General features: G+C 43.7%; 57 protein-coding genes (2 of these 57 running past the window's edge). 27 read left to right on the top strand and 30 right to left on the bottom strand.

What is annotated here, in order from left to right:
* Nucleotides 1–756, top strand: partial view of a DUF1501 domain-containing protein gene (locus Q4549_RS06130; protein ID WP_303550192.1) — the 3' portion only. 591 nt of this gene lie to the left of the window's left edge; 756 of the gene's 1347 nt are visible here — the last part of the coding sequence; the start codon falls outside the window, past its left edge; its stop codon occupies nt 754–756.
* Nucleotides 757–818: 62 nt separating this feature from the next.
* On the opposite strand, the gene Q4549_RS06125 is transcribed toward Q4549_RS06130, so the two are convergent.
* Entirely contained in the window at nt 819–2039 is a 1221-nt protein-coding gene (locus Q4549_RS06125; RefSeq protein ID WP_137671794.1) for a uracil-xanthine permease family protein, read from the bottom strand.
* A 172-nt stretch (nt 2040–2211) separates the two neighbouring features.
* Here Q4549_RS06125 and Q4549_RS06120 point away from each other — a divergent pair, with 172 nt between their 5' ends.
* On the top strand, nt 2212–2556 hold the full coding sequence (locus Q4549_RS06120) for a DUF2956 domain-containing protein (protein ID WP_303550189.1): 345 nt from the start codon (nt 2212–2214) through the stop codon (nt 2554–2556).
* 6 nt (nt 2557–2562) lie between these two features.
* Nucleotides 2563–3108, top strand: a complete 546-nt coding sequence (locus tag Q4549_RS06115) for a GNAT family N-acetyltransferase (RefSeq protein WP_303510659.1) — start codon at nt 2563–2565, stop codon at nt 3106–3108.
* Between the two features lies 1 nt (nt 3109).
* Here Q4549_RS06115 and Q4549_RS06110 read toward each other — a convergent pair whose 3' ends face one another.
* From Q4549_RS06110 to Q4549_RS06100, 3 genes are all read right to left on the bottom strand, one after another.
* Entirely contained in the window at nt 3110–3613 is a 504-nt protein-coding gene (locus Q4549_RS06110) for a hypothetical protein (RefSeq protein WP_303550186.1), read from the bottom strand.
* A 29-nt stretch (nt 3614–3642) separates the two neighbouring features.
* Nucleotides 3643–4368: a glycerophosphodiester phosphodiesterase family protein gene (locus Q4549_RS06105; RefSeq protein WP_303550184.1), complete on the bottom strand. Its 726-nt coding sequence runs from the start codon at nt 4366–4368 to the stop codon at nt 3643–3645.
* Nucleotides 4369–4450: 82 nt separating this feature from the next.
* Nucleotides 4451–5293, bottom strand: coding sequence for an ion transporter (locus Q4549_RS06100; protein ID WP_303550181.1), 843 nt, complete (start codon nt 5291–5293; stop codon nt 4451–4453).
* 188 nt (nt 5294–5481) lie between these two features.
* On the opposite strand from Q4549_RS06100, the gene Q4549_RS06095 reads away from it, so the two are divergent.
* Nucleotides 5482–6072 (top strand): FMN-dependent NADH-azoreductase, encoded by a 591-nt coding sequence (locus tag Q4549_RS06095; protein WP_303550178.1) that lies wholly within the window; start codon nt 5482–5484, stop codon nt 6070–6072.
* Here the strand turns inward: Q4549_RS06095 and Q4549_RS06090 are convergent.
* The gene (locus tag Q4549_RS06090) at nt 6055–6942 is read right to left on the bottom strand and encodes a LysR family transcriptional regulator (protein ID WP_303550174.1); all 888 of its coding nucleotides are present in this window, start codon (nt 6940–6942) and stop codon (nt 6055–6057) included. The genes Q4549_RS06095 and Q4549_RS06090 overlap by 18 nt on opposite strands.
* A 121-nt stretch (nt 6943–7063) precedes the next feature.
* On the opposite strand from Q4549_RS06090, the gene Q4549_RS06085 reads away from it, so the two are divergent.
* Nucleotides 7064–8293, top strand: coding sequence for an MFS transporter (locus Q4549_RS06085; RefSeq protein ID WP_303550172.1), 1230 nt, complete (start codon nt 7064–7066; stop codon nt 8291–8293).
* A 20-nt stretch (nt 8294–8313) separates the two neighbouring features.
* On the opposite strand, the gene Q4549_RS06080 is transcribed toward Q4549_RS06085, so the two are convergent.
* Nucleotides 8314–8844 carry an SHOCT domain-containing protein gene (locus Q4549_RS06080; protein WP_303550169.1) on the bottom strand — a complete coding sequence of 177 codons (531 nt, stop codon included), beginning with the start codon at nt 8842–8844 and terminating at the stop codon, nt 8314–8316.
* 690 nt (nt 8845–9534) lie between these two features.
* Between Q4549_RS06080 and Q4549_RS06075 the strand changes: the two genes are divergently transcribed.
* Nucleotides 9535–12519, top strand: a complete 2985-nt coding sequence (locus tag Q4549_RS06075) for an ExeM/NucH family extracellular endonuclease (RefSeq protein ID WP_303550166.1) — start codon at nt 9535–9537, stop codon at nt 12517–12519.
* A gap of 69 nt (nt 12520–12588) precedes the next feature.
* Here the strand turns inward: Q4549_RS06075 and Q4549_RS06070 are convergent, their stop codons facing one another.
* Together Q4549_RS06070 and Q4549_RS06065 are read right to left on the bottom strand one after the other, a co-directional pair.
* Nucleotides 12589–13359: a class I SAM-dependent methyltransferase gene (locus tag Q4549_RS06070; RefSeq protein ID WP_303550163.1), complete on the bottom strand. Its 771-nt coding sequence runs from the start codon at nt 13357–13359 to the stop codon at nt 12589–12591.
* A 114-nt stretch (nt 13360–13473) separates the two neighbouring features.
* Nucleotides 13474–15927, bottom strand: coding sequence for an EAL domain-containing protein (locus Q4549_RS06065; protein ID WP_303550160.1), 2454 nt, complete (start codon nt 15925–15927; stop codon nt 13474–13476).
* Between the two features lie 251 nt (nt 15928–16178).
* Here Q4549_RS06065 and Q4549_RS06060 point away from each other — a divergent pair, with 251 nt between their 5' ends.
* The 3 genes from Q4549_RS06060 (at nt 16179) to Q4549_RS06050 (ending at nt 19365) form a co-directional block, all read left to right on the top strand.
* Nucleotides 16179–17198: a linear amide C-N hydrolase gene (locus tag Q4549_RS06060; protein WP_303550157.1), complete on the top strand. Its 1020-nt coding sequence runs from the start codon at nt 16179–16181 to the stop codon at nt 17196–17198.
* A gap of 66 nt (nt 17199–17264) precedes the next feature.
* A complete protein-coding gene (locus Q4549_RS06055; RefSeq protein WP_303510691.1) occupies nt 17265–17924 on the top strand; it encodes an isoprenylcysteine carboxylmethyltransferase family protein in 660 nt (219 codons plus the stop codon).
* Nucleotides 17925–18096: 172 nt separating this feature from the next.
* Nucleotides 18097–19365, top strand: coding sequence for a DEAD/DEAH box helicase (locus Q4549_RS06050; RefSeq protein ID WP_303550154.1), 1269 nt, complete (start codon nt 18097–18099; stop codon nt 19363–19365).
* A gap of 92 nt (nt 19366–19457) precedes the next feature.
* Here Q4549_RS06050 and Q4549_RS06045 read toward each other — a convergent pair whose 3' ends face one another.
* Nucleotides 19458–20315, bottom strand: a complete 858-nt coding sequence (locus Q4549_RS06045; protein ID WP_303550150.1) for an NmrA family NAD(P)-binding protein — start codon at nt 20313–20315, stop codon at nt 19458–19460.
* A gap of 110 nt (nt 20316–20425) precedes the next feature.
* Here Q4549_RS06045 and Q4549_RS06040 point away from each other — a divergent pair, with 110 nt between their 5' ends.
* The 3 genes from Q4549_RS06040 (at nt 20426) to Q4549_RS06030 (ending at nt 22374) form a co-directional block, all read left to right on the top strand.
* Nucleotides 20426–20743, top strand: coding sequence for a helix-turn-helix domain-containing protein (locus Q4549_RS06040; RefSeq protein WP_303550147.1), 318 nt, complete (start codon nt 20426–20428; stop codon nt 20741–20743).
* Nucleotides 20744–21009: 266 nt separating this feature from the next.
* Nucleotides 21010–21387 carry a GFA family protein gene (locus tag Q4549_RS06035; protein WP_303550144.1) on the top strand — a complete coding sequence of 126 codons (378 nt, stop codon included), beginning with the start codon at nt 21010–21012 and terminating at the stop codon, nt 21385–21387.
* Nucleotides 21388–21816: 429 nt separating this feature from the next.
* Nucleotides 21817–22374: a zf-TFIIB domain-containing protein gene (locus Q4549_RS06030; protein ID WP_137671781.1), complete on the top strand. Its 558-nt coding sequence runs from the start codon at nt 21817–21819 to the stop codon at nt 22372–22374.
* 95 nt (nt 22375–22469) lie between these two features.
* Here Q4549_RS06030 and Q4549_RS06025 read toward each other — a convergent pair whose 3' ends face one another.
* The 8 genes from Q4549_RS06025 to Q4549_RS05990 all read right to left on the bottom strand — a co-directional run bounded on the left by Q4549_RS06025 (nt 22470) and on the right by Q4549_RS05990 (nt 27698).
* Nucleotides 22470–22835, bottom strand: a complete 366-nt coding sequence (locus tag Q4549_RS06025) for an MmcQ/YjbR family DNA-binding protein (RefSeq protein ID WP_303550140.1) — start codon at nt 22833–22835, stop codon at nt 22470–22472.
* Nucleotides 22836–22883: 48 nt separating this feature from the next.
* Nucleotides 22884–24104, bottom strand: a complete 1221-nt coding sequence (arsJ, locus tag Q4549_RS06020) for an organoarsenical effux MFS transporter ArsJ (RefSeq protein WP_303550137.1) — start codon at nt 24102–24104, stop codon at nt 22884–22886.
* Nucleotides 24105–24110: 6 nt separating this feature from the next.
* A complete protein-coding gene (locus Q4549_RS06015) occupies nt 24111–25121 on the bottom strand; it encodes an ArsJ-associated glyceraldehyde-3-phosphate dehydrogenase (RefSeq protein WP_303550134.1) in 1011 nt (336 codons plus the stop codon).
* A gap of 11 nt (nt 25122–25132) precedes the next feature.
* Nucleotides 25133–25627: a protein-tyrosine phosphatase family protein gene (locus tag Q4549_RS06010; RefSeq protein WP_303550132.1), complete on the bottom strand. Its 495-nt coding sequence runs from the start codon at nt 25625–25627 to the stop codon at nt 25133–25135.
* Nucleotides 25628–25636: 9 nt separating this feature from the next.
* Entirely contained in the window at nt 25637–26431 is a 795-nt protein-coding gene (locus Q4549_RS06005; protein WP_303550129.1) for a metalloregulator ArsR/SmtB family transcription factor, read from the bottom strand.
* Nucleotides 26432–26743: 312 nt separating this feature from the next.
* The gene (locus Q4549_RS06000) at nt 26744–27082 is read right to left on the bottom strand and encodes a cytosolic protein (protein WP_303550126.1); all 339 of its coding nucleotides are present in this window, start codon (nt 27080–27082) and stop codon (nt 26744–26746) included.
* A 258-nt stretch (nt 27083–27340) separates the two neighbouring features.
* Nucleotides 27341–27466, bottom strand: coding sequence for a hypothetical protein (locus Q4549_RS05995; RefSeq protein WP_303550124.1), 126 nt, complete (start codon nt 27464–27466; stop codon nt 27341–27343).
* A gap of 70 nt (nt 27467–27536) precedes the next feature.
* The gene (locus Q4549_RS05990; protein WP_303557106.1) at nt 27537–27698 is read right to left on the bottom strand and encodes a hypothetical protein; all 162 of its coding nucleotides are present in this window, start codon (nt 27696–27698) and stop codon (nt 27537–27539) included.
* 246 nt (nt 27699–27944) lie between these two features.
* Between Q4549_RS05990 and Q4549_RS05985 the strand changes: the two genes are divergently transcribed.
* The 3 genes from Q4549_RS05985 (at nt 27945) to Q4549_RS05975 (ending at nt 30022) form a co-directional block, all read left to right on the top strand.
* Nucleotides 27945–28736 carry an AraC family transcriptional regulator gene (locus tag Q4549_RS05985; RefSeq protein WP_303550119.1) on the top strand — a complete coding sequence of 264 codons (792 nt, stop codon included), beginning with the start codon at nt 27945–27947 and terminating at the stop codon, nt 28734–28736.
* A gap of 76 nt (nt 28737–28812) precedes the next feature.
* A complete protein-coding gene (locus Q4549_RS05980; protein WP_303550116.1) occupies nt 28813–29268 on the top strand; it encodes a GNAT family N-acetyltransferase in 456 nt (151 codons plus the stop codon).
* 211 nt (nt 29269–29479) lie between these two features.
* The gene (locus tag Q4549_RS05975) at nt 29480–30022 is read left to right on the top strand and encodes a VOC family protein (RefSeq protein WP_303550113.1); all 543 of its coding nucleotides are present in this window, start codon (nt 29480–29482) and stop codon (nt 30020–30022) included.
* Between the two features lie 283 nt (nt 30023–30305).
* On the opposite strand, the gene Q4549_RS05970 is transcribed toward Q4549_RS05975, so the two are convergent.
* Both Q4549_RS05970 and Q4549_RS05965 read right to left on the bottom strand, forming a co-directional pair.
* On the bottom strand, nt 30306–31316 hold the full coding sequence (locus Q4549_RS05970) for a linear amide C-N hydrolase (RefSeq protein ID WP_303550110.1): 1011 nt from the start codon (nt 31314–31316) through the stop codon (nt 30306–30308).
* A 356-nt stretch (nt 31317–31672) separates the two neighbouring features.
* Entirely contained in the window at nt 31673–32689 is a 1017-nt protein-coding gene (locus tag Q4549_RS05965; protein WP_303550107.1) for a linear amide C-N hydrolase, read from the bottom strand.
* A gap of 172 nt (nt 32690–32861) precedes the next feature.
* Between Q4549_RS05965 and Q4549_RS05960 the strand changes: the two genes are divergently transcribed.
* On the top strand, nt 32862–33737 hold the full coding sequence (locus Q4549_RS05960; RefSeq protein WP_303550104.1) for a LysR family transcriptional regulator: 876 nt from the start codon (nt 32862–32864) through the stop codon (nt 33735–33737).
* Nucleotides 33738–33743: 6 nt separating this feature from the next.
* On the opposite strand, the gene Q4549_RS05955 is transcribed toward Q4549_RS05960, so the two are convergent.
* Nucleotides 33744–34622 (bottom strand): LysR family transcriptional regulator, encoded by an 879-nt coding sequence (locus Q4549_RS05955; RefSeq protein WP_303550101.1) that lies wholly within the window; start codon nt 34620–34622, stop codon nt 33744–33746.
* A 145-nt stretch (nt 34623–34767) separates the two neighbouring features.
* On the opposite strand from Q4549_RS05955, the gene Q4549_RS05950 reads away from it, so the two are divergent.
* Together Q4549_RS05950 and Q4549_RS05945 are read left to right on the top strand one after the other, a co-directional pair.
* On the top strand, nt 34768–35778 hold the full coding sequence (locus Q4549_RS05950; RefSeq protein ID WP_303550098.1) for a linear amide C-N hydrolase: 1011 nt from the start codon (nt 34768–34770) through the stop codon (nt 35776–35778).
* A gap of 66 nt (nt 35779–35844) precedes the next feature.
* A complete protein-coding gene (locus Q4549_RS05945) occupies nt 35845–36306 on the top strand; it encodes a nuclear transport factor 2 family protein (RefSeq protein WP_303550095.1) in 462 nt (153 codons plus the stop codon).
* Nucleotides 36307–36414: 108 nt separating this feature from the next.
* On the opposite strand, the gene Q4549_RS05940 is transcribed toward Q4549_RS05945, so the two are convergent.
* On the bottom strand, nt 36415–37293 hold the full coding sequence (locus tag Q4549_RS05940) for a LysR family transcriptional regulator (RefSeq protein ID WP_303550093.1): 879 nt from the start codon (nt 37291–37293) through the stop codon (nt 36415–36417).
* A gap of 146 nt (nt 37294–37439) precedes the next feature.
* On the opposite strand from Q4549_RS05940, the gene Q4549_RS05935 reads away from it, so the two are divergent.
* The 3 genes from Q4549_RS05935 (at nt 37440) to Q4549_RS05925 (ending at nt 40100) form a co-directional block, all read left to right on the top strand.
* Nucleotides 37440–38522 (top strand): linear amide C-N hydrolase, encoded by a 1083-nt coding sequence (locus Q4549_RS05935; protein WP_303550090.1) that lies wholly within the window; start codon nt 37440–37442, stop codon nt 38520–38522.
* Nucleotides 38523–38961: 439 nt separating this feature from the next.
* A complete protein-coding gene (locus tag Q4549_RS05930) occupies nt 38962–39768 on the top strand; it encodes an SDR family NAD(P)-dependent oxidoreductase (protein ID WP_303550089.1) in 807 nt (268 codons plus the stop codon).
* Nucleotides 39769–39860: 92 nt separating this feature from the next.
* Complete coding sequence (locus Q4549_RS05925) at nt 39861–40100, top strand: YdcH family protein (RefSeq protein WP_303550086.1); 240 nt, start codon at nt 39861–39863, stop codon at nt 40098–40100.
* Between the two features lie 107 nt (nt 40101–40207).
* On the opposite strand, the gene Q4549_RS05920 is transcribed toward Q4549_RS05925, so the two are convergent.
* Nucleotides 40208–41560, bottom strand: a complete 1353-nt coding sequence (locus tag Q4549_RS05920) for a diguanylate cyclase (protein WP_303550083.1) — start codon at nt 41558–41560, stop codon at nt 40208–40210.
* A 244-nt stretch (nt 41561–41804) separates the two neighbouring features.
* Between Q4549_RS05920 and Q4549_RS05915 the strand changes: the two genes are divergently transcribed.
* Entirely contained in the window at nt 41805–42575 is a 771-nt protein-coding gene (locus tag Q4549_RS05915; RefSeq protein WP_303550080.1) for a ribonuclease H family protein, read from the top strand.
* Nucleotides 42576–42579: 4 nt separating this feature from the next.
* The gene (locus tag Q4549_RS05910) at nt 42580–42939 is read left to right on the top strand and encodes a hypothetical protein (RefSeq protein ID WP_303550077.1); all 360 of its coding nucleotides are present in this window, start codon (nt 42580–42582) and stop codon (nt 42937–42939) included.
* A gap of 70 nt (nt 42940–43009) precedes the next feature.
* Here Q4549_RS05910 and Q4549_RS05905 read toward each other — a convergent pair whose 3' ends face one another.
* Nucleotides 43010–44425 (bottom strand): PepSY domain-containing protein, encoded by a 1416-nt coding sequence (locus tag Q4549_RS05905; RefSeq protein WP_303550075.1) that lies wholly within the window; start codon nt 44423–44425, stop codon nt 43010–43012.
* Nucleotides 44426–44535: 110 nt separating this feature from the next.
* Nucleotides 44536–44853, bottom strand: coding sequence for a hypothetical protein (locus Q4549_RS05900; RefSeq protein ID WP_303550072.1), 318 nt, complete (start codon nt 44851–44853; stop codon nt 44536–44538).
* 525 nt (nt 44854–45378) lie between these two features.
* Between Q4549_RS05900 and Q4549_RS05895 the strand changes: the two genes are divergently transcribed.
* Nucleotides 45379–48060, top strand: coding sequence for a nitrate reductase (locus Q4549_RS05895; RefSeq protein ID WP_303550070.1), 2682 nt, complete (start codon nt 45379–45381; stop codon nt 48058–48060).
* A 94-nt stretch (nt 48061–48154) separates the two neighbouring features.
* Complete coding sequence (locus tag Q4549_RS05890; RefSeq protein ID WP_303550067.1) at nt 48155–49399, top strand: EAL domain-containing protein; 1245 nt, start codon at nt 48155–48157, stop codon at nt 49397–49399.
* Between the two features lie 41 nt (nt 49400–49440).
* Here Q4549_RS05890 and glgC read toward each other — a convergent pair whose 3' ends face one another.
* The 6 genes from glgC to Q4549_RS05860 all read right to left on the bottom strand — a co-directional run bounded on the left by glgC (nt 49441) and on the right by Q4549_RS05860 (nt 55236).
* The gene (glgC, locus tag Q4549_RS05885; RefSeq protein WP_303510809.1) at nt 49441–50694 is read right to left on the bottom strand and encodes a glucose-1-phosphate adenylyltransferase; all 1254 of its coding nucleotides are present in this window, start codon (nt 50692–50694) and stop codon (nt 49441–49443) included.
* Nucleotides 50695–51030: 336 nt separating this feature from the next.
* On the bottom strand, nt 51031–51753 hold the full coding sequence (locus Q4549_RS05880; RefSeq protein WP_303550065.1) for a transporter substrate-binding domain-containing protein: 723 nt from the start codon (nt 51751–51753) through the stop codon (nt 51031–51033).
* An 81-nt stretch (nt 51754–51834) separates the two neighbouring features.
* The gene (locus Q4549_RS05875) at nt 51835–52377 is read right to left on the bottom strand and encodes an acyl-CoA thioesterase (protein ID WP_303550062.1); all 543 of its coding nucleotides are present in this window, start codon (nt 52375–52377) and stop codon (nt 51835–51837) included.
* A 121-nt stretch (nt 52378–52498) separates the two neighbouring features.
* Nucleotides 52499–53065 (bottom strand): NapC/NirT family cytochrome c, encoded by a 567-nt coding sequence (locus Q4549_RS05870; protein ID WP_137671762.1) that lies wholly within the window; start codon nt 53063–53065, stop codon nt 52499–52501.
* A gap of 49 nt (nt 53066–53114) precedes the next feature.
* Nucleotides 53115–54581, bottom strand: a complete 1467-nt coding sequence (locus Q4549_RS05865) for a multiheme c-type cytochrome (RefSeq protein ID WP_303550058.1) — start codon at nt 54579–54581, stop codon at nt 53115–53117.
* A gap of 103 nt (nt 54582–54684) precedes the next feature.
* Nucleotides 54685–55236, bottom strand: a complete 552-nt coding sequence (locus tag Q4549_RS05860; RefSeq protein ID WP_303550054.1) for an NUDIX domain-containing protein — start codon at nt 55234–55236, stop codon at nt 54685–54687.
* A gap of 292 nt (nt 55237–55528) precedes the next feature.
* Here Q4549_RS05860 and Q4549_RS05855 point away from each other — a divergent pair, with 292 nt between their 5' ends.
* Nucleotides 55529–56644, top strand: coding sequence for a phosphoserine transaminase (locus Q4549_RS05855; protein WP_303550051.1), 1116 nt, complete (start codon nt 55529–55531; stop codon nt 56642–56644).
* An 81-nt stretch (nt 56645–56725) separates the two neighbouring features.
* Nucleotides 56726–57527: the 5' portion of a 3-phosphoglycerate dehydrogenase family protein gene (locus Q4549_RS05850; RefSeq protein ID WP_137671758.1), read on the top strand. Its footprint extends 377 nt past the window's final position; only the first 802 of its 1179 coding nucleotides appear in the window; the start codon lies at nt 56726–56728; the stop codon falls past the right edge of the window.

The following is a 57527-nucleotide window of genomic DNA, read 5'->3' as shown; positions in this document are numbered from 1 at the left end:
CCTAACGCGATTCCTTTTGCTATGAATAAATCAGGTATTACACGCGTTAATGCCTACAACAGTAGCTCTCAGCGTACCCAAGCGCTGCGCCAGCAACTTGAGCAAATGTTTAGCCAAGCAAGCCATCCTTTAGCCAAAAGCTACAGTGACAAATTGGATACCTCAATTGGCAATACCGAGCAGCTCAATACTGCGTTAGAAAGTGCCTCAGAATTTACTGATGTATTCAGCGACAGCAATCTCTCTAAGCAACTATTAGCGGTAGCTAAGACCTTGTCGGTGCAATCGCAGTTTGGCGTAGGCCGACAAGTATTCTTTGTTGGCATGGGCGGCTTTGATACTCACGACGACCAAAATGTGAATCACCCGAACTTATTAATGCAGCTTTCACAAGCCATGGCTGAGTTTGATGGCGCTATGAGTACCTTAGGTTTATCAAACCAAGTGACAACCTTTACCATGTCGGACTTTGGCCGAACCTTGAGTTCAAATGGTGATGGTACTGACCATGGCTGGGCAGGTAACCAATTGGTGATGGGTGGCGCAGTCAACGGCGGCGAAATCTACGGTTCGGTTATCGAGCAGGCTTTAGACAGTGCTTACGATGTAGGTGGTGGCAGAATGATCCCACAAGTGGCCAACGAGCAATATTTTGCCAGTTTGGCTCGCTGGTTTGGTTTGAGTGATAGTGAAGTATTGGACTTGTTCCCAAGCTTAAGTAACTTTAATCAAACTCATCTCTCGATGTTTAGCTAATACCTTACATCAGTAATAAAAAAGGCCAGCAAGTTGCTGGCCTTTTTAGTACTGAATAAAGTCTATTTAGCTTTAGCCGCTTTATCTTCGTGAGGCAATACCAAGTTAAGAATAATGGCTACAATGCCACACAGGCCAACACCTTTAAGAGTGAACTCACCAAGGCCAACAGCCATACCACCAATACCAAATACCAAGGTAACTGACACAATTACAAGGTTACGTGGAATAGACAAATCGACTTGCTTGTTAATCAGGGTATTTAAGCCAATTGCTGCAATCGCACCAAATAGCAGACACATAATGCCGCCCATTACTGGCACCGGAATAGACAATAACAAGGCACCTGTTTTGCCGATAAATGCTAAACCAATGGCAAATACTGCTGCCCAAGTCATGATGATAGGGTTGTAGGTTTTAAGCAGGCTTACCGCGCCGGTTACTTCGCCGTAACTTACTACCGGTGGCGCACCAAAGCTGGCGGCTGTCATGGTGGCTAAACCGTCGCCTAACAATGAGCGGTGAATCCCTGGGTTTTCCACAAAGTTTTTGCCTGTCACATTAGAAATAGCCAGAATGTCGCCAAAGTGTTCTATGGTGACAATTAAGCCGATAGGCGCGATAAACAAAATGGCCTGCCAGTTGAATTCAGGCGTAACAAATTCTGGTATCGCAAACCATGCGGCACTAGCTACGGCACTAAAATCAACTAAACCAAAGAACAAACTCAATACATAACCCACAGCTACACCACTGATAATAGGCATTAATTTGAGCATGCCTTTAGCAAAGATAGACACCACAATGGTGGTAAACAACGATGCTAAAGAAATCAGTAAGGCGATGTCTTGCTCTACTAAAACTGCCGAGCCATCGCCAGTTTTACCTAAGGCCATATTTACAGCAACCGGGGCTAAGCCTAAACCAATGACCATAATCACTGGGCCAACCACTACCGGCGGTAAAAAGCGCTCAATAACCTTAACACCGCGTACTTTTACAATGGCACTAATAATAATGAACATAAGGCCTGCAGCCATTAGGCCGCTTAAAGTTGCGGGTAAACCAAACTGCTGAATACCTAAAATAATTGGTCCGATAAAGGCGAATGAGCTGCCCAGAAAAATAGGAATTTGGCGACGCGTACAAAACTGAAAGATTAGCGTACCGATACCTGCACCCAATAAGGCGAGGTTAGGGCTAATGCCTGTTAGTAGTGGTACCAAGGTAGTAGCACCAAATGCAACCAGTAGCATTTGCGCACCAAGTAGTGGGGTGTTCATCCGTTTTGTCTCCCTGAACAAAAAAATTCATCTAGTGTAAGCCGAAGGGCGTGATAAAAAAATGATCAAGGTGCTTAGTCTAGAAAAAAGTCTTTGTTTTATTATAGTTGCGCGATCTTTTAGACTTATGTAGCGGTTTGGTTCAAAGTAATCGAAAACCTTAGGAGGTAATGTGGCTAAAGCAAACAAGAATAAAGTCTCTGATGAAGTGGTAGCAACGGCAGACGCCTTAACCAAGGCGAACCAACGCCCTGGCCAAACTAAAGAGCAAAACAAATTAATCTCGGCGGGTATTCAAAAAGGCATTGAGCAGTATAAAAAGCAACACAAAGCCAAAATGCGCGAAGCCGACAAACAGCGTAAAAAGCAATCTAGTAAAAATGCGGAGCAAGGCGCTGGTGCTGATCAGTTAGCCGTAGCTAAAGATAATACTAAGCCATCTTTGTTGCCTTGGGTGTTACTGGGCTTGTCATGGTTAGGTTTTGCTGCCTATGTTTATAGTTATTTGCCAAGCTAGGAGAGCATGATGCGTGGCCAGCAAATACTGATTAGACCTTACCTACCAGAAGATGCCATTGCTCATGCCGAGGCCGTGCGTGAAACCGCTGCTGGCGGGTACCGCTGGTTAGATTGGATGGAAGAGGATTACCCTGAAGAAGAGAGTCGATCTTGGCTAGCACTAAGCCAAGCGGCGATAGCTAAAAACATTGCTTTTGATATGGGGATTTTTGCCAATCAAGGTGGACAGTTTTTAGGTGCTATTGCTATTAACCGTATTGAGTGGAATTACCGCGCAGCTAATTTGGGCTATTGGGTAAGAGACAGTGCCAGTGGCAAAGGTATTGCTACCGAAGCGGTGCGTTTAATGGCCGATTACGCCTTTAATGGCTTGCAGCTTAATCGCTTAGAGTTAGTGATTGCCGAGCAAAACTTTGCTAGCCGCCGGGTGGCTGAAAAAGCCGGGGCACATTACGAAAGCTTAGCCCGGTCACGAGTTATTGATTTTGGCCAACCCTGTCACGCAGCGATTTATTCATTGATCGCCGATGACTTGGCCGCACCGCAATAAGCTAAGTGTCGATACTTTTTAAGGTGCTGCTACTGCGGCTGCGTTGGTTAATAAACTTCAGCATCGATTTGCCCAATAGCCACGGTAAATCTTGGTTCACCGCTTGGTAACCTAAGTGGCTAGCAACATGGTTGGTAAATTGGCTCCAACCTACATTGGCTAAGCGCCAGGCAACGCTTTTTTGCTGCGAAGCATCAATAAACAAATGCACAATGGCGCGAAACCGAGGGGACTCTAAACTGTCGAGCCAAGTCAGCCGCAAACTCTCGCGTGAGCTTAAATCCAAATGCTGGATAAAGTTTTGAGTTAAACGGCTATTTACCGCAGAGGTAATAGATTGCAGGGTAGGGAAGCACTCATTGAGTTCTGCTTGGCTAATGTCACACTGCCTAGCAATATTGCCCATTTCTATTTGTTGCCAATCGCCTTGGAGCAAAAATGCCAATACCTGATCAAGGATCCGTTCCTTAAGTTGTTGCTGTGGCGACAAGCTGACTGGGGACATGATTCGCTTCCTGCGAAAGAGCCCAAGTGTTAGCTTGTGCTCATGGGCTTGTTAAATCGCTCAGGAAAGTCACTGATAACCATATCTAGCCATGGTAACAATGCGGTGATTTCGGTGGGCTCATTTACAGTGTATGTAGACAAACGATAACCCGCCAGTTTGATTTGTTTGGCCTGGGCAACGCTCAAGGTTTTATAGTCGCAATGGCAGGCTAGCGCATTAATGTCTTGAAGTTGTTGCTGCCAATTCTCGGGGATTTCTTCATAGAGCTGGGCTAAGTCAAATTGGCTAGCGTGGCGGTGCATAAACAGTAACAATTGGTGATCGAAGCTAGAAATAAGCAAACGGTCGAGTGGGAAATCACAATGGGCTATTTCGGCGACTACAGCCTCAACCAATTGTTGGCGCGGTTGGTTGTGATACTTCATCTCTAAGTTGAGCTTTAAGCCCAGCTTTTTGGCATGGATGAGGTACTGGCGTAAGCTTGGTAGGGCTTGGCCGGTAAACGATGGAGAAAACCAAGCGCCAGCGTCTAGCGAATGTAATTGCGCTAAGGTGTATTCGGTGGCTTTGCCGCTGCCATTGGTGCAACGTTCTAAATGCTCGTCGTGAAATACGATGGGCTGGTGGTCTTTGGTTAAAAAGGTATCAAACTCGACCCATTCTAGGCCTAACTCTACGGCGCGGTCTAAGCCCGCTAGGGTGTTTTCCGGGGAGCTGCCTGCTACGCCACGGTGTCCTGCAATAACTGCCATGCTAATTCCTCTTTGGTTCTCAGGCGCATGCCATCAATCATTTTAGTGTAGCTGGGTAATGTAAGCAGGCAGTTATACATTTTTATGACACATTTAACAAATCGGCTCCACAATGTTTACAGTAATCAGCGTCGTGGTCGTGACCAGCGCGTTCACAGTGCACACAACGGTGTTCACTTTGCTCACGGCGCATCTCATTAACCAGCTCTGCACCTACAATGCCGGTAGGCACGGTAATAATCGAAAAACCGGTAATCATGACCAAGGCTGCCAGTGCTTGGCCTAGAGGTGTGGCAGGAGAAATATCGCCATAACCTACCGTGGTTATGGTGACAATGGCCCAATAAATACTGCGAGGAATGCTAGTGAAGCCATTTTCTGGTCCTTCAATGGCATACATCAAGGCACCATAAATAGTGGTGGTTAAACAAATACAAAATAAGAATACTAAAATCTTACGACGAGCCAGCATCAGTGCTCGCAATAGCACGTTGGCTTCACTCATATATCGCACTAGTTTTAATACGCGAAGTATCCGTAGGATCCGCAATAAGCGGAATAGCAGCATTACCTGCGCAGCTGGGTAGAGCAGGGCTAAATAAGTGGGCAAAATTGCCAGTAAATCGACCACACCATAAAAACTCTTGGCATACTCTTTAGGTTGCGGCGAGCAGTATAAACGGGCGATATACTCGAGGGTGAAAAATACCGTAAATACCACTTCAATGGCGATAAACCAGGTGTGGTAGAGCTGTTCAAACTCACTCACTGAATCGAGAATTACCACGATGACACTGCTGATAATGGCGCTTACTAACAGTAAATCAAAGCGCTTTCCGGCTGGGGTATTGTAGCCAAAAATTATATCGTAAAGCCGTTTTTGCATAGGGCTTTGGGTAGTGGGTTCACTAGACACAGAGTTCATCCTTGAAGGTTTTAATAGGCTAAGTATATCGATAATTGTTTGAATTTGAAGTGAGTCGCTAAACACCCGCTAAATATCAATCCTGTCTATTTAGTCGAATGCTTGTGGCTAATATTTGTGTTTTTTGTTCCATTTTTATATTGATACAGTAGCTCATCTAAAATTATGGCATCGAGTGAGACATAACTATGACATCAGTATTAACGCTTAAATCAAGTATTTTGGGAGAGCACTCAAGCTCATCGGCACTGATTGACCAACTGAGTAATCGTTACATTGCGCAACATGCAAGGGTAGTGAGTCGAGATTTAGCCGTAGAGCCTCTGCCGGTGTTGAGTGCTGAAGTCATCTCGGCACTGCAAGGCGGGGATGAACTAAGCGAACAACAGCGGAAAGTATTCGCTTTATCAAACCGTTTAGTGGATGAGCTTAAAGCCGCCGACGTGGTGGTGATTGCTGCGCCAATGTATAACTTTTCGATTCCTACACAGTTAAAAAATTGGCTAGATTTAGTGGTGCGTGCTGGGCTTACTTTTCAATATACCGAACAAGGCCCGGTTGGTTTGATAAAGGATACGAAATCGATCGTGGTCACGACACGAGGCGGGATTCATAAACACGCAGCTACCGACACTCAAATTCCTCATTTAATGGTGGTTCTTGGGTTTTTAGGCATCACTGATGTTGAAGTGGTTTATGCCGAAGCCTTGAGCATGGGTGATGAAACCGCCAAGCAGCAAATGGATGCCGCACAAGAGCAACTAGCTGCCCTCGTTTAGAGTGCAATTCTCCAACACAAAATCCTTAAACCTCTGATTGGCACGCGACATATACGCATCGCGTCGCCAAGCCAGCCCTAGCTCTAAGTGAAACGGTGGATCAAAGCTTAGCGAATGCAGAGAGTCACCCGGTTGAACTACCATGCTAAGTAGGGTAGTTATGCCAAAATCTCTGGCAACAATCGACTTAATGAGCGGGATCAGGTTGGTTTGAAAAGAGACTTGTGGCACCTGTTGCTGTTCACGACTGATCTGTTCAATCACCTTGTGGTGAAAGTACCCCTCGCGAAACAGCACCAATTCATGGTTTAGAAATTCGCGATGGCTAATGCTGCTTTGTGCGCTAAGCGGATTATCTTGGCTGCAACAAGCCAGTAGTTCACCTTTGTAAATAGGTTCACAGTGCAGTTCTGGCGGCACATCTTGAGTGACAACAATGCCTAAATCGAGTTCACCACTAAGCAATTTTTGCCTAACCAGCTCGGTACCTGCATCAATCACAGAAAGGTTGAGTTGTGGGTAGAGACTTTTAAAACCCATGAGCAAGGGCGGAAAGAAATAAGAACCCATCATGCTAGGGATCCCAATGGTTACGGTGCCGCTGTCCAGCCCCTTTAGAGACTGCATCGCTTGCTCGGCGTCTTCAGCTTGTTTAAGCAGTTGAATGGAGTGTTGGTATAGCACTGTTCCTTCGGTACTTAAGCTGACATTTCGCTCGTTACGTTGAAGTAGTTGTATCGATAGTTGTTGCTCGAGTTTTTTGATTGTGGCGCTAATCGCTGGCTGGGCAACGCCCAACTGTTTAGCCGCTGCAGTAAAGCTACCCAGTTGCACCACACTGACAAACTGGCGTAATTGTCTTAATTCCACAATCGTTACTCATAAGTAAAATTTATAGCTTCGATAATACTAATATATTTTATTTATTCAAAGCGGAGGCATAGCATTAGTACATCAGAGCGTGAAGAACGTGCTATTTAAGAGTGTGCTAATGAAGTATCAGCAAAACAGTAAAGGTTTTTGGCAAGTTACCGCAGCGGTGTCTACAGCCTCTTTAGTTACCTTCTTCAATCTTTACCTTGTTCAGCCTCTATTGCCTATTTTTGCTCAGAGCTACGCTATCTCACCTTTAGCCGCTAGCGCCATGTTGTCGGCCGCTATGTTGGGTATGGCCTTGGGGTTGTTATTCTTGGCCTCACTGTCTGATGCAGTAGGCCGACGCAAAATTCTATTAGTATCGATTGCTGTTGTGCCGTGTTTAAGCCTGTTTATTGGCTTGGCTCATCCCCAGTCTTTTTATGCCATTATTGCGCTACGTTTTTTACAGGGCGTATGTTTAGCCGGTGTTCCCGCGGTAGCAATTGCTTACTTAGCCGAACAGTTAGACTCACGCGCGTTGATTAAAGCGGTGGGTATTTTTATTGCGGCTAACTCATTAGGCGGCATTGGCGGGCGCTTATTGGGCGGCTGGAGTGCCGATTTACTCGGTTCATGGCAAATGGCCTTTATCGTGGTGGCGCTACTGAGTTTATTAATGGCAATGTTGGTGTTTGTATTGCTGCCACAAGAGTCAGCCCATACTCGCCAAACTTGGCGCTTATGTAGCAGCCTGGCGAACTATAAACGTCACCTAAAGAATCCCCAGTTAGTATGTGCTTACTTAGTGGGTGGGGTTGCCTTTGGCGTATTCATTAATCAGTTTTCTTACCTGACTTTTATTTTGGCCGACGCGCCGTATTCGCTACCTGCAAGCTTAACCTCTCTATTATTTTTAAGTTATTTAGGCGGTACATTTACCGCATCTTCAGCTGGGCGAATCGCTCAGCGTTACGGCAGCAAGTTATGTATTTTGCTGGGCTTGTTAGTGATGGCCGTTGCTAGTGCATTGAGTTTATTTGAGCCACTTTGGATGATCTTGCTGGCAATGGTGGTGTCTTCTATGGGCTTTTTCTTTAGCCATGCACAGGCCAGCGCTTGGGTGAATCAACACGCCACTAAAGCCAAGGCCAGCGCGTCGGCTTTATATACGATTAGTTATTATGTGGGGGCCGCTGGTGGTGGTGTGTTAATGCAACCATTTTATAGCGCTTGGGGCTGGCAGGGTATTGTGGCGCTAAGCGTAACGAGTTTGTTGGTCGTTGGCGTGATTGTTGGCTTGGTTCTTAAACCAAGTGCTAGCGCGATTCCAAATTCTACATTGAAGTATGTTGAACCGCGCTAACTCAGCTGCTCAATGGCTGCTTAAAGGAGAATCGTTCGTTGTTTTTCTAGGTAAATTTCTTCACTAATTAGACCTTGCTCATAGAGTGTTTTAAGTTCAGTGAGTTGTTCGGTTAAGTTTTCTTTTTTCGGAGTCTGATTAGCCGCTTGGTTTATGGTGTTAGGTATTAAACGTTTAGTATCGTTGACAATGTTTTTTATCCAGCCTTTAGGGTTGAAGTCTTTTTCAACCACTGTTTCCGGATCACTTCGCGTTCTGCCTGGAGTGATATGAGTCCGGGTACCTGTCGTGTTAATGCTTACTTGGTTAGCGCTATAATCAATAACAACTTTAGCTTTAGTATTGCGTTTATGTAGATGAGCGGTAGTTTGTTGATTCTTTTGTTCTTCTACTGTCCACCCTCGTCGAACCAACGAACTATATAAGGCTAATTTAACTGCCTCTGTTGAAGAGTATGCATCAGCTACTTGAAAGGTGGTGGTATATACTTTTGCGCTAGCGATTAAGGGTAAAAAAGTTAAGAAAAGTAGTGTTATCGAACGGCTTAACATTAAGGTTATCTTCCTTGATATACAAATATCTGCTTAGAATATAACTGTTTACAGTTAACGCAATTAATTTCTTATGTTTACATAATGTTTGCGATGGTGATTCTCATCTGGTGTTCAGCATTTTTATATTAACTTGGTGTGGCGTTTTAGTGGGGCTATTCGTAGAACGTCCTTAGTGAGGTAGCAACAAATCAAAGGTTAAGCCCTACCGCTTTTAGTGAGCACTCTAGTGTTGGTTAGAGATTATCGATTATTTCTTTAAGGCTGATTCAGCTAAATTGAAGTACGAATTGCTTTGAGTCAGTTTATCAATCTGTCCGCAACTATCAAATTTTCATCGTGTTGTTTAAGCAATAAAGCGAATCCCTATGTTCGTTATTGGCTTATTTCATCTTAGAAAAACCGACAGACCAGCTTCATCCAGTTAATCCATAAGTCATGTTTATGGTTGGTAATTTGGCTAAAATACGCCGCCTAATCACACTGCTACCTGCTCAACAATAAGGCTATTTAACGCCTCACTAAATGGCTTTTTCTTGCTTATCTCTTTGTATTTATTGTTTTTTGTCAACAAAATGTCACATTTTGTTCGCAGTTATTGTGTTTTTCTGTCATCAATTCTCGTCAGGCTAGACCAGTTAATGGCGCCACTTCGTTGTGGCATGTTTTGTTTTCTCAGGGACGAGTATTATGAACCCCAATAAAATAATGTTAGTAGGGCTATGTGCGCTAAGTGCTAGCTCACAAGCCGATGTATTGATTAGTGAATACATTGAAGGAAGTAGTTTTAACAAAGCGATTGAAATTGCCAACTACGGCGACCAAGCGGTGGACTTAGCCAGTGCTAATTACCAGCTTCGTTTGTTCTCAAATGGTGCCACTAGTGCTACCAATACCCAAGATTTAAGCGGTGTATTAGCACCTGGCGAGACCTTGGTATACGTGAATAGTAATGCAGTTATTGGTAACAATGACAATGCCTTAATTCCTGTAGGCGTAGGCATTGAATCAAGCGTGGTTAACTTTAATGGCGACGATGCGCTTGGTTTGTATGCCAATGATGTATTAGTGGATCGTGTTGGCCAAATTGGTGTGCGTGAAACGTGGGGGGATGGTGGTGCGTCTACTAAAGACCAAACCTTACGCCGTTTAAGTGAGAGCACGCCGGATAACGACAACAACCAAGAGTTCGTGATCTCCTCACGCTGGTTTAACTACGCTAAAGATACCGTAGATGGTTTAGGTTGTATTGGCCAACAAGCTTGTGACGACACCGGCGGCCCAATTGACCCGCCCGTTTCAGACATCGGTCAATGTGGTGATCCTAGTACGGCTATTCACAGCATTCGTTCTGGCAACATATTGGGTCAAGAGATTGTTGTAGAAGCGGTGGTGGTGGGTGATTTCCAAGGGAATGGAACGGATAATCAATTGTCTGGTTTTTTTGTTCAACATGCCGATGCGAACTGGGATGCTGACGCTCAAACCTCAGAAGGTATTTTTGTATACCACTTTAATGATCCTGTTACCGTGGGCCAACGCGTTAGAGTACAAGCTACCGTGGCTGAGTATAGCGGTGGCAATCAGCTTAAAGATGTAGCGGCTTTATTGGTGTGTGGCAATGAGGATTTGCCTAGCGCAACAACACTAACGCTACCCCTAGTAGACCAAGATTTATATCATTTAGAAGGCATGCGTGTCAGCCTGCCGCAAACCTTGCACGTTACTCCAGCTTACACCTTTAACCGTTATGGTGAGTCGGTGTTGTCGTTAGGTAAACGCTTTAAATCAACACAAGTATACCCAGCAAATACGCCTGAAGCGGCAGCCTTGGCTGACGCTAACATGCTTAACCGATTGGTATTAGACGATGGTTTAAGCTCGCAAAACCCAGACGAGATCAGCTACTTTCCTAACTTTTCTGCTTTGAACAGCTTACGTGCAGGCTCGCAGATGACAGGCGTAGAAGGGGTGATTAATTACAGCTTTGGTCAGTTCCGTGTGCAGCCAACAGCGCTTCCAACTGTAATTGATGCTAACCCAAGAACGGCGGCTCCAGAACTTGATGAACTCGGTAACCTTAGTGTTGCCAGCTTTAACGTGCTTAACTTCTTCACCGATTTGGACATTGATAATGCGACGGATTTTCGTGGTGCAGATACCGCAGAAGAGTTCGAGCGTCAGCGAGCTAAAATAGTGTCGGCCATGGTTGCCATGAATGCCAACGTTGTGGGTTTGATGGAAATTCAAAACAATGGCTTTGCAGCAGACAGTGCGATTCAAAATTTGATTGATGCAGTGAATGCTCAACTGCCAGAAGCTCTGCATTATGTTGCGGTAAAGCCCCTAGTTGATCGTATCGGTAACGATATGATTACCGTGGGCATTATTTACCAACCAGAAGCGGTGCAAGCCAATGGCGATGCAGAGCTAATTCACGCTTCCCCGTTTGATGCAGATACTGCTAAACACCGCGTTCCATTGGTGCAACAATTTAGCATGGTAGACGGCGGCGAAAGCTTTTACGTTGCGGTAAACCACTTCAAATCTAAAGGCAGCAATTGTAACGCTTTAGGTGACCCAGACATGGGGGACGGCCAAGGTAACTGTAACGGCCAACGTACCCTAGCTGCACAAACTTTGAGCCAGTTCTTTAGCGAAAAACAAAATGTACTGCTGTTAGGTGACTTTAACGCCTACGCCAAAGAAGACCCAATGTTAGCCTTTGAGGCTGCGGGCTTTAACAACCTAGTGCCAATGTTTGAAGCTAACAGCTATTCATACTATTACGATGAAGAAGCTGGCAGCTTAGACCATGCATTAGCCGATGCCGCCTTAACGGCGCGGGTATTAGATGCCACCGATTGGCACATTAATGCCGACGAACCTACAGGCCTAGATTACAACACTGAATACAAATCTGATGCGCAACTGGCTAATTTTTACGCCCCAAATGCTTACCGCGCATCAGACCATGATCCTGTGGTGATTAGCCTAGATATGCGTAGCGCAGGCGCCATTAGTGTTGCGGCTCAAGCCAACTTGGTTGAAGGAACCACAAGCTCATTAGTATTTGAGCGACTAGGTGGTGACTTTGGTGATGTGGTTGTTAAATACCAAGTAGTTGCAGGCAGTGCCGATGCTAGCGATTTAGCGCTAGAAAGTGGTGAGCTGGTTTGGGGCGCAAACGACATGAGCAGCCAAACACTTAACCTTGCTGCCTTTGCCGATGAGTTGGTAGAAGGCCAAGAAACGGCCTACCTAATGCTAAGTATTGAACAAGGCACTGCTAAATTGGTCGTGCCAAAAGTAGAGCTGTTGATTGATGACGCCACCGCGTTAACGGTGTCTATGGCGCAAGCGCAAATAGAAGTAGACGAAGCCGCTGGCAGCATAAACATTCCAGTGGTGCTTAATGGTGAAGCCACTAGCAAGACTAGTGCTTGGGTATTAGTCCTGCCGTCTTCAGCTAGCTGGCGTGATTACCGCGCACCGTTTATTCAACGCGTTACTTGGAATGAAGGCGAAAGCGGTGTGAAAAACGTAAGTGCTCGTATTATCGATGATCGTCGCAGCGAAGCTGATGAGAGCTTTAAAGTACTGTTATTTGGTGCTTACCCAACGGCGCTAGGCAATATTACTAGTACTTGGGTAACCATTAAAGATAACGATTAAACGCTAGATGTAGCCAATAAAAAGGCGAGCTAATTAGCTCGCCTTTTGTTTGAATTGCTTTAACAAGGCCTAGCGTTTGCTGGCAACAATGCTATAAACCAAGGGTGATTCGTAATGCTCGTGCTCATAAATAAACTCACCGCTTTGGCGTTCTTTTAAACCCTCAAAACAGTTATAAGGGCTGTAATCGTATTCCTTGAGTTGCTCAATCACCAAACCCGCTTTTATCAAAGCATTTACCACATCAGACAAAGGGTGACCCCAGTTAAGCATTTGGCTTGTCTCACCATCATCGTTCTCGGTATAAGTGCCTTCTTCGTCTATGTCTGCCTCTTCACGATGAAAGTAGCCGTAGCCACTCATCAAGTCATGCACTGGGTGAAACTCAGCTAAACATAACTTGCCGCCAGCCTTTAAACTATCAGCAACCACTTGTGCCCAGCGATTAATATCAGGCAACCAACATAAGGCGCCGTAGGAGACAAATACCCAATCATGAATTGGCTGAGTTGCCTCGCCATAATGGTACACATCATCACAGATAAACGCGGCATCTAAGCCGGTCTTTGCCGCCAGCTCTTCGGCGCGTTTAATTGCTTCACTCGACAGATCTACAGCGGTGACTTGTGCGCCTAAACGCGCCCAAGAAAGACTGTCTAAGCCAAAGTGACATTGCAAGTGCAATAGCTTCTTATCGCTTACGTCGCCCATTAAATCTAGCTCAATAGATTTAAGTGAGCTTTTGCCAGCAATAAAACTAGGTACATCGTAAAATTCAGAGTCTACATGCAGCGCGGTACGTTTATCCCAAGCTGCTTTGTTCAAAGCTAAATAATCCATCGCAGTTACTATTTAAAAGGTGACAATGCAGTAAGTGTACCCAAATTTTGAATAGTTTAGTGGATAAAAAGGGCTCGGCTGCAAAGTTTTTTTGATGAACTTTATCCGTAGAATTTAGTGTTCGCGAGTAATGAAACCTTGGTGATTCACTAACAGATCTTCTAGCAAAATCATTCCTAAGCAGACGCCATTTGTTCCTTCTACCACCACGACAGTATCAGGTTTGCTTGTGAACTGAGTGAGTAGCAACTCAAAAGACGTATCCATGTCTACAGGTAAATGATCTTTATGCATAACTTGGTGAACCCGTTTGTTTAGCGTCATCAAATCTCGATTCTGCTCGCCTTTAGTATTTAGGTAGGGACTAATGGCTGCGTTAACATCGCTTTGATGCAATACCCCAATACAACGGCTTTTATCGATGACTAATAAGTGCTTTGAATCATGCTTTTTAAGTTTTTCGAGTGCGGTTTTTAGCTTGTCGTCGGGGCCAACTTTGGGGAGTTCTCTTTGCATTATGGTTTGAGCGTTAACAATGTCATCTTTGTGAACATACTGAGTCAGCTGCGGGTAAATATTATCTTCACTGTCAGCCAGTATATCTTGCAAGCTTCTAGGTTTACTAAAAATGTAACCCTGTAGCATATCTACATTCAATTTAGAGAGTAAAAAGAGTTCCTCTTTCGTCTCTACGCCCTCTGCAATGACTTGCCCACCCATTTTATGTGTGAGCTTACAGAGCATATCTATCATTGAATATTCATTCGACTGCTCGGTTAAACCAGATACAAAGGAGCGGTCAATTTTTACAATATTCACCGGTATTTGTCGTAAATAGGAAAATGAAGAATACCCTGTTCCAAAATCATCGAGAGCAATCGCAATATTATGTGCTTTTAACTTATCTAACCATTCAGAGTGGTAGTAAGAATCATCAAAATAGGCAGACTCGGTAAGCTCAAGAGTGATTAGGCTTAAGTCTGTGCCACTATTCTCAAAAATATCTAAGGTGTCTTCTAAACAACAGTGCGAAACGCGGTCATTGACCACCGAACGATTGATCGACATGCCTAGCCTAGCGCTGTGGTAGTGTTTTTGTAAAATGGGCAAATCGTTTAAAGCTTGTTTTGTTACTGCTGCGTCAACTTGGTCTATCCAGCTGTATTCTTCAGCAATTTCAATCAGCTCTTGCACATTATAAGGGATGTTTGTGTCTAACTTTATTCGAAACAAGGCTTCAAATTTAGCTATTTTTAGCTCGGGTGTAGCAACAATAGGTTGATAATAAACTTCTATTTTATTTTCTGTTAATGCTTGCTTGAGTAAAGCGGCCAAAATTGATTTTCTATCAAAACGCTTGGCTAAGCGTCGGTCAAAATAATACAAGGAAGAGCCATTATCTTTAGGGTTAGCAATGAGTGCCTGAGTGGCATGGCTTAGTAATTGAATCGGTGAAGTTGCGTCAATTTGCAGTACCGATACACCGCCGTTCACCGTGGCAGATAAGCCTATATCTTCATCGCTGTTGTTTCCTTCAAGGGCCTTCATTGCTTGCTTTAAAGTGGTTTCAATGTCTTCCATTTTTTTAGGTACAACCCAATATGCCGCAAACATTTTTGCATTAAGTATTCCAAGGTGACCTTGCGAAACCAAGCTACTGAAGCGCTGAGCAACAAGCCATTGGCGAGTCATTGAGCTAGCGGTTTGGGCGAGAGAGACGTTAAACACTAAGCAAATAATGGTGACTTCGTTTCCGAGTTGTTGATAGTCAGCGTTGAGCTTTTTCGTAAAGGCATTTTTGTCGGGCACATGTACTTTGGCTTTGCCGTTAGGGTCATCTTCATCCCAAAGGTCTGTTGCTGTATCTAAACGATGACTAGAAGATACGTAAACATGGGTATCGCCAGGTAAGTCTATACGCTGTATTCGAACCTCGTGAGCATACACTTCTCCAAGTTTAGTTTTGGCCAGTAACTCACCTGTCCAAATCTTATGCTGGTCTACATGCTGCCAAAGTTTCTGATAAAAGGTTTGGGTATAGCGGCCGCTTTTCATTATGGCTGCGGGTTGGCCTAGCAGTTCATGTTCGGGGTAGCCGGTGTTGCGACACATGGCTTGGTTCACTTTAAGAATGGTATGGTTTACATCCGCAATCATGAACCCTTCATTCGATTTGTTGAATATGCTTTTAAGAAACTCCAGCTCTTGTTGCTTAGTGAGAAAGTATTGTTTTAGCTCTATTGTTCCGGTGACTTCTTTATTATCTACCGTGGAACCGTCAATAACTATTTCGGCAATGTAGCGGTGTTGATAGGCGTTAAGTACCGCCGTTTGAATGATTGACTCGCCGGTTTCTAAAGCCTGTTTGATGTGCTTTTTTAGCTGCGTTAGTTGTGCTTTTTCAAAGGCAGCGAATAGTTGAGATAGAGTCAGAATGGCCTGATTAGGGTAGCCCAATGTTGATATAAGCTGTTGTGGGCAGTTAAATTGGTTGGTATCAAGGTTTATTGACCACGCTTGTGGAGTAAACCCTTTTACTTTTTGAAAGGCTGTATCATCTATTACCATTAACCCGATCCCTACCTACTTTTACTAAAGTCATCATCCCAACATCAAACCTAGCGATAGATTCATTAGAGACTATTAACAATAGCAAATACTTAGAACCTAACTGACTAATTGCTTAAGATAGCTACTTTTCCTTATAACACTCAAATTAACCTAAAACTTAAACTTATAGGTGCGAGTTTCTGCTTTCTTATATCCCTCGTTAATCTACACCCATCAACGAAATGCGGACTCAACAAACCAAGGGTGAAATGATGACCAAAACACTTATTGCACTAACCATTGCGGCTTCAACCTTTGGCGCCATGCAAACTGCCAACGCGTGTACTACTGCTGCTTATCACAATGGCGAAGCGCAGATTACCATGCGCACTATGGATTGGAACGGTTACGACAATGCCACCGTAGTTGGTGAAGGGCGTGGCATGTTAAACCGTTACAGTGAAACTGATGGAGTGAGTACTAAAGCTAAGTACGCTGCCATCAAAATCGAATCATTTGGTGACGCTACTGTTGCCGAAGGCATTAATGAAAAGGGTTTAGAAGCCCGTATTTTGTATTTAGGTACCGATGCAGGTACTGAGTTTCAAGCAGATACAGCCGATGTTCCCAACGTAGATGCTGGGCAAGTGCCTAACTTTGTATTAGATAACTTTGCTACTGTGACTGAAGCGCTAGAAGCCTTAAAAGCAGTAGATGTGATTCCTACTGGCATTACTGGTATTCCGGGCCATGAAGATGAAGCCTTATACCCGCCAGTGCATTACCAACTGGTAGATGCTTCTGGTAACGTAGCAGTGGTGGAGTACATTGGCGGCGAAATGAAAGTGTATACCGAGCATGGTGCTAGTTATATGAGCAACGATCCTGCCTTTGATTACCATTTAAACTTAGACAAAGAGCAAGTTGAGCCTAATGCGACTATTCGCGCCGCCGACCGTCGTTTACGTGCCAAGCGAGTAACCGAAGAGCTTTACCAGCGAGGCGTGACCAACAGCCACCAAGCGCTCATTTCGATGAAGGCTACTCAAGCCACCAGTTTGTCGGGATATAACCAACAAGACCCGTACTTAGATAATGCTACCTTCCCTACTTTATGGACAGTATTTACCGACCGTGCCAACAAAACCTTGCTCTTAGATCGTGCTCATACCTTTACGGTAGAGAGTTACAGCTTTGAGATGTTTGATGGTGGCGAGTCTGCCAGAGTCGTGCTCGGTGAGAACCCAACGCCCAATGCCAATTTTACGCAAGCGCTCTCTACTCACTAAGCAAAGTTTTGCTCATGCACGGTGGCTTAGGCCACTGTTTGCGTACATCTATTTAAGGTTTAGTTTATGAATAATGAAATAGAGACGGTAACTCCAATTGCAACGCCCAATACTCAAGTGAGGCACTTTATTAATGCTCACAAAATAGCCACACCCTTTGTAGTGTTGGCCTTAATGATTGCCTATGATTTTTGGGGGGTGCTGGCTTGGGTATATTTAGCGCTGCATGGTACCTATTGCGGCTTATGGATGATTAAAGAAGCCTGTTTTCGCGATAAGCGTTTCGAGCAAGCTATTCACCCAGTTGCGGGCAGTATATTTGTGTTTGGAGCCTTAGCCGCATACTGGATAGCGCCTTACATTATTATCTCTAAGCAACTTAGCGCACCGGCGTGGCTTATCGCGTTAGCGGTAGTCATTACAATGCTAGGCGTATTCTTTCATTTTGTTAGTGATGCGCATAAACATGCGATATTAAGTGTGAAAAAAGGGCTAATTACCAATGGCTTGTTTAGCCGCACACGTAATCCAAACTATTTGGGCGAAATGCTCATTTATGCCGGTTTTGCCATACTGGCTCAGCATTGGGCTCCAGTATTAGCGTTGGCCTATTGGTGGGCATTCTTTATTCGCAATATGCTGCAAAAAGACAAATCTATGTCTCGCTATCCAGAGTTTGCTAAATGGAAAAAACGCACAGGGCTATTGCTGCCTAGGCTGTATTAACTATCTATAGGGCCGTAACTATCACTATGCAAAGTGGCAAAGGCTACTTTGCTGGTTTGCATTTTCTCTCTCTAATTAGCAGTTAAATCAAGCTGCCAATAAAAGAATAAATCTAAGTGAGCCGATAGCGGGTATCATTGCCGTGTATTTGTAATTATTGGAATGTGTATTTATGTCATTTGGCGCTTTGGGCTTGTGTGATGAACTATTAAAAGCGGTGGCCGAGCTCGGTTATAGCCAACCATCACCGATACAAACAGCAGCTATTCCTGCGGCGCTTAAGCAACAAGATATTATGGCAATAGCGTCGACAGGCACCGGTAAAACGGCGGGTTTTACATTGCCAGTAGTACAGCTGTTGGCAGGCGGGGTTCTGCCGCAGCCTAAGCATGTACGCGCCTTAATACTAACGCCGACGCGCGAGCTAGCAGCGCAAGTGGCTGAAAGTGTGAAAAACTACAGCCAATACATGAAGCTTAGCGCCGCTGCCGTATTTGGCGGCGTGAGAATAGAGCCGCAAAAAGCCCAATTACAAGAAGGGGCCGACGTACTGGTTGCCACACCTGGGCGCTTAATCGACCTTTATAATCAACAAGCCGTGAGCTTTGACCAGCTAGAAATATTGGTGTTAGACGAAGCCGACCGGATGTTAGATCTAGGCTTTTTTGAAGAAATGAGCCACATACAAACATTGCTGCCTAGCAAACGCCAAACCTTACTATTCTCCGCCACCTTTTCTAAACAGATTAAGTCACTCGGCAAAGGCATGTTAAACAATCCGCAGTTGATAGAAGTGGCCAATGAACAAAGCAAGTTAGAGAGCATTAAACAAACACTGCACCCGGTAGATAAAGCCCGTAAGAGTGAGTTGTTAATCCACCTGATTAGAAAGAATAAGTGGCGACAAATCTTGGTTTTTAGCCGCACCAAAGTGGGTGCCGATGTATTGGTTACACAGCTAGAAAAAGCGCGAATAAGCGCTGCCTCTATTCACGCAAACCGGACTCAACATGCTCGAACCCAAGTATTGGAGGGGTTTAAAAGCGGTAGTATAAAAGTGCTGGTGGCTACCGACATCGCGTCTCGCGGTATTGATGTAAACCAACTGCCTTGTGTGGTTAATTTCGATCTCCCCTACGAGGCAGAAGACTACATACACCGCATTGGCCGCACCGGCCGTGCTGGCAACTCGGGATTAGCCATTTCATTGTTTTGTGAAGAAGAAGCCAAGCGCTTACACGCCATTGAAACCTTGATTGGCCGTAAACTCGCTGGTGAAGTGGTAAAAGGTTTTGCCCCTAAGCCTAAAGCCATCGCACATTCAGCAGATGACGACGAATATGGCAACTTTGAACCCGACCCAGAGCCGAAAGGCAAGGGCAAAGGGCGCGGTGGCCGAAGTGGTAAGTCATCGAATAAAAAGGGTAATAAGCGCAGGTAGCGGATAAATGAAGGGAAAGTGCATTGTCTTAATAAGGCACCTTTCCTTTTAATCCGCTTATCTGCTGGTGGCCGTTTAAGGCGTAGTTTAACTTACCAGCTAATTGATTTTACCCAACTTTCGGTAGTCTGCAGGTCTACTGAATTAATGAAATCGTGATGGGTATAATGCTTAAACTCTTGATTATTCTTAGATACACTTCGATAAAGGTTTGCGATTTCTTTCGCAACATAATCCCCAAGAACAGGAATTAAATTCTCTTCAAACTCTGCGGGTGTACTGGATACATAGTTAACTTCAGTATTCTTTTCTCTACCTATGAGTTTTGCAATGTCATGTTTTGAGCAATGATCTAAATTGGAAATTAAAATCTTCTCTCCGATAATAGAACTGTTTTGCAGTGAGGCAACACAATAAAGTCCCAAATTAACGAGCGATATCCACTCAAACTCGATATTTTCAGAAATTGGATAAGGGACTATATTCGCGTTGTTGATGACGGGAAGTAGGAAAGGAGAGGACAAGTTATCTAAATATATAGTAGGCATTAGCGTCACAACAGCTAACCCTGACTTATTAAGAAGATCTAAAGCATCGTGTTTTACATCTATTGCTGCATATCCTGTTCTCGACTCACCTATAGGAAAGCTGCTATTGAATATGATTTTTTCTACGCCCGCTTCCTTAGCCCCATCAATTATGTTTTGGGTAATTTCACATACTTGTTGGGTATCAAACAGTAAGGGAAGCGTGAAGATAATTGCTTCAGAACCTTTCATTATAGAAGCAAGTTTAGCTGTATCGTTAAAGCTCCCAACCAACGTTTCATATTCACTTAGTTCTACTTCTTTTCTTGTCATTGACGCGACAACGTAATTTGCGTTTTTGAAGGCTTTTGCAATGCTATTTCCTTGCGCGCCAGTGACTGATGTAACAAATACCTTTTTCATGTTTTCATCTTCTGTAGTGATAAATAGAGAGTAATAAAGTATATTTTCCATAGGAACATTATGTAAGTAGGCACCCAAAAGTAAGGTACTAACCTATAGGTAAGTAAAGTATGAAAACAACTAGTTATAACCCATGTCCTTTACAAAAAATGTTGGATTCTATTGGTGGGAAGTGGAAGATACTGATCATTTACAATCTAAAAAACACTAAAGCAATACGATTTGGAGCGTTGAATCAGTTATTAGCTGGCGTCTCTCAAAAGGTACTCACTTCACAATTAAAAGAGCTTGAAGCCGATGGATTTGTGCACCGAAAAGCCTATCCTGAAGTCCCTCCTAGAGTAGAGTATCGGCTTACAAAGAAAGGGCATTCTTTATATCCAGTTTTGGATTCAATGGCGCTGTGGGCATCGGAAAATGCTGAGTAGAAATTTGTACACAATAAGATAATGAAGGTGGACGTTGCGGTTGATTCTGTATCATAGACTCGTTATACAAATACGGAGGTGTTTGTACCAGCATATAAAACAGGTAATAAATACCTCAGTAATGTCGGTTTGAGTGTAAAGCGCTAGCCTCGAAATTTACTCAAATAGTGAGTGCTAAAGTTAAAGGTGTTGCAGGTTGCTGGATATTTATCTACTCAAGTAATCTTAGCAGCGTCGCAACGTTTCTACTTATTGGAGCTTACGAAATGGATATTCAGTCAACACACAAAGCTTCATGTCATTGCGGTTCAGTACAGTTTGAATTGTCTCTACCAAACGGCTTAGTTGATCCTCGGAGATGTGATTGTTCTATGTGTCGAAGGCGCGGAGCTATTGTTGCGTCAATTCCTCTTGATGGTATAAAAATCACTAAGGGCTCCAACTTTTTGAGCCTATACCAATTCAATACGAAGACGGCTAAACATTACTTTTGTTCTAAATGTGGTATTTACACTCATCATCAAAGACGTTCAAACCCCAATCAATATGGCTTTAATATTGCCTGTTTAGACGGTGTAAATCCTTTAGAGTTAGATGACATTCCAACTTATGATGGTGTTAATCATCCAGCAGATCGAGCTTGAAATCTGTCTAATTACCGCTGACCTTAAAACCACTACTATCTACTAACTCTAGTGAGTTCTAGAGTTTAATTCGTGACTGAATCGCTGATTTCTATTCAATACCCAACTCCACGCGTTTCTTCTTGAACAGTCTCGATGCAACAATCCGATAAGATTCCGATAAGCCGTACTAAAGCCATTCGTCTATCTCACTGGAGCATTAATATAGCACTTCACAATTGTCTTTCCTCAAACATCTGTTTTCTTCTTAAGTTTATTGTCAGTTATTGGCTTAGGTCGCTGATGATGTGAGGAAAAAATGATAATCTCATTTCCATTAAATGTGTATTAAGAGGAAAACCCCCTTGTTTAAACAAGAAGTGTTTCCTCTTAATAAACAGTTATGTAGTTATCAAAATTCCGATTAGATATTAAGGTTTAAGGAAAGTTATGAATTGTACAAGTTGTAATAATGGAGCTTTATTTCCTAGTTTTATTGATGGCCAGTTTCGAGCACATACGTGTTCAAATTGTGGTGGCAACTGGGTTTTAATTGAAGATTATGTTTCTTGGAAAGAAAGGAACGAAGACTACAACTTTTCTGAAGATATCTCGATTGAAGAATCAGAAATCACAGATACAAAAAAAGCAATTCTGTGTCCGTCTTCAGGAACAATAATGCGAAAATTCAGAGTATCTTCTGAAAATGAACATAAAATTGATTACAGCTCTGTTGTTGGTGGGTTGTGGTTAGATAAAGGTGAATGGGAGTTATTAAAGAGTGAGGGATTAGCTGGTTGCTTAAATGCCGTAGTTACCCAAAACTGGCAGCGCAATATTCGTAAAGACAGTGCAAAACAAAACTTCTCTGATATTTATGAAGCTAAATTTGGTAATGAAACATACGCTAAGTTGAAAGAAATGCGTTCTTGGTTAAAGTCTCAAGATCATAAAGCAGATTTGAGAGCGTATCTTTTAGCTGAAGATCCTTATTCAGCAGAAAAGTAGTCAAACAACAAAACAAGAGACTATGGCACCAATAGCTACTACGGATTAGTTGTTGTCGATGTTAAATCAAAGCCATAGTCATCAAATCTGGTCGTCTACTTTTTTTCAATACCCAACTCAGCGCGTTTCTTCTTAGTTAACCCCGATGCAACAATCCGATAAGACTCCGATAAGTAGTACTCAAGCTCTTCGTCTAATTCACTGGATGTATCGGTTTGTTGGATCCATTTCATGCCTCTGCTGGCAAAGTAGGGGGCAGGGCGGTGGCCTTCTGATTCTGATAGGTAGTCGAAGTTAAGGTTAGACGTTTTAAAGGTAAACGCTGGCTTATCTCCTTTTAAAGTAAAGCCAATAGCGAACACTTTGCCGCCCACTTTCCATACATGCGCGCCTCCCCATTGCACCACGTAAGTGGTGGCGACCAAAGCTCTACAAAACTGATTAAATTGCTGATGATCCATTGGTGCTCCTTGCGATGAGTGTTTGTATAGCTAAGTAAACGGGGCAGGTTATGTTGCCTGCTCATTATGGCTTTTTGGTAAGGCTAAACTAATCACGCTAGTTATTACCAGCATGCCAAAGCTCACCCATAAACAGGCGGCTAATCCGGCCATTTGAAACACTACGCCAGACAGTATAGTGCCTACCAAACGACCCATGGCATTAGCCATGTAGTAAAAACCCACATCCATCGATACGCCGTCTTCGCTGGCATAACTGACCACTAGGTAGGAGTGCAGCGACGAGTTAACGGCAAACACTAAACCAAAGATTAACAAACCAACAATAATCGTTATTTGTGGCTGCCAGCCTAGTTGAATGAGGTAAGCGAGTACACCTGTGACTGCACTGAGTATTAACGCCCAGCTAAGAGCCGAAGAGCGACCCGGCACTTTACTTGATTTACTGCCTGTAATTCGTGGCGCAAAGCCTTGTACCACGCCATAGGCCACTACCCAGCAAGCCATAAAGCTGCCGGTTTGTAAGTGCGACCAACCCAAGCTTGCACTTAAAAATACCGGTAGGGCAATTACAAACCATACGTCGCGCGCAGCAAACAAAAATAAACGTGCCGCAGCTAGTATGTTTATTTGTGGGCTTTTAGAAAATATTTGTGAAAACTTAGGTTTGTTTTTAGCCTTGCCTAAGTCTTTTTCGAGCAGTTTTAGGCTTAATAGCAGCACTACAAATAACACCGCAGCCATGGTTAGCATTGAGAGCTGAAAGCCAATTGCACTAAGCAGGGCACCACCTAAGAAAAAGCCAAAACCTTTTAGAGCGTTTTTTGAGCCAGTAAGAATCGCTACCCACTTGTACAGGCTATGTTGTTGGTCGCCACTTACTAAACCTTTAATCGAGCTTTTGGCGCTCATTTTATTTAAGTCTTTAGCAATACCCGACAACGCTTGCGCCGCCATAACCAAAGGAATAGACAAATACTCAGAGGGCAAACCCAGCGCTAGCAAGGCCACAATTTGCATGGCCAAACCAATGTTCATGGTGTGGTTTAGGCCAATGCGTGCGCCTAACCAGCCACCAATCAAATTAGTCACTACCCCAAAAAACTCGTAAAACAAAAACAGCATGGCAATAGCAATGGCCGAGTAACCAAGCTGATAGAAATACAGCACCACCAACATGCGCAATGCGCCGTCGGTAATGGTGAAATTCCAGTAGTTAAAGGTAACTAGCGAGTATTGTTTAAGCTGTTGGGGCAGTGCTTTTATCATGTTGGTTTAGCCTTTATCTGCTAAACCAACGGTGCGCACTAACTCGCTGGTGCGAGTGGCGTAGCCCATTTCGTTGTCGTACCAGGCGTACACTTTAAGCATACGCTTGCCAACCATCATGGTTGATTTGGCGTCTACAATGCTTGAGCGTTGGTCGCCTTTGTAATCGATAGAAACCAGCGGTTTTTCTTCGTAACCAAGAATGCCCTTTAGCTCACCTTCTGCAGCTTGTTTAAATAAGTTGTTTACTTCTTCGGCGGTGGTATCGCGCTCAAGAGTAAATACCATGTCAGTTAGAGAGGCATTAGCTAATGGTACACGAACCGCGTGACCGTTTAGTTTTCCGTCTAGCTCTGGGAAAATATCGCAAATTGCTTTAGCGCTGCCAGTCGTGGTAGGAATTAGCGACATGCCACAGGCGCGGGCACGGCGTAAATCTTTGTGCGGCGCGTCTAGTATGGTTTGAGTATTGGTAAGATCGTGAATGGTAGTCATGCAACCAGACTCAATGCCCAAATGCTCTTGAATTACCTTAATCACCGGTGCTAAACAGTTAGTGGTACAAGAAGCAGCCGTAACAATTTGGTGCTGGCTAGCATCAAAAATCTCATCGTTCACACCAACAACAATGTTGGCTACGCCGTCTTCTTTAACGGGCGCTGATACCACAACACGCTTAACACCTTGAGCAAGGTAGGGCGCTAATAATGCTTTTGAACGGTGAACGCCGGTAGACTCTAATACAACGTCACAACCCGACCAATCAACCTTGCTTAGGTCTTTTTCTTGGTAGCACTTAATGGTTTTGTTGTTAATCACAATGCCTTCGGCGTTGTGTTCAACTGCCTGGTTCCAGCGGCCTTGCACTGAATCAAACTCGAGTAAATGGCCTAGCGTTTCGGCATTGCCCGCAACATCGTTAATCATTACAAACTCAAGTTCTGGCCAGTCGTATGCGGCGCGTAGCGCTAAGCGACCAATGCGGCCAAAGCCGTTAATTCCTACTTTAATCGTCATTTTAGGTGGTCCTATTTGGCGAATTGCTGAATGTAGCTAAGTTGTGCAGGCACCGTGAAGGCGTTAGGGCGTTGCGCTTTAATTTTTGTAATGGCGTCGTCTAGTTCAAAACCCATGGCTAACATAATGCGCGCGGCTAACATGCCAGTGCGGCCGCTGCCGCCTTTACAATGAATGGTAAGGTTCATGCCATTGTTTAGCAGTTGTACAAAGCGCGGCAGCAAGGTTTGAAGCTGCTCTTCCCAGGCTGCATCGGGAACGGTGTCGTCGGCCAGTGGTAAATGAAACCACTGCATATCGTAAGTAACGGCATGCTTGGGTAAATCATCTAAGTTGTTATCTGCCAGCTCTTGCTTGGTCATCATCGTGATAAGTGCAGGGCTATTTTTATAGCAAAGTTGCTGCAGTGAAGTAGACAAATCTACACCTTTAGTACCCGGGCAAGGGGTTAACAATAATTGAGCGCTATCGCTAACATCAACGGCAAAAACAGGATGTGAAGACATAAACGTACCTTAATCTTGATTAACAAATGGGGTGGTTAAATTGGGATTAGCCAACTCTCTAATTCGAGTAATTGGCTGGTTGATATAACTGGGGTTTGCCACGCGAGTGGTAGACAGCGTTTGTGCTACCCACTCTGGTAGCAGTGGATTTAAATGGTAAAAAATCTGTTGGCCTTGGCGAGTGGTAGAGAGCAATTTGCAGTCTCTTAGCAGCGCCAAGTGGCGTGAAACCTTAGGTTGGCTTTCTTCTAGAGCCATACATAGCTGATTAACGCTAAGGCGCTGTTCATCTTCAATCAGCATTAAAATTTGTAGCCGAGTATTGTCACTAAACTGCTTAAATACATCGATAGGGGCTATTTGTAAGGCTGCTGCTGGGTTGTGGTTAAAACGCACGAACTCGGCAAGGCGCAACTCTAACTCAGCAAAGACTTGCTCAAATAAAGCATCGCCATTTTCTGCGGCAGGATCAGGTAAATTCCAATGCAAAATAGCCGCACCATTAGGCAGTAGGGCGCATTCTTGTTTGGCACTATCACACAACGTGATAATGAAGTTAAACAGCGCTGGTTGGCCTTGTTGCTGCTGCAGTTGTTGCTCAAGCTGTTGAATGGTTTTACTGTTTAAGGCGTCACTGCTCAAGCCTTGTTGCGATAGCTGCTTAAGGGTGCGAGGGTCAATCCCTTTGGGGTGTGTACCGGCGCTGTATGCCTTAAAGTGTTCAGCATAACGCTGATTCACAATAGCTTCTGCTAACTGAGAGCGAGCAGCATTTGCAGTACACAAAAACAATACAGACAACATGAATAAGACCAAATATATGAAAAAACATATATATGATATTTCGTATGTGTTGTCATGGCAAGACGTTTTGCTCACTTAATTGAATAGTTGTAGGTTTTGCTTACAGTGTAATTATTTACAATCGGATGTAATTGTTATGATTCAAAGGCTTATTTATTTCGATGGTCTGTCGCTTGTATGAGCGCATTTGTTAGCTCGTTGGTTTCTTTCGCTCTGAAGTTTGTGAAAGCACATAGCGAATACTCCAGATCATTTGTGCTCCATTCCTTGCTATAAATGCCAATTCGCCGAATTCAACTTACAGAATAATTTTCAGTCCATTCGAGTAATAAAGGTTTGATCGTCATCCACAAAAGCCACAAAGCCGCCGGAATAGATAAACACTCGACCACGCCCCTCAACTAGGCAGGCAAGCTGCGGGGTCAAATCTTCTTCGTTATCCCTGCTTTGAAAAGTGCCAGTATCGGTGATTACGCCGCTGAGTGTAGGCAAATGTCCATAAGTGCGCTTGGCTTGATCAATCAGGCTTAATTCGCTGACGGTAGAGAAGCAAGATGGGATAGCACCGGCTTCTTCGATAAACATAGGTTTCAGTTCTTCAAAAGCTGTAATCACCAGCCAGTCGATGCCGTTAACATGATGGATAAACATAGAGTCTCTCGATAATTCTGATGCGGAGATTTTATCACGAGCAGGGGCAGAACGTAGTAGAGATTTAGTTGCTAAAGTCAGTCATTCTGTGCCATTTCTGAGCATTCAATAGGCCAACTTGAAACACGTATTTGCTCCATTATAATTTAGAGTAAAAGCTTATCCATTTACCTTTGACACGACGTTAAGCTACTAAAGCTTTCCAAAGCTATCAGTTAAACTGAACTATGTGTAATAACTTGGCCTGTACTTTCAAAATTACTTTTTGGAATCTTGCCTCTCTTTAAATTTTTTAGTGATCCATTGATGTAAATGCAGTCCTGTTCTGCGCTTCAGATATACATCTACTCCAGCTAAAATCAATAAACCAATTACAGTTCCCATTACCAGCTCCTATAGCTTTTTGAAGTTCAATTAAATCTATTCACAACATAGTTGGCACACATATAGGCTGTTAGGTTTGCCAATGTTTACTTAACGGGTTTAATTCATTAAGATTTTCTTTAATCTCATCATTTAGTGATAAAGATTTTTCTACTTTTTTCAGCTTTTTCTCAAGAAACAGCTCTACCTCTTTGGATACATTGAACATTAAGTCTTGTTCTCTTGCAGCCATTCTTGCTCGTTTTAGGCGTAGGTCCATATCTTTGGAAATCTTAATGTTTAAAGAGACCTTCTCTTCTTTCTTCTTTAAAAGCACCTGATACCACCACTCAGTATTGAATATATTTATGGTAGAATATTTTCTACCTTTTTTGCAAGAGCTTGGCGCGTTTATGCCCCATTGTGCGTTAACTAAGGGAGTTTAATATTTTGAACATCGTATGCTTCAACTTAGTTTTATTCATAGTAATATTGCTGGATGAATACATGGAAACTTAAACCTGCATCAGACTATCTTGCTTCATATGTTGAGTATATTTGGGCACTGCAAGTTACTGAGCCGAGTCAACAGTCAGCTTTGCTGCTTCCCAATCCTTCTGCTAATGCAATTCTCTCTCCTTCTGTAGACAAACATGTTTACCGAAAGAACGGGTTCAAATTAGAGATTCAAGGTGGGCATTGGTTGTCTGCGTACACGGAAGAGCTTTATGTTGATGATGCGCATCCACGCAAACTATTAGGTGTGAAGTTCTTTCCTGATGGCGCATTTGGTTTAGGCTTGATGCAAACACACAGGCCTAGCCAGAAGATCGTTCAACCTTTACCTTCTAGCTTTAGTTGGTCTGATGAAATTAATATCAATTGCCCGAAAACGGCAGCTAAAATTGTAGAGTCGCAGTTACTCTCTCTTCCTCCAACGGATGACAAGCGCGTATGGGAAAATGTTCGCAAGGCTCGTTTACTCATCAACGAAGGCAAAAGCCTCGACTTGTTGCCAATGTCTAGACGAACACTTGAGCGACAGTTTTCATTAGTAACTGGCTTATCACTCAAGCAATATGAGCAAATGGTACGAATGGATCGTCTTATATGGGCCATCTACCAAGAGCAAGCCGAACGCATCGACTGGAGCGACCTTGCCTACAGATTTGGTTTTAGCGACCAGCCCTACCTTATACGTCAATTAAAGAAAGCGATTGGTGTTACTCCTAAACGGTACTTAATCGAAAGACATCTTTCTATCGATCTGTTTGGTGACTTCAATCATTAAACTTGTCGCATTTGTTCAATTTTCCCAAAACTACAAGGGGTAGATTAACCCCATGGTTATTAACAGGTTATGAAAAATGAAAATTAGACAGGCAAATTTAAGTGATGCTAGCTCTCTGAAAGAGCTATCTAAGCATGTAATTACAGCGTGCTACACCGGTTTTATGGGTGAGGAAATGGTCAATGGCTACCTATCTAGCGGTGCTAGCGACGATGAAGTTGACAAGCATATTAGCAATACCTTTGTAGCTGTTGATGATAGCGAGCTTATAATGGGATACGTTGTGGTTATTGATGACCTAATACATATCATGATGGTATCGCCAGAGCAGCAACGCTTAGGCATCGGTGCACGGTTGTTGTCGTTTGCTGAGACAATAATCCATAATGACAACTTGAAACCAACACTGGAAACCTTTGAAGCCAATACTCAAGCAATGAACTTTTATCTCAAAAATGGATGGTTAATTGCTCGCAAGAAGTCTGACCCTGATTTTGGTTTTGTTCGAGTATTTTTCGATAAAGAAAGCTAATCACAACACAGTCTGTTAGAGCTCTTGTTTTAACTGGTTGATGTCCAATAGCGTGTTAGCGACCGTGGCCTAACTCATTCCTGCCCTCCATTGATAAAGTTGTGGGAGCCTACTAATCTAGCTTATTGGTCTTATAAAGGCTTAGGCGATGAATCTTAGGCCGAGCATGTATGGCCTAGTGAGTTAAAATAGTTAAAGGCTTAGTTGAATCATGAAAAAAGCACCAACACTTGCAAATATTGTCTTGAGTCACTTTGAGATTTACGTCGAGAATCTCTCACTGATGCAAGATTTTTTTACTCAATGCCTTGGCTTGGTGGTTACTGATAAAGGTGAAGGGCAAGACGGGATGGTGTTTTTAAGTAATAGCCCTCAAGAGCACCATCAACTGGTTTTAAACCCTCGAAAGTCACAGTCCCAAATCAATAGTCCTATGGATCATATTGCTTTTCGGGTTGCTTCGATGACCCATTTAAGGTTGTTTCATGAGGCGCTGAAAGACTATTCGGCAAGGTTTCAAACGGTTTCTCACGGTACTACGTGGTCGATTTATTTTCAGGACCCTGAAAACAACAGGTTTGAGTTATTCACTGATACGCCATGGTACGTAAATCAACCCTGTAGATTTGACGTTGATTTCGCTTTATCAGACGAAGAACTTTTTCTCTATACCAAGAAAAAAATAGAGTGTTTACCTGGCTTTACCGAAGCGAGTAATTGGAAGGCCTTACATAGTAAACATCTGAGTAAGTGAGCATGTGCAAAGCAGATACATTATTTGCTGGGTTTACTCATTGGCTGTTGTAGCTAAGGGTTAACCCATACATTCTCATACCGCTAGAGCGAGTTCGAAGCAGCTTCGCACAAGTGAATGTTCACACTCGTTTTGTTTATATTTTGTTTTTTGGCCTTAGGTTTATCTTCTGTTTAATGGTCTATTTCTATTTTCATATCTAAATGCCTACACCTCTAAATTCAGTTGCTTAGAAACAAAAAAGGCGCCCTTTCGGTTGCCTTGTTCGTTGCTAAAAACAAACTTACTGTGTAACGGTAACGTCAGTGTACTCAGGAGTTAGACCGTAAATTGCAGTAGATGTGTACTTAACTTTAGCGAAATCAATCTTGTCTAGGTCAACTTTACGGATTTCCTGGTTGTCAGCAGTACGGAAGTAGTAATCTTTGTTGTTGATGTCTACAACGTTACCGTAACCCACCATTTGTGGGTCTGGAGATACCCATTCCCAGTACATAGTACCTGGAACAATTTCCATGTCGTTAAGTACTGCGAATGCACGTTCTACGCCGCTGTCACGCATGTCACCAGCTTTTTTGTTCTTCTCCATTGAAGCGAGAACAGTTGCAACGCGAGTGAAACGTCCGTCTGGACCTGAATCACGCTTGTCGAAGGTAGCAAGATCGTCGCCTTCACGTGCGTTCACTTCTTTGATGGCTGCATTAGCCATTTTAGCTTGAACTGGGTAAGAAGGATCGTTTGTCATAGTACCTAAGTCGTTTTCGTAGATAGTTGGGAAACCAGAACCATCAACGTATTCAACAACGATTGCACGCTTTGCGTCGCGGATGGCGAAGTGCATGCCAATAGTCATGTCGTGAGCAACTGCAATCGTTGCGGTTTCAACTTTAGTTTTCTTCAGCAATTCAACAGCTTCGTCTACTGACTTAGCGTTAGCTAGAACAAAACCAGTAACTTCAAGGTAGTTGATTTCGCCTTCGCCTTCAGCAACGAACTCTGACTCAACAAGTGCTAGAGATTCAACGTTAACACCGTGCTCGTTCAGACCTGAAGAAATCCACTCAGTTTGAGCGTGACGCATACCAACGAAACCTACATCGCCAGCCTTGCCATTGATTTTGTGACCTTGTGGAACTGTAACTAGGTGCTCACCCATGAAATCTGGTGCTTCCATTGAACGTGCAACGTAAGCGTTACCGTCCATTTCGAAAGTTGCGTATGAACATGCGTTGGCTACTTGAATTGTACCAAACGTTGCGGCTGCCATGGTTAGTGCTAATAGTGTCTTTTTCATAATGATACCCTTAGATAGTCAATAACCAACGCGTGTATTTCTGTTGGTTCGCTTTAGATGGTTCCATTATGAATTTAAATTTATCACCAACAAACTCGCATAAGGCACCCTTTTGTTGTTTATGAAATAAGTCACTTTTAGCGGCTGATTGAATATAGAAATTGAATGTAGCGGTTAGCGATAGAATTGAGGTAGTGATTGAACCCTGAGAACAGAGAACAGAGAACAGAGAACAGAGAACAAACAGAACACCAAGCTAAGAATGCCAGTGGAGTCATTGGCTGTGGGTTTTCTGCCAAAAACAAAAAAGCGACCCTAAGGTCGCTTTCGAATCAAACTAAGTTAGCTAGAAAAGCTTACTCAGATAAAGATACTGTTATCTCAGTGTATTGAGCAGGCTCAGAGTAGATGTCAGTCTGAGAATACTTAACTTTGCTGAAGTCAATCGAGTCAACGTCAACTTTACGGATTGTTGGGTTATCGATTGTGCGGTAGTAGTAGTCGTTGTTCTCTAGGTCAACAACGTTGCCGTAACCAACCATTTGCGGGTCAGGGCTAACGAATTCCCAGTACATAGAGCCAGTTACGATTTCCATGTCATTCAGGATAGAGAATGCACGAGCTAGACCGTCTTCGCGTGAATCGCCAGCTTTAGGGTTACGCTTGAACTCACTGTTAAGTACAGCAAGGCGAGAGAAACGACCAGTAGGGCTTGAATCAAGCTTGTCGAAAGTTTCAAGGTCTACAGCAAGGCGAGTGCCTGCATCTTTGATAGCTTTGTTAGCAGCTTCTAGTTGAACAGGGTAGCTTGGGTCATTTGTCATAACACCTAGCTCGTTCTCGTAGAAAGTTGGTTTGCCATCGCCAGTTGTGTATTCAACCACTACAGCACGGTCAGTATCACGAAGTGCAAAGTGCATCGGGATATCCATGTCGTGCGCTACAGCGATTGTAGTGTGTGAAACTAGAGTACCTTCAAGAAGTTTAACAGCTTCATCAACTGTCTTAGCGTTAGAAAGTACGTGGCTTACTACTTCAAGGTAGTTCACATCGCCTTCGCCTTCTGGAAGAAGCGTAGATTCACCAAGAGCAAGTGCTTCAACGTTCAAGCCGTGTTCGTTAAGACCTGAAGAAATCCACTCTGTATCACCGTGTTGCATACCAACGAAACCGTAGTCACCAGACTTGCCGTTGATTACGTGGTTTTGTGGGAACACTGTGAAGCGTTCTTGCATGAAGTCAGGAGCTTCCATTGAACGAGAAACGAATGCTTTACCGTCTACTTCGAATGTTGCGTAAGAACACGCGTTCGCTACTTGAATTGTACCAAACGTTGCGGCTGCCATGGTTAGTGCTAATAGTGTCTTTTTCATAATGATACCCTTAGATAGTCAACAACCAACGCGTTTTACTACCGCTGGTTCGTTTTAGATGGTGCTATTATGTATGCATTTTTTTAGTGACTAAACTTGCATAGTGCACCTTTTGGTTGTCTATGGCATGATGTGATGAGTATTCGGTGATGCTGTTTATAAGGTAGCCATAATGAATTTTTCGCTCGCACAATTAGAGGCTTTTGCTGCTACCTACGAGTCTGGCAGCTTTAAAGTGGCTGCTGAACGAATAAACAAGCGACGCCAAGTGATCACTAAACTGGTTTGCGCAATGGAAGAAAGTTGCAACGTAGAACTGTTTGAGCGAAAAACGCGCCATTTACAACCCACCGATGCCGCCCATAAGCTATTCCCTTTTGTAAATAGAGCACTAGTGGATAGTGGCAAGATACGCAGTACCATTCGGCGCTTTGAGTTAAAACCTGCTAAGAAACTGAGTTTGGGTATTGATAGCATGCTAATTTGCTCAGAATTGATTGACTGTTTCCAAGGCTTATTAGATGAGTTCCCTGAACTGGAACTTGATATTCATACTGGCAGTACGACTGAAGTATTTGATTGGTTAGCTGAAAAGAAAGTGGAGTTAGCATTACGCTTTTATCCTTTCTTTGATGAAGCCGAAGTCATTAAAGTGATGGCGTTTAACTTTGAGATGGTCAATGTTGCTTCTGCGAAATTGATTAATGACGGTGCGGTGCTATCAGAAGATGAACTGGCGCATATGACACAAATCGTCCCTAAATTTGTTTACCACTATCATCACCAAAAGCAGCATGTTTTCAGTGATAAAACCATCCAATCTAATAATTTGCAGCAGACTATCTCTATGATTGAAGCTGGCATGGGCTGGACAGTTGTGCCCAAGTTTATGGTGCAAAAGCAGCTAGAGGATGGCAGCTTTTCTAGCTTGATGATTGAAGGCTCTTCACCGATATTTTGGGCTGCAGAGTTGATTTATCTTAGTGAGGACGACTTGAGTTTTGCTGGCGATTCATTCATCCAGCAAGTGCAAGAAATTCAAATGTAGCACCGCTTAGAACGGTTCAATCTGTTGAATTTGCTGTATAAAAATATCGCCCGCTAAGCTTAGATTGTCGTCGTTTGAATAAATAATTTCGGCAGTCCACACCACAGGAACAGAGCCTTCGATGGAGAATTCAACTAAAGATTGATTCGCTAATTGTGTATGAATATTGAATTCAGGCACCACCGCCCAGCCCATTCCTGCCTCAACCATGGCTAAGGTGTTTTGCAAATTGTTAGAGGTGATCACTTTATCACTGATCACGTGCCCGTCAGCTAGCCCGTACTCGTAAACAAACTTAGGCACAATCTGTATTAGTCTTGATAAGTCAGACTTATTCATCACCGAACCAGAAGACAGTACGCTTGGGCTGGCAATGGATAGGGTTTTGAAATTGAACGCGCTCACTACCGTTAACTCATCTTCACTATTAAATGGCGATGCACGTAGCCCCATGTCAGCGGTTCCGTCTTTTACCCATTGAGCAACTTGGTCGGTATTGCCAGTTAATAAGGCTAAATCTAGCGTGGGGATCTCGTCCAACACTGCTTTATAGCTTTTAGTCACCACGTCACTGATCAGTAAACTGTCGATGGCTAGCGTTAAGCTTGAGGGTAAATCTTCATCAAAACTACTCAACATGGTGGAGATTTGGTCGGAATCGAGCAACACCCTTTTAGACAACTTATAAAGCTTTTTGGCCTCGTCGGTAACCTCTAAACGCCGAACGTGTCTTTCAAACAACAATACATCACAGCTTTCTTCTAGGGTGGCAACAAGCTTGGCAATGGCTTGGCTGCGCTTACCTGCTTTAATTGCGGCTGATTTAAAGCTGCCTGTTTCGTAGGTAAGTACAAAGGCCTGTAATTGCGCTAAGGAGAAGTCCATGGGTGAGTTCCTCGGTTTTTTAGCAAGTATAAACTACTTTTTGTTGTTTAATGGCGTTTTATGGATTGTTTTTTAGGGTTCATTATGTCGTTAACAAAGCAACATTGAATTCTAAAACCCAAATTATTTAGTCCAGGAGTCATCCATGAAAAAATCTATTATCGCTTTAGCACTTGCTGCAACGTCAGTTGTCGGATTATCAACTATTGCAGAAGCTTGCTCATACTCAACTATCACTGGTAATGAAGGTACTGTTTTCGTTAGCCGTACTAACGAACTACCAATGGAAACCGATGAAAACTTCATCATTGTTCCACGTGGCCATGAATTCCGTGATTCAACATCACAGTACGGTTTTGTTGGTATGCGTCACGGTGACACTGAAATGATTTCATCTGGCCTAAACGAGCACGGTGTAAGCATTGAATCACTAGGTTACTGGGGCGCTGAATACTCTGAAGATGAGAAAGCTGCAAAATCAACGTCACTATCTATCGTGTCAACGCTGCTTGGCAACGCGAAAACCACTGAAGAAGCGATTGAACTCGCTAAAAACACGCCAATCGTATATGAAGACATGAAGCAGTTTGACGGCGTAACGGTTGCATTCCACTACGCTATTACTGATGGTAAGCGTTCTGTTGTCATCGAGCACGTTGCGGGTGAAGCTGTTGTTTACGAAAACACTTTAGGCGTAATGACCAACGACCCAAGCTACCCAGAGCAAGAAGCAATGGCGAAAGAAGCTATCGCTAAAGTGAATGGCCGTGTAGATGACGATAAGGCTGTATTCCCTGGTTTCAGCACTAGCTCTGAAGATCGTTTCTCTCGTATTGCTGCACTTAATGCTGCATACAAAGTCGGTAAACCTGCAAACGATGCTCGTGACGAAGGTCTTAACCGTGCATTCTCACTACTAAACAACATGGAGCTAGTTTCTGGTTCTATGTACTGGGAATTCATCTCACCTAAGCCACAATTAATTGCTTACGGTAACGTTGTTGATATCGAAGATAAAGCGTACTACTTCCGCACCTACGACAACCCAATGATCAACAAGGTTGACCTGGACAACATCGACTTCAATACCGTTTCTTACTCAGAGAAATCTATCTACGGTACTAAAGCAAATTTCGTTGAATTCACTGCGAAATAAGTTTCACCAATAATCTAATCTTATAGAGGCGCTGTTTAGCGCTTCTTTTTTACAGGAGTGCAAACTATGAAATTCAAATCTGTATTTGCTTTACTACTTGCGGTTGTATCTTTTAGCTCACCTTTGGCACTCGCTAATGACGCCAAGCAACAAGTGCTGGATTCCGCACATACTATGTGGGAGCACGCACGTAACGCTCAACTTGAACGTATGTGGGACAACGCGCCAACTGATCACACCTACTTTGTCGCTGGTTTGCCACTTTGGTCAAAACAAGACACGCTTGGTACTTTCACTGCAATGTTTGAAGGCGTGACTCGTCAAGACATCGAAACCGTGCGTGAAGAGGTCACAATGTTGTCTGATTCGGCTGCGGTATATACGGCTGATATGACCTATACCCAGTATGATGCTCAAGGTACCGTGTTGGTTCCAACTTCGCCGTACGCCATGACTATTGTGTTTGTATTGCGCGATGGGCAATGGATGAATCTTCATTCTCATCAATCGTTTCCATCAGCTGAATAGCATTTAGTATTGCTATAAGTTGGCAGCTGAACGATATTGACTTGAGTTCAGCTGTGATTGAACACCTTGGACTTTTTTCCTGATTTCAGTGAACAAAAAACGGCTTAGCTAGCGATTATTAATCTGTTTCACTTCATCAATGAATAACTTCATAGCGGGATGAATAACACTTTGTTTAGCCCATATCACATCGGCATACCACTCGGAAATCGGCTGCTCATCTTCTTGATATAACACCACCTCATTCCGCTCCAATGCCTCTTTGCATACATAACTCGGCAAATGTCCCCAACCAACTCCTGCTTTAACAAGGTTAAGTAGCTGCACCGCACTGTTACACAGCATATAACGATGGCTCATTACATCGGCATCTCGCAAACCAATTTCATCCAAAAATGCCAAGCTCAATTGTAGTTTATCCATCAAGGCCTGATCGTTCATGGTATCAAGGGGTAATTGCCACTGTTTTGGCGCGATTCTATTTACCCCAAAACTAAACGCCCTTCGGATCGCTAATGTATCTATCTCTTGTAAGGTGCTGAACAACACCCCTACATCAGCCTGCTTTTGTTGCAACCAATGCGTCACCTGCATGGTGTCACCGTTGAGAACTTTTAAGTTCAAATACGGATAAGCCTGCACAATTTTGGCGATGGTGTTATCTAGCTCTACGCCCATTAAGGCATGATCAATAGCAATGGTAAGTTCATCAGGAATACCCTGTAACAGGCTATCAACTTTGGCATCAAAGTGCGCAGACTCTTTTAGCATTGCTAGCGCAAAGGTGTATAACTGCTCCCCTTTTGCGGTCGTCGCTAACGAGCGAGGTTGGCGAATAAATAGCTCCAGCCCGGTATCAATTTCTAAATTATTCACCTGCTCACGAATGGTAGAAACATGCTTACCTAATTGCCTCGCTGCTTGTGCAAAGCCTTTGCTTTCTACGGTCGCTACAAAGGCTTGTAACTGTTCCAGTGATGCTGCCATAACGTTTCCTTTGAAGGGGAATTACCTAGCCTAAGACGCTTTTAGATTAGCGAATAACGACGATAATAGCTACATCAAGCCAAATGGCTGCAGTGTTAAAGCATTAATCGACTCACTGATATGAGTTAACTTAGTTGAGGTTCAAAATGAAACATTTCAAATTAAACAAATTCGCCGTTGCAGCTATTGCTGCTGTATCAGTAATGAGCATGACTAAGGTAGCAAACGCTTGTTCACGTATGACTCTAGACACGCCACACGGTGTGACCACTGTACGCTCATTAGATTGGGGCGACCAACTAGGTAACGTAACCCAAGTTAACCCAGTCGGCATTCAAAATGTATCTGAAACTCCGAGTTACAAAAATGCGATGACTTGGACAACCAAGTACCACGCTGTTGCGCAAATGGAGTGGGATGTATTCGGTGGCGTTGCTTCTGATGGTATCAACTCTGAAGGTCTAGGTGCTTCTTTGCTGTACTTGTACGACTCACAAGAGTTCATCAAAGACTATAAAGACACTGGCGCACCAGCACTAAGCTTCCTAGATGTCATCCGTTATATCACTGAAACTTATGCAACCACTGAAGAAGCCGTTAACGCATTCAACAATAACGAATGGCAAATTGCTTGGGCTGACGGCCTACATGGTGCACAGCACGGCCTACACATCTCTATACAAGATAAGTCTGGCGATATTGCACTGCTGCAATTAAATGAAGGCGGCAAGATGGTTGTTCATCGCGGTGACGTAGCTTCAGATCTTCGTGTAATGGCTAACGCACCATTACAACAATATCACCGTGATTATGTCGCTAAAGTTGATTTAACTGACCTTGAGGCTAAAAATATCCCAACGTCAATTAGCTCTCTTGACCGTAACTTACGTGGTCTTTTCCACACCACTCATGTGAAACTTGACGATAAAACTAAGTCTTGGGCACAAACTCGCGGTAAGTTACTAAGCACTTTCAATTCAGGTAACTTGGTACTACAAGATCTAACTGACCCAGTAAACGGTGAAACATACGCATCTTGGACTCAGTTCGTTTACAACCACGTAAACGGTGACTTCTTGTTCACTAACTACGACACTCGCGCTTCAATCGGTTATAACTTCAGTGACACCACAGGTTTCACTGAAACCATGTGTGCTGATACCGTTAAGCAAGCTGAAGAAGGCCTAAGCAAGCCAGTATTCAGCGCATGTGAAAGTAATCATTTTTAACTAAATGAGCAGTAAAATCGATTTAGATAGTATTAACTTCGATACCGTGTCTTATTCAGCCAAGCCAATTTATGGCATTGAAGCAAGCTATGTGGAGGTGGCCGTTAACTAAACGCTGCTCATCTTGCATCATTTTTATTAAGCCAGCGTCTGCTGGCTTTTTTCATCATGTTCACTTTGTCATATCCAACATATTGCTTTGTTTTTCTGTGTAGGTTTAACCATAGCTTCTGTTCCACATGTCGCCTCAAACTCGGCGCAAGGCTTAAGCCAACAGTATCAGTGTTTTACTAAAAGGCTTGAGCGGTGGAGAAAGACATTATTAAGTATTTCTATAAACTGTTTAATGTAATCGCCTGATTATCAATTTCTCATACTGCTGCTAATCTTTAGCGCATTGAAGCAATATTGCTCCCAGCCTTATTTTAGGAATGTATCCATGCAAAAAACGATATTGATTACTGGCTCTACCGACGGCATTGGTTTTGAAACTGCAAAAATGTTGTTGGCTCAGGGGCATCAAGTTTTATTACATGGGCGCAATGCCACTAAATTGCAGCAAGTGGAGCGAAATTTGGCCGCTTCGGTAGAGGGGGCCAAGGTACAAGGTTACGTTGCCGATTTGTCTAACTTACCGGCTGTTAAGCAACTGGCTGAAGCGATTAGTCATGAACACCCCAAGTTGGATGTGTTAATTAATAATGCGGGTGTATTTAATGTTCCCAATGCCATGACCAAAGAGGGTTTAGACCTGCGTTTTGTGGTGAATACTTTTGCGCCATATTTGCTCACAACATTGTTGTTGCCCTTAATGAATGCGAGTGGGCGAGTGGTTAACTTATCGTCGGCGGCACAAGCCACGGTAAACCTTAATGCTTTAGCGGGGGAGGGTAAGTTGTCTGATGGTGAAGCTTATGCGCAAAGTAAGCTGGCGCTGACTATGTGGTCTCGCTTGATGGGACTGGCGCAAAAATCGCAGGGTCCAATGGTGGTATCGGTTAACCCTAAATCACTATTAGGTAGCAAAATGGTGAAAGATGCTTACGGTATCGCGGGTGGCAGTTTAAGCATTGGTGCAGACATTCTTTGCCGCGCCGCTTTAAGCGAAGAGTTTAACCATGCCCATGGCCAGTATTTTGATAATGACCTAGGCCAGTTCGCCTCACCTCATCCTGATGCCTTAAACGAGCAAAAATCTGAGGCCGTATTGGCGGCCATTGAAGCGCAAATTGCCAAGCTGGTGTAAGGCTTAGCAACTTATATCTTCGCTAGTTGTTCGATTCTTACGCTTTAAGCTAAGCTTTTAGTTTCTGTGGCCTTAATTTGAAAGGAGTTTTTATGTTAGGTGAAGATCATTCCTTAGTGAACGAGTTCCCTGAGTTTTTAGATACCATTACTGCTTTGGTAAAAAGTGACGCTGGTTTTGCTAAAGATACTAAGCATTACAATACTTTAGATAAAGAAATTAGAGTGCTTGAGCTGCAAGGTGGGCCGATTGATGATGAAGCAATGCATAAGCTAAAACATGACCGGTCAGTATTAAAAGATACGCTGTACCAACGATTGAAAAGTGCCTGAGTAGCTAACAGTGGGTCGATGGTATCTTTAATCGCCTGATAGGTGGTTATACCTAAAGTACTGTCGGCCCTTGGCCTATTTGCTGTGATAAACATTCCCACCTTGGTTTATTCTTTCCCCCCTCTTTTTTGTTGATACATGCTTTTGTCAGCGTCTGATAGCAGTTGTTTTACATTGGTTTCTTGGCCTTGATACAAGGTAAAGCCAACGCTTAAAGACGGTGAAATACGCTGTTCGTACCAAAGTAGGTCACTGGCTTCTACTGCTTGTTGAATTTTGCTGATGATCTTCTTCGCGCTGGTGTCATTGGTTATGCCACGCAGTACAACTACAAACTCATCTCCGCCAAATCGGGCAACGGTATCCGAGCCGCGAACATTTGCAATAAGTTGTGCAGATACATGCTTTAACAATTCGTCACCCGCTTCGTGGCCAATACTGTCGTTTACCCGCTTAAACCCATTTAGATCTATGTTGAGTAGGGCAAAGTTGTTGCGCACCATGCTTTTTGTAGTGAGCTCGTCCAATAAGTTGAGCACGTAACGCCGATTCGGCAGTTGGGTGAGTTCGTCTACCAAAGAGGCTTTATGAACTTGTTTATAATGCAAAAAGTGCAAAACCAGCATTAAGTAAACCAGCAGTGTGGCAATGCCGCCAATAGCGTTGGATAAATCTTTGGTTTCTTGAATGTGCTTAAGCTCATCAATATTGAATTTGGCGGCCATTAACCAACTGCCCGAGGGTAAGCGAATGATGTGCTCTACATCTGCTTGTGAGAAGGTTGACTCTTCACCATAAAAAACCTCGCCTGCTATACCGTCGATGGTGTGTTTTCTTAGTGAAATACTGGCGCCGTCAAATGTGTCTAAGCCGGTATCACTGATCATTTTTTGGTAATCCATCACTACACTCACGCCTCCCCAGTATTGTTTATTTACTGGGTAATCCGAAAAAATAGGATAGCGCGCAATTAAGCCAATTCCTCCCTGTACTAAGGGCAGGGGACCTGCGATATAAACCTGCTTCATTTGTTTGGCTTTTAATACGCTTTTTAGTTGTTCTGGCTTGGTTCTAAAATCAAGCCCAATGGCGCCTTCGTTGCCTTCAAGTGGGTAAACCATAGAGATAACATTGTTAGGAGCAATGCCTACATTTCTTACAAAGTTGGCTTTGCTGAGTAACTTTTGGGCAATGGTTTTCCAGTGATTGGTGGCTAGGTTAGGGTCTATGGTAACTACAGTGGCAAGGCTGTCGGCTAAATAGGTATCTTGAAAGATGTTGGCTTCAAACTTTGAACGAACAAGCGCTAAGTTTTTGCTGAGCACCGCCTCTACTTTTTCAGCTTCATGAGCCACAAAATATTGAGTGGCGAATTGGGTGCCCGCAATGGCTGCGCTAAAAAATAAAATAGACGATAAAATAAAGACCAAATTAGCTTTCTTTTGTAAGCCTACAAACACTGCATGTTGCTCTATGGGTTGTTTAAGATGTTTATACTTTAGCCTAAGGAAACTGCCTGTTTATAAACGGGCTTAAGTAAATAGTGAGTTTGTGATGTTTAACTCTAAGCAGATCACTTTGTTGCTCAAATTAGCAGCATAGTGAGCTAAATAGCGCAATGCAGAGCGGTGTATTGTCACTTAATCATTTCCTGCGCTGCGTTTGCTCGGTATATTAGCCAGCAAATAATCAAAAGAGTTCGTCATGGCTAAAAAGTATTACGTAGTGTGGCAGGGTCGCGAAACCGGCATATTTACCGATTGGCCTACCTGTAAACGACAAATCGATAAGTTTGCAGGCGCGAGATATAAATCCTTTCCTACACAAGCTGAAGCAGAAGCGGCGTTTGGCGGCAAAGCCCGTACTAGTGGTAGCTCAGGAGCTGCTGCGCCAGCAAGAAAACGTAGCGCCGGGCAAACGGTTAAAACTTATACCGCTGCCGAGATAGATAAACTGGCGGCAGAAGTGAAAATATTTACTGATGGCGGCTGTGAGCCTAACCCGGGTAAAGCGGGATCGGGCATTGCTTTGTATCGAAACAATAAAGTGGCTGAGCTGTGGTACGGTTTATACAACCCTATGGGTACCAATAATACTGCTGAGCTAAATGCCTTAAACCAAGCGTTAATTATGGCCAAACAAGAATTGGCCAATGGTAACCGAGTGGCTATTTTATGTGATTCTAAATATTCGATTCAGTGCGTCACCCAATGGGCGGCAGGCTGGAAGAAGAAGGGGTGGAAAAAAGCTTCTGGTGAAATTAAGAACTTAGCACTTATTCAAGAAATGTTTGAACGCCACCAAGAGCTAAAAGACAAGATTCAGGTGTTACATGTTAATGGTCACGTGGGGGTTGAAGGGAATGAGTTGGCCGACCGTATGTCAATTCATGCTATCGCCGAGAAAGACCCGCAGTTTTGTGCTTACCCTCAGCCAATTGATTTAAAAGCTATTTTAGCTTTGCGCGCGGGGTGATGTAATGGAAAACACGCAAGCAAAATCGCTCAGCGAGCAACGTTTAGTCAGTCTTTCTGATGTGGCTAACTTGGCGCATTTTCGTATTCAGCAAGATTTTAAAGATATTGACCCGGTGATTGGCATAAGCCGTAACATGCGAAAAAATGGCGTGCCAGCAGATATTATGACCATTGATTGCTTAAAATCAGGCAAGCGAATTATTGTGGTTTTGCATGACCAAGATCCCGAGCAAGTGTCTTATCAGTTCTCGTATAAAGACCAAGACCCTGCTGGTGAGTTTTCAAGTTTGGCTAACGCTGATCTGTCTGAAGCGGTTTTTTATGAATGGATAAAAACTTATTTCACTCCTGCTAATGAGTGAGTGATACATGAGAGCTTAAAGGCCAGAGCGAACAACGGTTCACTCTGGCTTTTTTATGTCTTTAATTTACCTAATCTGTTAACCGTTTCAGCACTGGTACACGAGATAGTAAGATAAAATCTAACAGCAGTACGCTAAGCAAACTGATGCCTGCTAAGGGGAACATGAGCGATACAGCAATCATTACTAGGCTGGCAGATTTCCACAATGGCAGGTTTTGTGGCAGCGGTGGCGCAGCAAGATTCAGTGCTCCTTTGGGCCTACGTAACCACCACATCACCACCCCCGATACCGCAATAAAGATAAAGGCTACACACAGTAAAGTGTTGGCAATAACATTTGCTAGTCCCATATCACCTTGGTGAAGCGCAATGCCTGCAGCCATAAATTTAGCCATTAGGCTGTAGTCTGGCCAGGCGGCTTCAGCCAGAACTTCACCGCTGTATTGGTCTATATGGGTGGTTCTATCTTGGGTGGCGTCGCTAATATCACCACTCATGGTATTGGCCGAAACGGTAAAAACACCTGTCTCAGAGCTAGGAAAGTTAACTCTGAATCGGCTAAACCCATTGGCTAAAGCAAAGTTTACCACCTGATCGATATTCAATGAGTTAGCTGCATGTAACGTATTGAGCTGCGCCTTCGAGTTGGGCATTGGGGTTTGCTCTAAGTTCCAAGCTACCTCTTTGCTTTGGCTGTGGTTCATGCTGCTGTGGTCTACTTCAGATAGCGGTACATTGTCCCACTTTTCTGCAGGAAAACTGTTCCACGGTTGTACGAATCTGCCGCCCCAAATACCGGCCCAAGATAAGCCAGACACCAAAAATAGCAGCAAAAATAAACCTGTAATAACACCGATGTTGGCATGTAAATCACGCCACAATAGCCTTTTCCCGCTATTGAAACGAATTTTTAGAAAGCCCGCTTTACTGGCTTTGTCTCTTGGCCACCAAAGATATAAACCGGTGATTAGCAATACAATGCTTAGGCTGGCAGCTATTTCAATTAGCCTGTCTCCTGTATCACCAATGAGTAAAGTGCCATGAATATCGTTAGCTAGGCTGTACCAGCTTTCATCTCGATTTATTTCGCCTAATACCTCTGCGGTATAGGGATTAACGGTGATAAATAAAGCCGCATCACTTTGGTTTGAAATGGCAAAACGGCTGGCTTTATCTGCGGTTGGTGGAGTGAGGTATTGTTTTACTGCTGCATTGGGATATTGCGCTGTTACTGCAGCCAATTGTACCGAAGGGGCCAGCGGCGTTGTTTCAGGTTCTATATTTATAATTTGCGAGTATTCAGCTTGTTCAATGGCATCGTCGTAAAGCATGACTAACCCAGTTAGCGATAGCATAATTAGAAATGGCACCACAAATAGGCCGGCGTAAAAATGCCAGCGCCAGGCCACAAAATAAAATAACTTTGGGTTTTTAGTTGTGGTTTTTAGTGGTGTTTCAGTCTGTATAGCAGGTTTGCTTAACATGACATATATCCTTTACATAGCAGCCAAATAGCCTGCTTACACCTTTGATTTGTTATAAAAAAAGGCGCAAATACACACTATTCAGATTACTTATTAGTGACTAAATTGGTTTAGAAAAAAGTATCAGTAAAGACTGTTGTGGGAGGTGAGCGTGGGCTTTGCACTAGGTAACGCGTATTACTGGTTTCCAGCCAATAGCTTGGGGTAATGGCCACTAAAGCAAGCAGTTGATACAGCGAATGGGTAAACGCCGAATGTCCAACAGTGCTGAACTGACTTAAAGAACAATGATTGCCTTTTGAGGAATGCGGTGAGTTGTCGCTGGCACCTTCTACTTGAACCAGTTTAAAGCCACCTAAAGTACAAATAGACTGCCAAACGCCAGCACTAGAGCTGTGCGCGTTAATCACTGGCATAAGGGTAATCAACAGCCAACTGCATAACCAGGCTGATAGTACCCAATGTTTAATATTTGTACGTTTTATGTTGGCTCATCCCTGAGGCGTAGCAAATTTAGTACTTGCTGAAATACCACTGTTAACTTAGTTGGTGATCTTATTTAACATTTGCTTATTTGCAAGCAGATGTCGCAATAAAATTGTCAAAAAGGTGAATAGAAGTCACTAAGGGGTAAGCAGCAAGTGTAAAGCTGCAGTGTTTGAGAAAGCCGAGCAACGTAAATGTAGGCCTATATTGCAGAGCTTTAGTTGGTAAAGCGGGTTTGCTTACACATTCAAGAAGGCTCAAATTCGGGATGTTTCGCACCAATCGAGTGCAGGGTTTATCTCAGACTGTTTTTTTGAGGGGGTTTTAGCGCCAATATCTGCTTTTTCTACTCCTTAAGTAATAGGTTTTTTAGCGCTTTTTGTTGGTTCATCTCTTGCTATGTATTCCTTATAAAACGCGGGCGAAGAGCATCGACTCGCGAATGAATACGGTGAGGAGTATACAGCGTGTCTCAACAGCAATCTCAACAATGGATTAAAACCACCTGCCCATATTGTGGCACCGGGTGTGGCGTAGAAGCGAAGGTAGCGAGTAACGGAACGGTTGAAGTGAGAGGCGACCAAGCCCACCCTGCAAACAGTGGTTTGCTTTGTTCAAAAGGCTCGGCTTTAGGCGAAACAGTGATTAAAGAAGGGCGCTTGCAAAGCGCTTACATTAAAGGTCATAAAGAGTCCCTAGATAAGGCGCTAAGTTATGTGGCCTCTCGCCTAAGCCAAACTCTTGCCGAACATGGTCCTGAATCTGTGGCCTTTTATGTATCCGGTCAATTGTTAACCGAAGACTACTATGTTGCCAATAAGCTAATTAAAGGCTTTATCGGTAGCTCAAATATCGATTCTAACTCGCGGTTATGTATGTCTTCAGCGGTGGCTGGCCACAAACGTGCTTTTGGTGAAGACATTGTTCCTGGAAGTTATGAAGACTTAGAACATGCTGAATTAGTGACCTTAGTGGGGTCTAACCTCGCTTGGTGTCATCCCATCGTTTATCAGCGTTTAAAGCGCGCTAAGCAAGCAAATCCCAACTTAAAGGTGGTGGTGATCGATCCGCGTCGTACCGACAGTTGTGACATTGCCGATTTACATCTTCCCTTAAATGGCGGCACCGATGTCGCTTTGTTTAATGGTTTGCTCGCATATTTGAGTGAGCACGGAAAACTGGACGCCGAATACATTGACCAGTTTACCGAGGGTTTTGAAAACGCAGTGGCGAGTGCCGTAGAAGATGCAGGTGATTTACCCGCGCTAGCCAAAACGTGCGGTGTTGAGCCCGAAGCTCTGCTGCGTTTTTTCCAGTTGTTTGCCGACAACCAACGCTGTGTAACCGTATTTAGCCAAGGGGTGAATCAAAGTAGCCAAGGCGTAGATAAAGTTAACGCGATTATTAACAACCACTTAGCAACCGGAAAAATAGGCAAGTTGGGTGCTAGTGCATTCTCTATTACGGGCCAGCCTAATGCCATGGGAGGGCGCGAAGTTGGAGCGCTATCTAATTTATTAGCAGGGCATTTAGATTATGTGCCAGAGCATTTGGCGGCGTTATCGCAGTTTTGGAAAACCGATACTCTTAGCCAAAAGCCAGGTCATAAAGCGATAGACCTCTTTGAAAAAGTGGGCAGTGGTGAGATTAAAGCAATATGGATAATGGGGACTAACCCAGCGGTAAGCTTGCCTGAATCGACAAAGGTGAGAGAAGCCTTACTCAACTGTCCCTTAGTCGTCGTGTCAGATTGTATTGCTGAAACAGATACCACCCGTTACGCCGATGTTCTTTTACCAGCAGCAGGTTGGGGGGAACGTGATGGCACGGTAACCAATTCTGAGCGAATGATTTCTCGCCAGCGTGCGTTTGTTAAAGCTGAGGGTGATACTAAGCCCGATTGGTATTTGCTGAGCCAAGTGGCTAAAAAAATGGGCTTTGCTCAAGCCTTTGATTTTCAAAGTTCTGCTGACATTTTTAGTGAGCATGCAGCCTTATCGGGGGTATTAGCCGATGACAGTAAACGAAAATTCAATATCAGTGGTTTGAGTGGTAAAGATCAACAGGCCTTTGATGAAATAGAGCCACAACGTTGGCCTATTACCGCTGACAAAAAAGCTGCTAACCGCAGTTTATTTAGCGACGGCCGCTTCTCGACCGCTTCTGGCAAAGCGCAACTTATTGCGGTAACTAACCAAACTACTCAGCAGCCACTGAGCCAAGCGTTCCCGCTGGTACTCAATACCGGTCGTGTGCGCGACCAATGGCATACCATGACACGCACAGGTTTGGCGCCGCAGTTAAGCAGTCACGCTTCAGAACCGTTGTTAGAGGTTCACCCACAAGATGCTGCTAACCAAGGTTTATGTGATGGTGACGTAGTGAGCCTAAGCAGCCAAGTAGGGGCGCTTAAAGTACGTTTAAGTATTAGTGAAGGGCAAAAACCTGGGCACTTATTCATGCCTATTCATTGGAACGCACAATACTCCAGTGATGGCTTAGTTAGCCAAGTGGTTGATAGCTCAGTTGACCCCATTTCTGGTCAGCCCGAGTCGAAACATACGCCCGTAAAATTAAGCTCGTGGGACTATGTCAGTGAAGCCGTATTACTAACGGCAACTCCATTAACAAAGCAGCAATGCCAAGATTTACCCGCAGACTATTGGGTAAAACAAGGCTTGGGCGATGGGTATTTATACCGTATTGCCGATACTAGCCAAGCGGTGGAGTTAGCCAGTAAATTGAAGCAGTTTTTGCTCACCAATAGCAAGCTGCAAAGCCTCGATTTTGCTGATACCGAGCAACAATGTTACCGTTCAGCCTTAGTGATTGAAGGTGAGCTGTTCTCAAGTTTTAGTGTTACTGCCAAAGGCCAGCTAAATGCGAGTTCTTGGTTAGAATCATTACTACAACAACCTATGTCGGACAATATTCGCCGAGGCGTATTAGCGGGCACTAGCCCAGCTCCTGATTTGGGTAAAATAGTTTGTTCTTGTCATCAAGTGCGTGAGCAAACTATTGCCGATGTTATTACCGAACATGCTTGCGAGAGCGCCGACCAGGTGGGTAGCCATTGCAAGGCGGGTACTAATTGTGGATCATGTGTACCAGAAATCAAACGTATGATAAAAACAGTTACCGTGGAGTAGCGACTAAGCTATTCATAAATAAGCGTAAATTGTCGCTACGGTTTGCGCTTATTTTTTACGATAGCTTTTTCTCAACACTTCAAGGATGAGGGTATTGGACAATATTAGTCACAAGGTTGTGAGTATCAAATCGGCGATAAAAGCCGAAGATCGTCCGCTGTTAAATCCGCACCATTACTATCCGCATTTTCAGCCGATTGTATTTTTGCCTACCGGTAAAATTGCCGGCTACGAAGCGCTAGCCAGAACGCATAACAAAAATGGCAAGGTAGTGAGTGCCGGTGAGATTTTTGTTAACAGCCAATATTCCTTGAGTAATCGCCGAGACCTAGACCGCTCCATTCGAAAAAATGCCTTAGAGCAATTTGCTAACTCGGTGCAGGACGGTTTCCTCACCATTAACATTGTGCCCGACTGGGTCGATATGCTGAGCAGTAAACTGTGCACCCCCACCATTTCAATGATAGATGAAATAGGTATTGACCCAGCTCGCGTAGTGATCGAAATTACTGAAGCTAGCGGTAACGTGGATAATTTAAAGCGAGTAGTGAAGGCTTATCATCAAGCGGGCTTGAAAGTGGCCATTGATGACTTTGGTGCCGGCGCGTCACAGTTAGACCGTATTATTGCTTTAGAACCAGACATTATTAAATTAGACATGCGTTTGTTTAAAAATGCCACTCGAGGAGGCTTGCCTGCCGACGTGGTATTGTCGGTTTCTGATTTGGCGCAGCGCGCTGGATGTGAGCTAATTTGTGAAGGCGTAGAAACTGAGCAAGAGTTTCACTTTGGCGTAGAATGTGGCGCTAAATACATGCAAGGTTGGTTGTTCCACAAAGCTGATCTTAATTTTCTAGCCCCGGATCTTAGCCAAGACAAAGTAAAAGACTTACTCGCGAGTTATTTAGACCGAAAGAGTCTGAAAACGCTGGAAACCGTTAGGCACAATGCCGAAGTAAAAACCAGTGTGCTAGCCTTGAAGCACTCCCTACAACAATTGCAATCTACGGTGAGCTTAGCTGCACAATTGATGCAAGCAGGCATCCTTAGATACTTTCTTTGTAAAACCGACGGTACCCAAATTTCGCCTAACTTCGATGTCAATCAGCAAGGCATTACTGAAGATGAGCAATTTGTGGGTTTTAATTGGAGCTTTAGGCCTTACTTTCATGCTTTGGTGGCGTTGGATGCGGTAAAACCTCAGCAGTTAATATTGTCGAAAATTTACCGAGATTCAAGCAGCCATATAATGTGTAAAACCTTTAGCACTTACTTAAGTAATGACGTGGTGCTGTTGGTGGACTGCAAGGTAGAAGACGACACTTTATTTGTTGAATAAACAGCACTAGCAAACTTAACGGTTTGCTAGTGCTGAATAATTTATTTTAGCATTTCACAAGCAACGAGTATTACCCCGCCCTTAGATACAGTGAAACGGCGGCGGTCTTCTTCTTCGTTATAACCAATCACCGTGCCGTCTGGCACTTCGCAGTCTTCAGCAATAATTGCTTTGCGAATTTTACAGTTTTTACCAATGCTACAACCATTGAGTGCGATCACTTGGTCAAGTTCGGTATGCTCTTCCACTCGCACGTCTAGCGAGAGCAACGAACGATTTACCTTAGCTCCAGAAACAATGGTACCCGCCGATAGTAGCGAATCTGTAGCGTAACCGCGGCGGTCGTCTTCGTTAAATACAAACTTTGCACCCGGACGCTGTTTTTGATCGGTGATGATTGGCCAGTCGCGGTCGTATAAATCAAGCTCTGGATCAGGGTCGACTAAATCCATATTTGCAGCAAAGTATTCGTCGATATCACCTACATCACGCCAGTAAGCGGTGCGGCCTGGGTGGCCTTTATCTGCAAATACATAACCATAAACTTTACGGTTCTTAATCATGTTTGGAATAACGTTGTGACCAAAATCATGAGAGTAACCAGGGGTTAGCAAGCCCTGACGCAGTTCATCGTCTAATACGTCCATGTTGAAGATATAAACGCCCATAGACACTAGCGCCAGCTCAGGATTGTGAGGGTCTGATTTGGGATTTTCAGGCTTTTCCTCAAAATCAACAATTTGTCCTTCGCTATCTAAACCCATTACGCCAAATGAAGAAGCTTGAGAAAGTGGTTTGCGAATACAGGCTACCGTTACATCTGCGCCGTTTTCAGCATGAAAGTTAATCATGCGTGAGTAGTCCATTTTGTAGATATGGTCGCCACCTAGAATCAATACTCGGTCATAATGCTCATGGTCAATAATATCGAGGTTTTGATATACCGCATCGGCAGTGCCGCGATACCAGTTTTCGCCAGTACGCTGCTGAGCAGGAATAATGGATACACGCTCATTAAGTGCAGGATTGAGAATTTGCCAACCAGATTGAAGATGCATGATCAAGTCGTGAGCCATATATTGAGTGAGTACTCCAATATTTCGTACTCCCGAGTTGATGCAGTTAGATAAGGTGAAATCAATAATGCGGTACTTGCCGCCAAAAGATACAGCTGGCTTGGCAACTTTGTTGGTGAGTTCTTTTAAACGAGTGCCTTTACCTCCAGCAAGAACTAAAGCAACAGAACGTCGAACTAAGCGGTTACTAGAAGTATGGGAATAGCGGTTTTCGGACATATCGAAAATTTCCTCATGGGCGTGATTGAATGACTATGATAGCGTTTTCATGCTGAATGTAACTGTCATTTATGACAGTTTTGACCCTTTTCTTTTATTAGTTAACTAAATTAAAGATGATATTTCTATAAAGTGATCTGATACATGTCTTTAAGCCTTAATAACACAGACGGTGTTGCTAGTTTAAGCTTGTGTGATTAATAAACTGTTAATTTTTTGTTATGCGCAATAAGGCTGAAAATTAGCAAGTAAACTGTAAAAAATAAGCGCTTTTTTTTAATTGTAATACCAAAGCGATATTTTCACTGGTTTAGCCAGTTTGGCTATTGCTATCGCTCACTCGGAGTCTTTAACTCGCTGATCATTGAGTCGCTTTAAACCAAGATTAAACTGGTCGCGTAACGCTGCTTGATGAAAACCTAATAAGCGAGGGGAGGGTTCAAAAATAGTATGAAAGCTAACCTTTTTAACGGGCTTTTTTTGCTTTAATCGTTGCTTGTTTAAGTAAGAGAATATGCGTTTATCTATAATGATTACATCAACTTGACCGCGATATAAACGTTCTAGTTGAGCATGTTGATTAGCTACTTCTGTATAGGACTTAGCGTGGGAAACAGCGTTAGCATATTGTTCGCCTAAGTACTTTTTCGCATTTTGAAAAGCCAGTAGTTTGTACTTAGCAAGCTGACTAATCTGTTGTAAATCTACATCTTGCTTACTCAGGCTAATTGCTACGTTGTGATAAAAGATCACGGGGTCGGAGAGAAAACTATGTTGAACAGTATTGGGGGCATTAACAATGGCATCAACCGCTTGTTGTTTAAGCATCTTTTCGGCGCGAATATTTGAGGTGAAAATAACCTGATCGACCTGATGTCCGGCTAACTCAAAAGCCTGTTTGATGATGTCTAGTTGAATGCCTGATTGGCTATTTTTAATAATGTAAGGTGGGATCGACTTGCTAGTGGCGAGAGTAATCGTTTTAGCTTGTAAAGTGCCACTCAGTAGGCCGCTGCTGAGAATGAACGCTAAGGTGAGAATGATATTGAGTGGCAACATAGCAAATCCAAAAAACGATCCCTTCTCAAGTATGGCAGAAAGGATGGTTTTTTCATTTGACTCTGTGCGTCGCAGAACCTCTTAAGCTAAAGCGGGTGACTCTTGTTTTTTAGTCGACAGCAGCTGCTTCCAGTGAATCACGCGCAAAGGCAGCTCTGGCGATGCCTCGGTATAGTCAACCAAGCCGAGTAATTCACTCATTGGCACTGGCTTTTTACCTTTTAAAAATACTCCGCGCACCAGTATGCTGGCATATAAGGTTCTATTGGCAATAAAGCGATGTTCAAAATACCAATATTTCTCATCCCAACCTAATAATTTGCTATGAAGTTCAATTTTGCTCATGGGTTTAATTGGGCGAATATAGGTGACCGATTGCGCGTTGACCACGCCTAGCCAACGTTTTTGTAGGGCGACTGATCCCAATTTGGTTTTGAGCATCATGTCGATGCGACCTAAGTCCCCAAAGCTAAAGTAGCGAGAGTTAGTGAGGTGCATATTTGCATCACAGTCTAAGGGCAATGCACGTAGCGAAATAACAAAGTCGTCGGTAGGATTTTGATGGGTTTTGCTGCCAAGCCAATGGCGGATAAACATGCTTAACAAGCGAAAATAGTGATTCATTGGATACTTAGTTTACTTTTTACAAATTTTTAACACACGAGGTCGGATGAGTAAAGGGGAGAAAGAAAAGTCTTCCAAGCTGATGCTCGGAAGACTTAAGTCTATTTAGCTAGTTATAGTGTTATTCTATAACGATACGCTTATGGGTTAAGCCTTGGTGGCAGTCTACGCAGGTTTCTCCACGTGCCGCAATTTGCTGGTGATTTAAGCGAGCACGTTGTGGCTGAGTAGATAGATCAAAATTATCCCCTTGGTGGCAATGTCTGCAGTTGGCTGAGTCATTAGCTTGAAAATCTCGCCATACCGTCTCAGCAAGTGCCGGTCTATGCTCCTCAAAGTTTTCCTTGGTAATGGTGCCTACCATCATGTGGTAAATGTCGGCGGTGGCGGCAATTTTAACTTTGAGCATCTCAAAATAAGGGTGGGGTACATGGCAATCTGCACAAGTAGCGGCGATATTGCTACCGTCTCCATAGTGACTTGATGCTTTGTACTCCTGCACTATCGTATCCATTTTTAAATGGCAGCTAAAACAAAACTCATTAGTGCTAGATAATACTAAGCTGCCTTGCACTGAAGCCAAGCCCAGTACCAACACAAATACACCAATGGGTATGCCTATAATGAGTGGTTTTTTGAGCCAAGCCCAAAGCCGTTGCCACCGAGTTGCCTGCTGTTTATTTGTCATATCAGCATCCTCTTTAATAAGGCGGGAGCATTGCTGCTCCCCCTAGTGGCTATTTGCTTTCACTCAAGTAGCGAGCTTTAAAGGATGCTTGCGCTTCTTTACGCGCTTTTTTCACCTCTTCGGGCTCATTGCCGCTAAACCAAGCGTGCTCTGGTCGGTCGAGAATTTCTGCCAGTATTGCACGGGCTTTTTCTGCACCTTCGCTATTGCCTGCGTGCTCTGCTTTTTCTACTGTTTCTAGGAACTGAGGAACCAGTTCAATATAGAAACGCTCTGCGACTTCAAACATACCGTGCCATTGAACGTAGTCGGGTGCTTGCATCGCTGCGCCGTGGCGAGCGCGGCGACCTTCGTGGTGCCATAGGTAGAACCACGTCCACTCTATCTCTTCATCAAAGGCTGTTTCGGTAAGCATTTTCTCGCTCTTCAGTATGTCCATCAACTCTTTACCGGGGCGAGCGAACTTGTCGTTATATAAGTTAACTAATGAGTCGAACTGCTGGTAGAAATTATCAACCATCGACTTGGTATGGCAAGATTCACATACATTCATCATGTCGCCACGACGAGCTTCCCAAGATTTAACTTCCTTGCCTTGAGCTTTCGCTTTGGCGTCAATCTTCTCAGAAATGGCTGGGCGTAGTGTCCAAGATATTCTATCTCCTACATCGTGAGTTACTGGAAGCTCACGGGTTGCCGACATATGACAAGTGGCGCAGGTTGGCGCTGCATCGTAGTCTTCACCCACTATCCATTTGGCTGAATCTAAGTTCATTCGATTTACATTGGCGTAGAAGTTAATACCGTGTTTCGATTCTTCATAGATTTCTTTTTGTGGATGATCTGGGCCTAAGTGACATTTACCACAGGCTTCTGGTCGGCGAGCTTGCTCCATGGAAAATTCGTGGCGTTGGTGACATGCCGTACAAGCCCCTAAAGAGCCATCTGGGTTAATTCGACCAATCCCTGTATTTGGCCAAGTAGTAGGGTCTAAGTCGCCGTTTTCTAATACTTTTACTTCTGAACCATGACACTGCCAGCAGCCATTTACTGCAGCAGGTGATTGGCCGTTAAAGGTGAGTGCGCCTTCTACCACTTCTGCGAGGAAGTTATCTAAAGAGCCGATAATTTGAGCTGCCTTAGCGTGATGACTTTTGGCAAATTCATCCACTTCTTGATTGTGGCAAGTGGAGCAATCTTTAGGTGAGACAATAATAGCAATGGTTTGGCCTTCGTGGGTAATGGCGTCTTTATCTTCAGGGCTCGCTTGGTGGCATTCATAACAGCCAACATTAGCACCATAGTGTTTAGAGCGCCCCCACTGGGCGTAAATGGAAGGATTTTTCTCTTTATGACAAGCGGCACATTCGGCGCTTTCCGTACTGAGTTGTTTAAATGGTTTAAGCACTAAGGCTTTAGGTTCTGCGCTAGTGGCAAATGACATTACCAAGCACAAGGCTGCTGCCAAAGTAAGAATGGCAGTGATAAAACTAGAACTACGGGGATGGTTGTCCATATTGGTACCCTCTGTGGCTTCCTGCTAGAAGTTCTTTCTGTTTGCTTTTTAAGCAAATTAACCTTAGTAGATATATGGATAAAGGAGGGCGATCTAAATCAATTTAATGTGAATTATTTGTAAACTGTTGCGGACGGTTTTTAACTAAATCATTAAGTCCTTGATTAACAGAACTAAAAGCAATGTTGTTAAAAGGCAGCTTTTTAAGAGGGTACCATTGCAAACTGGCCACATCGTCTTTGGCGTGTAGATTAGGTTTGTGGCTTAACTGGCAAATAAAGAAAGCATCGCAGGTATGATACAGCACCTCGTTATAGCGATATTGATTGGCATAAGAACCAAAGTACTGCAGTTGTTGGCTTGTAATGAGTAAACCTAGCTCTTCTTCTAGCTCTCTTTGTAGGCCTTGTTCTAGGCTTTCATGGTATTCAACAAAACCGCCCGGTAAATCCCAACATCCCTTTTTAGGATTAATCGCCCGTTCTACCAGTAATAGCTCTTGCTCAACAATGATCAGTGCTCCCGCGGTGGAAGCCATATTATGAAAATAGCTAAATTGACACTGCTGACAAGCCCACTGTTTAGCATCTCGCTGTTTTAAGCTAGTTTGGCCACACTGAGGGCAAAAACGAGGAGTAGGCAGGTGAATACTCACTTTCTAAGACAATTTGATTGATAGTAGCGAGCTTTATTAGCGATGAAAAGCCCTGTCTATTTGATAAGTTTTATCTGGTGAATTTTACGTTTAAAACAGTGAGAAGGTTTATGAGATGAAGGTTTTTACCGTTTAACTTTCTGATTTTTGTTTGGTTTTCCATTGATTGTATTGAAGTTTTTGACGGACAGTAAAACTGGTGCTAGGTCATTTTCTAGCCGTGAACTCTGGCATATACTGCCTTTAGCTTATTTTCATTATTGCCACTGGCATTCACCTACAAGGATAGTCAATGAAACCGCAGTTAAAACCCAATTGCCCAAATTTTTCATCTGGGCCTTGTGCTAAACGACCCGGCTACCAGCTCGAACAATTAAACATCGATGCCTTGGGGCGTTCACACCGCAGTAAGATTGGTAAGGCACAATTGGCTCAAGCCATTGAGTTAACTCATCAATTATTAGACCTTCCAGAAGGTTACCGTGTAGGCATCGTACCCGGTTCTGATACTGGCGCAATGGAAATGGTGATGTGGTCACTGTTGGGCGAGAAAGCGGTAGATTTGTTTTCCTGGGAGTCGTTTGGCAAAGGTTGGTTTACCGACGTGACCAAGCAACTTAAATTGGAGCAGGTTAATCACTACAGCAGTGACTATGGCCAGTTACCAGATATGAACCAAGCGAATCCTGACAACGATTGCATTTTTACATGGAATGGCACCACCTCGGGTGTGGCTGTGCCTAATGGCGATTGGATCAGTTCGCAGCGCAGTGGCTTGACCATTTGTGATGCTACTTCAGCGGTATTTGCTATGCCATTGCCTTGGGAAAAGTTAGATGTAGTAACTTATAGCTGGCAAAAAGCCTTAGGCGGAGAGGGGGCTCACGGAGTGATTATTCTCAGCCCTAGGGCGGTTGAGCGTTTAGAAAGTTATCAACCTAATTGGCCAATGCCAAAAGTATTTCGATTAACCCAGGGAGGGAAACTCATTGAAGGTATATTCAAAGGCGAAACGATTAACACGCCGTCGATGTTATGTGTGGCGGACTATGTCGATGCCCTCCAGTGGGTGGAATCGCTCGGCGGAGTCAGCGCCAGCATCAAAAAATCCCAACAAAACCTCGAAGTCATAAAGCAGTTTGTAGCCGAAAACGACTGGATTAGCTTTTTAGCTCAACAACCCGAAATCTTATCTAATACCAGTGTATGTCTAACCTTGGAGGCGAGTAGCGATCAAGTGAAAAGCATTATTGCTTTACTCGACCAAGAGCAGGTGGCGTTTGATATAGGGGCATATCGCGATGCGCCAGCGGGCTTGCGTATTTGGTGTGGCGCTACGGTAGAGCAAGAAGATTTAAGTCGCTTTATGCCATGGCTAGCGTGGGCTTATCGGCAGGTGTGCTTATAAGCGTAATGTAAAAAATTAATACATTTTCGTGCTGCAGTTTGTCACGGAAAACACAAGATTTGTTGTTTAGGGAGAAACTGTATGCCGAATATTCGGACCATTAATAATATTCACCAACAAGGGTTGGCGTGTTTTACTGAGCGTTACCAAGTGGCCGAGGGCCAAGCTGCGCCAGACGCTATTATGCTGCGCAGCGCTAATTTACATGACTATGACTTTCCAACAGAAGTTAAAGCCTTAGCGCGTTGCGGAGCGGGCGTTAACAATATTCCCATTCAGCGTTGCTCCGAACAGGGCATCGTTGTTTTTAATACCCCTGGTGCTAATGCTAACGCTGTTAAAGAATTGGTGTTGGGTGGCATGTTATTAAGTGCTAGAAATATTGCATCGGGCCTTAGTTTTATCAATAGCCTTGATAGCGAATTAGATGCCAGTGCCTTGCAACTGACTGTTGAAGGTGAAAAGAAGCGTTTTGTGGGCTCTGAGCTAACCGGGAAAACCCTCGGTGTCATTGGCCTAGGGGCTATTGGCGCTGAAGTTGCACATGCTGCTTTAGCTTTAGGGATGAAGGTCGTTGGCTTTGATCCGGCACTTAGTGTTCAAGCTGCTTGGCGTTTGTCATCAGATGTTGAGTGTGCTGATGAATTAAAAGATTTATTAGCGCTGAGCGATTACGTCACCATTCATGTACCTGCAAACAAAAATACCACAGGGCTAATTAATAGTGATAACTTAGCGTCGCTAAAGCGTGGCGCAGTGTTACTTAATTTTGCTCGCGGTAGCATTGTGGATGAAGACGCCTTATTAACCGCTTTGTCGCAACAGCAGTTAGCGCAGTATGTAACGGACTTCCCAAGCCTTGCTTTGTTGAATCATCCGCAAG

Source organism: Agarivorans sp. 2_MG-2023 (assembly GCF_030548085.1).
In the GTDB taxonomy this organism is placed as follows: Bacteria; Pseudomonadota; Gammaproteobacteria; order Enterobacterales; family Celerinatantimonadaceae; genus Agarivorans.
The sequence above is the reverse complement of the archived record's forward strand: the minus strand, read 5'-3'. Positions and strand labels throughout refer to the sequence as shown.

Bases quoted from the DNA above. Each gene is read 5' to 3' on its own strand.
- Q4549_RS05905 (WP_303550075.1), bottom strand. From the start codon at position 44,425: ATGTTAAGCAAACCTGCTATACAGACTGAAACACCACTAAAAACCACA.
- Q4549_RS05990 (WP_303557106.1), bottom strand. From the start codon at position 27,698: ATGGCTGCAAGAGAACAAGACTTAATGTTCAATGTATCCAAAGAGGTA.
- glgC (WP_303510809.1), bottom strand. From the start codon at position 50,694: ATGTCCGAAAACCGCTATTCCCATACTTCTAGTAACCGCTTAGTTCGA.
- Q4549_RS05880 (WP_303550065.1), bottom strand. From the start codon at position 51,753: ATGTTGCCACTCAATATCATTCTCACCTTAGCGTTCATTCTCAGCAGC.
- Q4549_RS06075 (WP_303550166.1), top strand. From the start codon at position 9,535: ATGAACCCCAATAAAATAATGTTAGTAGGGCTATGTGCGCTAAGTGCT.
- Q4549_RS06085 (WP_303550172.1), top strand. From the start codon at position 7,064: ATGAAGTATCAGCAAAACAGTAAAGGTTTTTGGCAAGTTACCGCAGCG.
- Q4549_RS05935 (WP_303550090.1), top strand. From the start codon at position 37,440: ATGAAACATTTCAAATTAAACAAATTCGCCGTTGCAGCTATTGCTGCT.
- Q4549_RS05910 (WP_303550077.1), top strand. From the start codon at position 42,580: ATGGAAAACACGCAAGCAAAATCGCTCAGCGAGCAACGTTTAGTCAGT.
- Q4549_RS05975 (WP_303550113.1), top strand. From the start codon at position 29,480: ATGAAAAAAGCACCAACACTTGCAAATATTGTCTTGAGTCACTTTGAG.
- Q4549_RS05930 (WP_303550089.1), top strand. From the start codon at position 38,962: ATGCAAAAAACGATATTGATTACTGGCTCTACCGACGGCATTGGTTTT.
- Q4549_RS06005 (WP_303550129.1), bottom strand. From the start codon at position 26,431: ATGTTGTCTGTATTGTTTTTGTGTACTGCAAATGCTGCTCGCTCTCAG.
- Q4549_RS06040 (WP_303550147.1), top strand. From the start codon at position 20,426: ATGAAAACAACTAGTTATAACCCATGTCCTTTACAAAAAATGTTGGAT.
- Q4549_RS05870 (WP_137671762.1), bottom strand. From the start codon at position 53,065: ATGACAAATAAACAGCAGGCAACTCGGTGGCAACGGCTTTGGGCTTGG.
- Q4549_RS05950 (WP_303550098.1), top strand. From the start codon at position 34,768: ATGAAAAAATCTATTATCGCTTTAGCACTTGCTGCAACGTCAGTTGTC.
- Q4549_RS05985 (WP_303550119.1), top strand. From the start codon at position 27,945: ATGAATACATGGAAACTTAAACCTGCATCAGACTATCTTGCTTCATAT.
- Q4549_RS05970 (WP_303550110.1), bottom strand. From the start codon at position 31,316: ATGAAAAAGACACTATTAGCACTAACCATGGCAGCCGCAACGTTTGGT.
- Q4549_RS06080 (WP_303550169.1), bottom strand. From the start codon at position 8,844: ATGTTAAGCCGTTCGATAACACTACTTTTCTTAACTTTTTTACCCTTA.
- Q4549_RS06095 (WP_303550178.1), top strand. From the start codon at position 5,482: ATGACATCAGTATTAACGCTTAAATCAAGTATTTTGGGAGAGCACTCA.
- Q4549_RS05960 (WP_303550104.1), top strand. From the start codon at position 32,862: ATGAATTTTTCGCTCGCACAATTAGAGGCTTTTGCTGCTACCTACGAG.
- Q4549_RS05875 (WP_303550062.1), bottom strand. From the start codon at position 52,377: ATGAATCACTATTTTCGCTTGTTAAGCATGTTTATCCGCCATTGGCTT.
- Q4549_RS05915 (WP_303550080.1), top strand. From the start codon at position 41,805: ATGGCTAAAAAGTATTACGTAGTGTGGCAGGGTCGCGAAACCGGCATA.
- arsJ (WP_303550137.1), bottom strand. From the start codon at position 24,104: ATGATAAAAGCACTGCCCCAACAGCTTAAACAATACTCGCTAGTTACC.
- Q4549_RS06050 (WP_303550154.1), top strand. From the start codon at position 18,097: ATGTCATTTGGCGCTTTGGGCTTGTGTGATGAACTATTAAAAGCGGTG.
- Q4549_RS06030 (WP_137671781.1), top strand. From the start codon at position 21,817: ATGAATTGTACAAGTTGTAATAATGGAGCTTTATTTCCTAGTTTTATT.
- Q4549_RS06035 (WP_303550144.1), top strand. From the start codon at position 21,010: ATGGATATTCAGTCAACACACAAAGCTTCATGTCATTGCGGTTCAGTA.
- Q4549_RS06065 (WP_303550160.1), bottom strand. From the start codon at position 15,927: ATGGTAATAGATGATACAGCCTTTCAAAAAGTAAAAGGGTTTACTCCA.
- Q4549_RS06070 (WP_303550163.1), bottom strand. From the start codon at position 13,359: ATGGATTATTTAGCTTTGAACAAAGCAGCTTGGGATAAACGTACCGCG.
- Q4549_RS06010 (WP_303550132.1), bottom strand. From the start codon at position 25,627: ATGTCTTCACATCCTGTTTTTGCCGTTGATGTTAGCGATAGCGCTCAA.
- Q4549_RS06105 (WP_303550184.1), bottom strand. From the start codon at position 4,368: ATGGCAGTTATTGCAGGACACCGTGGCGTAGCAGGCAGCTCCCCGGAA.
- Q4549_RS06045 (WP_303550150.1), bottom strand. From the start codon at position 20,315: ATGAAAAAGGTATTTGTTACATCAGTCACTGGCGCGCAAGGAAATAGC.
- Q4549_RS06125 (WP_137671794.1), bottom strand. From the start codon at position 2,039: ATGAACACCCCACTACTTGGTGCGCAAATGCTACTGGTTGCATTTGGT.
- Q4549_RS05955 (WP_303550101.1), bottom strand. From the start codon at position 34,622: ATGGACTTCTCCTTAGCGCAATTACAGGCCTTTGTACTTACCTACGAA.
- Q4549_RS06060 (WP_303550157.1), top strand. From the start codon at position 16,179: ATGATGACCAAAACACTTATTGCACTAACCATTGCGGCTTCAACCTTT.
- Q4549_RS05865 (WP_303550058.1), bottom strand. From the start codon at position 54,581: ATGGACAACCATCCCCGTAGTTCTAGTTTTATCACTGCCATTCTTACT.
- Q4549_RS05945 (WP_303550095.1), top strand. From the start codon at position 35,845: ATGAAATTCAAATCTGTATTTGCTTTACTACTTGCGGTTGTATCTTTT.
- Q4549_RS06055 (WP_303510691.1), top strand. From the start codon at position 17,265: ATGAATAATGAAATAGAGACGGTAACTCCAATTGCAACGCCCAATACT.
- Q4549_RS05995 (WP_303550124.1), bottom strand. From the start codon at position 27,466: ATGGGAACTGTAATTGGTTTATTGATTTTAGCTGGAGTAGATGTATAT.
- Q4549_RS05980 (WP_303550116.1), top strand. From the start codon at position 28,813: ATGAAAATTAGACAGGCAAATTTAAGTGATGCTAGCTCTCTGAAAGAG.
- Q4549_RS06110 (WP_303550186.1), bottom strand. From the start codon at position 3,613: ATGTCCCCAGTCAGCTTGTCGCCACAGCAACAACTTAAGGAACGGATC.
- Q4549_RS05965 (WP_303550107.1), bottom strand. From the start codon at position 32,689: ATGAAAAAGACACTATTAGCACTAACCATGGCAGCCGCAACGTTTGGT.
- Q4549_RS06015 (WP_303550134.1), bottom strand. From the start codon at position 25,121: ATGACGATTAAAGTAGGAATTAACGGCTTTGGCCGCATTGGTCGCTTA.
- Q4549_RS05940 (WP_303550093.1), bottom strand. From the start codon at position 37,293: ATGGCAGCATCACTGGAACAGTTACAAGCCTTTGTAGCGACCGTAGAA.
- Q4549_RS05855 (WP_303550051.1), top strand. From the start codon at position 55,529: ATGAAACCGCAGTTAAAACCCAATTGCCCAAATTTTTCATCTGGGCCT.
- Q4549_RS06000 (WP_303550126.1), bottom strand. From the start codon at position 27,082: ATGTTTATCCATCATGTTAACGGCATCGACTGGCTGGTGATTACAGCT.
- Q4549_RS06115 (WP_303510659.1), top strand. From the start codon at position 2,563: ATGATGCGTGGCCAGCAAATACTGATTAGACCTTACCTACCAGAAGAT.
- Q4549_RS06100 (WP_303550181.1), bottom strand. From the start codon at position 5,293: ATGAACTCTGTGTCTAGTGAACCCACTACCCAAAGCCCTATGCAAAAA.
- Q4549_RS06025 (WP_303550140.1), bottom strand. From the start codon at position 22,835: ATGGATCATCAGCAATTTAATCAGTTTTGTAGAGCTTTGGTCGCCACC.
- Q4549_RS05925 (WP_303550086.1), top strand. From the start codon at position 39,861: ATGTTAGGTGAAGATCATTCCTTAGTGAACGAGTTCCCTGAGTTTTTA.